43 protein-coding genes and 6 pseudogenes (2 of these 49 cut by a window edge) are annotated in these 57671 nt (G+C 46.7%); 19 read left to right on the top strand and 30 right to left on the bottom strand.

All coding sequences use genetic code 11. The annotated features are described in order from the left end of the window. The 17 genes and pseudogenes from gcvPB to ACBP55_RS06500 form a co-directional block, all read right to left on the bottom strand. On the bottom strand, positions 1–509 hold the start of the coding sequence (gene gcvPB, locus ACBP55_RS06580; protein ID WP_464650606.1) for an aminomethyl-transferring glycine dehydrogenase subunit GcvPB. The gene continues 1051 nt to the left of window position 1, outside the view; 509 of the gene's 1560 nt are visible here — the first part of the coding sequence; the start codon lies at positions 507–509; its stop codon lies beyond the left edge, outside the window. Beyond that, a pseudogene (gene gcvPA / locus ACBP55_RS06575) lies at positions 506–1926 on the bottom strand (aminomethyl-transferring glycine dehydrogenase subunit GcvPA). The gene gcvPB and the pseudogene gcvPA overlap by 4 nt, the downstream one beginning before the upstream one ends. A gap of 27 nt (positions 1927–1953) precedes the next feature. Then, on the bottom strand, positions 1954–2736 hold the full coding sequence (locus ACBP55_RS06570; RefSeq protein WP_464650605.1) for an SDR family NAD(P)-dependent oxidoreductase: 783 nt from the start codon (positions 2734–2736) through the stop codon (positions 1954–1956). Further along, complete coding sequence (gene ebgA, locus ACBP55_RS06565) at positions 2733–5888, bottom strand: beta-galactosidase subunit alpha (RefSeq protein ID WP_464650604.1); 3156 nt, start codon at positions 5886–5888, stop codon at positions 2733–2735. Before ebgA ends, ACBP55_RS06570 begins: the two co-directional genes overlap by 4 nt. A 146-nt stretch (positions 5889–6034) precedes the next feature. Beyond that, positions 6035–6358, bottom strand: a complete 324-nt coding sequence (locus ACBP55_RS06560; RefSeq protein ID WP_464650603.1) for a helix-turn-helix domain-containing protein — start codon at positions 6356–6358, stop codon at positions 6035–6037. Between the two features lie 16 nt (positions 6359–6374). Continuing rightward, positions 6375–7232 (bottom strand): response regulator, encoded by an 858-nt coding sequence (locus ACBP55_RS06555; RefSeq protein WP_464650602.1) that lies wholly within the window; start codon positions 7230–7232, stop codon positions 6375–6377. 44 nt (positions 7233–7276) lie between these two features. Then, positions 7277–8104: a carbohydrate ABC transporter permease gene (locus ACBP55_RS06550; RefSeq protein WP_464650601.1), complete on the bottom strand. Its 828-nt coding sequence runs from the start codon at positions 8102–8104 to the stop codon at positions 7277–7279. A gap of 18 nt (positions 8105–8122) precedes the next feature. Continuing rightward, on the bottom strand, positions 8123–9007 hold the full coding sequence (locus ACBP55_RS06545; RefSeq protein WP_464650600.1) for a carbohydrate ABC transporter permease: 885 nt from the start codon (positions 9005–9007) through the stop codon (positions 8123–8125). A 194-nt stretch (positions 9008–9201) separates the two neighbouring features. Then, a complete protein-coding gene (locus ACBP55_RS06540) occupies positions 9202–10524 on the bottom strand; it encodes an ABC transporter substrate-binding protein (RefSeq protein WP_464650599.1) in 1323 nt (440 codons plus the stop codon). Between the two features lie 164 nt (positions 10525–10688). Next, positions 10689–12416: a cache domain-containing sensor histidine kinase gene (locus tag ACBP55_RS06535; protein WP_464650598.1), complete on the bottom strand. Its 1728-nt coding sequence runs from the start codon at positions 12414–12416 to the stop codon at positions 10689–10691. Between the two features lie 179 nt (positions 12417–12595). Beyond that, the gene (locus ACBP55_RS06530; RefSeq protein ID WP_464650597.1) at positions 12596–14149 is read right to left on the bottom strand and encodes an extracellular solute-binding protein; all 1554 of its coding nucleotides are present in this window, start codon (positions 14147–14149) and stop codon (positions 12596–12598) included. A gap of 76 nt (positions 14150–14225) precedes the next feature. Next, positions 14226–15101 carry a carbohydrate ABC transporter permease gene (locus tag ACBP55_RS06525; protein WP_464650596.1) on the bottom strand — a complete coding sequence of 292 codons (876 nt, stop codon included), beginning with the start codon at positions 15099–15101 and terminating at the stop codon, positions 14226–14228. Positions 15102–15113: 12 nt separating this feature from the next. After that, the gene (locus ACBP55_RS06520; RefSeq protein WP_464650595.1) at positions 15114–16079 is read right to left on the bottom strand and encodes an ABC transporter permease; all 966 of its coding nucleotides are present in this window, start codon (positions 16077–16079) and stop codon (positions 15114–15116) included. A gap of 126 nt (positions 16080–16205) precedes the next feature. After that, entirely contained in the window at positions 16206–18050 is a 1845-nt protein-coding gene (locus tag ACBP55_RS06515) for a cache domain-containing sensor histidine kinase (protein WP_464650594.1), read from the bottom strand. Positions 18051–18065: 15 nt separating this feature from the next. After that, a complete protein-coding gene (locus tag ACBP55_RS06510; RefSeq protein ID WP_464650593.1) occupies positions 18066–19682 on the bottom strand; it encodes a response regulator in 1617 nt (538 codons plus the stop codon). Positions 19683–19776: 94 nt separating this feature from the next. Beyond that, on the bottom strand, positions 19777–20334 hold the full coding sequence (locus ACBP55_RS06505; RefSeq protein ID WP_464650592.1) for a substrate-binding domain-containing protein: 558 nt from the start codon (positions 20332–20334) through the stop codon (positions 19777–19779). A gap of 11 nt (positions 20335–20345) precedes the next feature. After that, complete coding sequence (locus ACBP55_RS06500; protein ID WP_464650591.1) at positions 20346–20840, bottom strand: LacI family DNA-binding transcriptional regulator; 495 nt, start codon at positions 20838–20840, stop codon at positions 20346–20348. A 237-nt stretch (positions 20841–21077) separates the two neighbouring features. Here ACBP55_RS06500 and ACBP55_RS06495 point away from each other — a divergent pair, with 237 nt between their 5' ends. Further along, positions 21078–22478, top strand: a complete 1401-nt coding sequence (locus tag ACBP55_RS06495) for an FAD-dependent oxidoreductase (protein WP_464650590.1) — start codon at positions 21078–21080, stop codon at positions 22476–22478. Positions 22479–22497: 19 nt separating this feature from the next. Further along, entirely contained in the window at positions 22498–23109 is a 612-nt protein-coding gene (locus tag ACBP55_RS06490) for an SGNH/GDSL hydrolase family protein (protein ID WP_464650589.1), read from the top strand. 376 nt (positions 23110–23485) lie between these two features. Here ACBP55_RS06490 and ACBP55_RS06485 read toward each other — a convergent pair whose 3' ends face one another. Both ACBP55_RS06485 and ACBP55_RS06480 read right to left on the bottom strand, forming a co-directional pair. Next, positions 23486–24856 carry a sigma-54-dependent transcriptional regulator gene (locus tag ACBP55_RS06485; protein WP_464650588.1) on the bottom strand — a complete coding sequence of 457 codons (1371 nt, stop codon included), beginning with the start codon at positions 24854–24856 and terminating at the stop codon, positions 23486–23488. Next, complete coding sequence (locus ACBP55_RS06480) at positions 24849–26480, bottom strand: transporter substrate-binding domain-containing protein (RefSeq protein WP_464650587.1); 1632 nt, start codon at positions 26478–26480, stop codon at positions 24849–24851. The genes ACBP55_RS06485 and ACBP55_RS06480 overlap by 8 nt, the downstream gene beginning before the upstream one ends. A gap of 222 nt (positions 26481–26702) precedes the next feature. Here ACBP55_RS06480 and ACBP55_RS06475 point away from each other — a divergent pair, with 222 nt between their 5' ends. Together ACBP55_RS06475 and ACBP55_RS06470 are read left to right on the top strand one after the other, a co-directional pair. After that, positions 26703–27077 carry a MerR family transcriptional regulator gene (locus ACBP55_RS06475; RefSeq protein WP_464650586.1) on the top strand — a complete coding sequence of 125 codons (375 nt, stop codon included), beginning with the start codon at positions 26703–26705 and terminating at the stop codon, positions 27075–27077. A 27-nt stretch (positions 27078–27104) separates the two neighbouring features. After that, the gene (locus ACBP55_RS06470) at positions 27105–27866 is read left to right on the top strand and encodes an SDR family oxidoreductase (protein WP_464650585.1); all 762 of its coding nucleotides are present in this window, start codon (positions 27105–27107) and stop codon (positions 27864–27866) included. A 180-nt stretch (positions 27867–28046) separates the two neighbouring features. On the opposite strand, the gene ACBP55_RS06465 is transcribed toward ACBP55_RS06470, so the two are convergent. Further along, the gene (locus tag ACBP55_RS06465) at positions 28047–28595 is read right to left on the bottom strand and encodes a GyrI-like domain-containing protein (RefSeq protein ID WP_464650584.1); all 549 of its coding nucleotides are present in this window, start codon (positions 28593–28595) and stop codon (positions 28047–28049) included. 174 nt (positions 28596–28769) lie between these two features. Here ACBP55_RS06465 and ACBP55_RS06460 point away from each other — a divergent pair, with 174 nt between their 5' ends. The 6 genes and pseudogenes from ACBP55_RS06460 to ACBP55_RS06435 all read left to right on the top strand — a co-directional run bounded on the left by ACBP55_RS06460 (position 28770) and on the right by ACBP55_RS06435 (position 34493). Further along, a complete protein-coding gene (locus ACBP55_RS06460; RefSeq protein ID WP_376768213.1) occupies positions 28770–29087 on the top strand; it encodes an ArsR/SmtB family transcription factor in 318 nt (105 codons plus the stop codon). Positions 29088–29199: 112 nt separating this feature from the next. Then, complete coding sequence (locus ACBP55_RS06455; protein WP_464650583.1) at positions 29200–30312, top strand: NADH:flavin oxidoreductase; 1113 nt, start codon at positions 29200–29202, stop codon at positions 30310–30312. Between the two features lie 856 nt (positions 30313–31168). Further along, positions 31169–32002, top strand: a complete 834-nt coding sequence (locus ACBP55_RS06450) for a transporter substrate-binding domain-containing protein (RefSeq protein ID WP_464650582.1) — start codon at positions 31169–31171, stop codon at positions 32000–32002. A 20-nt stretch (positions 32003–32022) separates the two neighbouring features. Next, positions 32023–32700: an amino acid ABC transporter permease gene (locus ACBP55_RS06445; RefSeq protein ID WP_029193877.1), complete on the top strand. Its 678-nt coding sequence runs from the start codon at positions 32023–32025 to the stop codon at positions 32698–32700. After that, positions 32697–33459: pseudogene (locus tag ACBP55_RS06440) on the top strand (amino acid ABC transporter ATP-binding protein). Before ACBP55_RS06445 ends, ACBP55_RS06440 begins: the two are co-directional and overlap by 4 nt. Positions 33460–33680: 221 nt before the next feature. Further along, complete coding sequence (locus tag ACBP55_RS06435; protein ID WP_464650581.1) at positions 33681–34493, top strand: agmatinase family protein; 813 nt, start codon at positions 33681–33683, stop codon at positions 34491–34493. Positions 34494–34596: 103 nt separating this feature from the next. On the opposite strand, the gene ACBP55_RS06430 is transcribed toward ACBP55_RS06435, so the two are convergent. After that, positions 34597–34905 (bottom strand): hypothetical protein, encoded by a 309-nt coding sequence (locus tag ACBP55_RS06430; RefSeq protein ID WP_464650580.1) that lies wholly within the window; start codon positions 34903–34905, stop codon positions 34597–34599. A gap of 156 nt (positions 34906–35061) precedes the next feature. Here ACBP55_RS06430 and ACBP55_RS06425 point away from each other — a divergent pair, with 156 nt between their 5' ends. After that, positions 35062–35961 (top strand): SDR family oxidoreductase, encoded by a 900-nt coding sequence (locus ACBP55_RS06425; protein WP_464650579.1) that lies wholly within the window; start codon positions 35062–35064, stop codon positions 35959–35961. A 68-nt stretch (positions 35962–36029) separates the two neighbouring features. On the opposite strand, the pseudogene ACBP55_RS06420 reads toward ACBP55_RS06425, so the two are convergent. Next, positions 36030–37219 (bottom strand): annotated as a pseudogene (locus tag ACBP55_RS06420) (oxalate decarboxylase family bicupin). A gap of 141 nt (positions 37220–37360) precedes the next feature. Next, complete coding sequence (locus ACBP55_RS06415; protein ID WP_464650578.1) at positions 37361–37960, bottom strand: TetR/AcrR family transcriptional regulator; 600 nt, start codon at positions 37958–37960, stop codon at positions 37361–37363. A 202-nt stretch (positions 37961–38162) separates the two neighbouring features. Here ACBP55_RS06415 and ACBP55_RS06410 point away from each other — a divergent pair, with 202 nt between their 5' ends. Next, positions 38163–38921, top strand: coding sequence for an MBL fold metallo-hydrolase (locus ACBP55_RS06410; protein WP_464650577.1), 759 nt, complete (start codon positions 38163–38165; stop codon positions 38919–38921). Between the two features lie 179 nt (positions 38922–39100). After that, positions 39101–39259 carry a hypothetical protein gene (locus ACBP55_RS06405; protein WP_464650576.1) on the top strand — a complete coding sequence of 53 codons (159 nt, stop codon included), beginning with the start codon at positions 39101–39103 and terminating at the stop codon, positions 39257–39259. A gap of 98 nt (positions 39260–39357) precedes the next feature. Here ACBP55_RS06405 and glpX read toward each other — a convergent pair. The 5 genes and pseudogenes from glpX to ACBP55_RS06380 form a co-directional block, all read right to left on the bottom strand. After that, positions 39358–40143, bottom strand: a pseudogene (glpX, locus tag ACBP55_RS06400) (class II fructose-bisphosphatase); the annotation flags it as partial. 13 nt (positions 40144–40156) lie between these two features. Continuing rightward, complete coding sequence (locus tag ACBP55_RS06395) at positions 40157–41395, bottom strand: 2,3-bisphosphoglycerate-independent phosphoglycerate mutase (RefSeq protein WP_464650575.1); 1239 nt, start codon at positions 41393–41395, stop codon at positions 40157–40159. Between the two features lie 18 nt (positions 41396–41413). After that, entirely contained in the window at positions 41414–42901 is a 1488-nt protein-coding gene (locus tag ACBP55_RS06390; RefSeq protein WP_464650574.1) for an SLC13 family permease, read from the bottom strand. 262 nt (positions 42902–43163) lie between these two features. After that, positions 43164–44192, bottom strand: a complete 1029-nt coding sequence (locus ACBP55_RS06385) for a type I glyceraldehyde-3-phosphate dehydrogenase (protein ID WP_464653250.1) — start codon at positions 44190–44192, stop codon at positions 43164–43166. A 17-nt stretch (positions 44193–44209) separates the two neighbouring features. Then, complete coding sequence (locus ACBP55_RS06380; RefSeq protein WP_464650573.1) at positions 44210–45973, bottom strand: methyl-accepting chemotaxis protein; 1764 nt, start codon at positions 45971–45973, stop codon at positions 44210–44212. Between the two features lie 178 nt (positions 45974–46151). On the opposite strand from ACBP55_RS06380, the gene ACBP55_RS06375 reads away from it, so the two are divergent. Next, a complete protein-coding gene (locus tag ACBP55_RS06375; RefSeq protein WP_464650572.1) occupies positions 46152–47045 on the top strand; it encodes a LysR substrate-binding domain-containing protein in 894 nt (297 codons plus the stop codon). Positions 47046–47185: 140 nt separating this feature from the next. After that, complete coding sequence (locus ACBP55_RS06370; protein ID WP_464650571.1) at positions 47186–48781, top strand: sensor domain-containing diguanylate cyclase; 1596 nt, start codon at positions 47186–47188, stop codon at positions 48779–48781. Between the two features lie 52 nt (positions 48782–48833). Here the strand turns inward: ACBP55_RS06370 and ACBP55_RS06365 are convergent. Both ACBP55_RS06365 and ACBP55_RS06360 read right to left on the bottom strand, forming a co-directional pair. Continuing rightward, positions 48834–49595, bottom strand: a pseudogene (locus tag ACBP55_RS06365) (TIM barrel protein); the annotation flags it as partial. Between the two features lie 129 nt (positions 49596–49724). Next, positions 49725–50587: pseudogene (locus ACBP55_RS06360) on the bottom strand (FAD-dependent oxidoreductase); the annotation flags it as partial. A gap of 166 nt (positions 50588–50753) precedes the next feature. Between ACBP55_RS06360 and ACBP55_RS06355 the strand changes: the two are divergent. The 4 genes from ACBP55_RS06355 to ACBP55_RS06340 all read left to right on the top strand — a co-directional run. Then, positions 50754–52229: a sigma-54 interaction domain-containing protein gene (locus ACBP55_RS06355; RefSeq protein WP_464650570.1), complete on the top strand. Its 1476-nt coding sequence runs from the start codon at positions 50754–50756 to the stop codon at positions 52227–52229. Continuing rightward, positions 52213–52512, top strand: coding sequence for a helix-turn-helix domain-containing protein (locus ACBP55_RS06350; RefSeq protein WP_464650569.1), 300 nt, complete (start codon positions 52213–52215; stop codon positions 52510–52512). The genes ACBP55_RS06355 and ACBP55_RS06350 overlap by 17 nt, the downstream gene beginning before the upstream one ends. A gap of 957 nt (positions 52513–53469) precedes the next feature. After that, positions 53470–56814, top strand: a complete 3345-nt coding sequence (locus ACBP55_RS06345; protein ID WP_464650568.1) for a GH36-type glycosyl hydrolase domain-containing protein — start codon at positions 53470–53472, stop codon at positions 56812–56814. An 82-nt stretch (positions 56815–56896) separates the two neighbouring features. Beyond that, positions 56897–57671: the 5' portion of a LacI family DNA-binding transcriptional regulator gene (locus ACBP55_RS06340; protein ID WP_464650567.1), read on the top strand. It continues 191 nt past the right edge of the window; the window shows 775 of its 966 coding nt (coding positions 1–775); its start codon is at positions 56897–56899; its stop codon lies beyond the right edge, outside the window.

Here is a 57671-nt window from a genome sequence, read left to right as displayed (position 1 = left end):
ACGATGGAAGCCATCGCTAGCAGTGCCTGCGTGCCGCTGCTCGGCTGGAATGAGAATTTATCCATGCCGGAAATTTCGCGCATGGCGAGATCCAGCTTGTAGAACACTTCCAGAATACCCTGAACGTTACTAACATCCTGCAGCGGATGAAGCTCCGCCAGCTTCGGCGTGCGGATCAGCATCTCGTTGATGCGCGGGATGTACTTCATCGTGCATGTGCCCTGACCGATTTCTACGTTGAAGTCGGAGCCCATGGTTTCCTGCGAAAGCCGCAAATAGTGGCGAAGCACTTTCGCTTGACCGATTTCTGGGAGCTTCGGCAGCTCCGTCCTGCGCATCGACGCTGGGATTGCCGAGAGTCCGTCACCTACCGCCGAGGCGATTGCCGCTTCGATTTGCGGTACTTGCACCCCGCGCTCGCCTTCTTTATGGAGCTCGAAAATAACGGGTTCATCCCATTTGGCCTGATGAAAGTTTCTTACCTTGCTTTCTCTGCGTATACGTTTCATACGGACATCACTCCTTCTGCCGAACAGGCTACACAAGCAGAAATCGCGCGAACTAATTGTTCGATCTCTTCCTGCGCATGCACTTCGGTCACACAGTAAAGGGCACACTGGCCAAGAGCGGGAAAATCGCCCGATAAGTCTTTGCCGCCTTGTATACCGAGTGCTAGCAGGGCGCGATGAATATCTTCGACCTTCTTGCCCGTTTCCGTAAAATCAACGACGAATTCTTTAAAGAACGGCGACCCAAAACGCACCGCAACTCCTTCGATCTCCGAGAGCAGCTTTGCCGCATACTGCGACTTTTGCATAATCGTCTGGCCAAGCTCCTGCATGCCATGAGGTCCGAGCAGCGCGAGATAGACGCCTGCCGTGATGCCCCACAACGCGGTTTGTGTACCTACCGATTCTTTTCCTTTTTCGCGCAAGGCAAAAGAAGTACGGTCGTAAGCTACATCTCCAAAGCCATATTCACCTTCAACGATCGTCGGAGCGATTCCGAACAAGCGGGATGGATATTCCATAACGAATTTTTCTTCATCACGTGTCGCGATAAACCCAGCTTGACCGCCTCCATAGTTCATATGCATACCGAGCGGCTGCAACTCGCCGCAGACGATGTCGGCGCCGTACCCACTTGGCGGCTTTAGCACGCCGAGCGAGCTGGGATCAACGCCGACGACACACAACGCGCCTATGCTATGCGCCAAATCTGCAATCTGCTGCCCTTGCGACTCGATAACTCCAAGGAAGGTTGGATTTTCAAAGTATACAGCCGCTACCTCTTCGTTCAGTTTACTTTGCAGGTCAGCCAAATCCAGCTCGCCTGTCTCGCCAACGTAATCTACGAAGCTATAGGACAAATCAGGATTAATGTAGTTCGCAATCACCATCAGCTTCTCGGCATCCATATTGCGCGGCATCAAAACATGCTTTCGGCCCGTAATTCGCCCAGCCATCCGCAAGGAAGTCGAAGCCGCTTGCGGCCAGTCGAACGTTGGAACGTTAACGACGTCCATATCAACCAGCTCCGCAACTAAGCTTTGGTATTCAAACAGCGCCTGAAAACGGCCATGATCTTCGTACGGCTCACCCGCATAGGCCGTCACGAATTCGGAACGCTGATTGATCTCATCGCAAACCGCTGGGATAAAATGCGGCCAGCAGCCAGCACCTAGAAAGCTGACGACATCTTTGACGCTTTTATTTTTAGCCAATAATCCTTCCACATAGCGCTGCAGCTCATATTCCCCAAGAGCCGGGGCAGGTCCATCATTCGGTTCAATTTCAGCGATTCTGGTATGATATCGTATAAATCTTCGATGCGCTGTACGCCTATTTCGTCCAACATTTGCCGCTGCACTTCGGGCACTGTGTTAGGGATATAAGGATGTACTTGCTTTCTATCGTTCGTATTCATCTATAGCTGCCTCCTTATGAGTTTGTATTACGCCAAACCGCCGCCATCAACAACAAGCACGCTCCCCGTTACCCATGTGGATAAGTCACTAGCTAGGAAAAGCACAGCACTTGCGATATCGCGCGGTGTTCCGAGCCGTTCAAGCGGGCGTCCCGACGCTGACGATACGAGGAACGAGCCTTCCTCTTGTCCGAGCTGCTTCGCTTCGTCCCGTAATAGAGGCGTATCTGTATCTCCAGGGCAGACGCAATTCACACGAATGTTGTCTTGGCCATGATCGATTGCCATCGCCTTCGTCAGATTGACGACACCAGCTTTTGCAGCGCAATAGGCGGCCGCCTTATCTCCACCTTTGAGCCCCCAGCCAGAGCCGGTGTTAACGATACTTCCGCCGCCGCTTTGCGCCATGAACGGAATCATGTATTTTGAGAGCAGATACACGCCCTTGAGTGAGACATCAATCACAAGATCCCAATCCTTTTCCTCTAACTCAACGACCGTTTTCCGGCGAATGACACCCGCATTGTTGAATAAAATGTCAATATGGCCGTGGTCGCACATAATGGCTTCCGAAACGCGCTTACAGTCCTCTCCGGACGTCACATTACATACATAAAATGACGCTTTCCCGCCGCCTTCCGTGATGCTTGCCGCAGCGGCCTGTCCTTGCGCCTCATTAATGTCCAGAAGCATGACATTCGCACCGAACTCGGCTAGCATGGTGGCTGTTGCTAATCCGATTCCCGAAGCACCTCCCGTCACGACCGCTACTTTCCCTGTCAAATTGAGTGTGTCCCATGTTTTGTTCATTTTGTCGTCGCTCCTTTTTTCGCTAAAGCGGTTGGTGATATCATTTCTTTATGATAAGGCGTGATCGCCAGTTCGAATCGGAACTTCTCAGCCTTCAATGCATAAGCAGGAAGCTGGGCAGGACCACAGCTATTGCTGCCGAGCCCATTTTGCCGGTAATCAAGGTTCAGCGTAATCGTATCTCTCGGCGCTAACTCCGTACTGTGCTTCGCCATTTCAAAGTCTTCGGCTCTATAACGATGAGCGGAAAACTCTAGCTGCGGCTGTCCGACTACAAGTAGCCCAATGCCGCGGACGTTAGTAAGCGACACCCACGCAGCATCCGTCCGGTTGCCGTTGTCCTGTGGAAATACGTATGGCGTATATAGTTCATCGACGGAAGCTTGGTAAAGTCCAATCAAATTCGCCCGCTTACTATCGCTATAACATTCGCCAGGTCCCCGGCCGTACCAGTTCACGCAGTCGAGATTACCCGGCAGCTCCATCCGGAGGCCGATTCTCGGCAGCATGCTCGGCAGTTTCCCAGGTCCGTCGGGCTCGCCTTCCACCTCAATGCGGACCTCACCGCTGCTGGAAACCGTATAATGATACGTGCAGCGGAACCCATAATCATGAACTGGCGGAGCAATCCGAACGTACGTTCTAACGATGGCCGTCGAAGCTCCTGATTGCTCCCATTCTACCTGCTCAACACGATGCTGCAGTCTGTCCAGATGTGCTTTGCGCCATTCCTCCACGATGTACATATCGTTGTCGATCGGCGCCCGCCAGAAACTTAGAACAGGTCCTTTTCCCGTCGCGATAACGTCCGTACCTTCGTGCCTCCACTTCTGAATCGTCCCTTTCAGCAGGTCGAATACGAGCTCGAACTGCGGCCCAGTAATCACCAGCAAGTGTCCGGATGTCGTACACATTAACGGCTCGGCATCATACGCCATAAGCTCGGTGCTATCGAACACATCCTGCTGATGGTTTAATTGCGTCCCTGCCGTCAATTGAAATTGCGCCGTCGCCACTTCATGCCCTCTTTTCGCCCAGGAGACATCCTTGTTCAAGCAAAAACTCAGTATAAGCTGACAATCCGTGTGCGCTTCCGAAATCCGTGATCCTTTGGAAATCGGCAGTTCTATCGTTGCATTCCCTTGTGCCGGGATGTGCGGCAATTCCCGGGAACCACTGTCCAGCAGTTTGCCATCCCCGTACACCGACCAGAACAGTTCGAGCCCATTTAGAGATATAAAATCGTATAAGTTCGTAATTTCCAGCAAACCGAGGCTCAAATCGACCTCTTTCACTTGTACCGGTTCAATGACTTTCTTGTATTCGAGCAGGCCTGGCGAAGGCGTGCGATCAGGGAAAATAAGTCCATCCAAGCAAAAGTTCGCATTGTTCGGCACATCGCCGAAATTTCCGCCATACGCATAATACGTCTTGCCGTCTTCCGTAGTCTGCTTCAATCCATGATCGATCCATTCCCACACAAAGCCGCCCTGCAGCCGCTTATGCTTACGGAACGTTTCTTGATACTCCGTTAGTCCCCCTGGACCGTTGCCCATCGCATGCGCATATTCGCAAATGACATGCGGCAGCGCATAGTTTTCTTCCTCGGCAAGTGCGGTCAGCTTTTCGACCGATGAATACATCGTACTGCTGACATCAACGGCTTTCAGCTCTCGATCTTCTTCATAATGAATCAGCCTCGTCGGATCATTCGCCCTGCACCAATCGGCCATCGCCACGAAATTGCAGCCGAAGCCGGATTCGTTGCCGAGTGACCAGAAGATGATGCAGGCGTGATTCTTATCCCGCTCCACCATCCGCTGCACCCGATCCACGTACGCTTCCTTCCATGCCGGATCGTCACTAATGCGGCTAATGTTGCCGAGCGGTTCGAAGCCATGTGTCTCCAGATCCGCCTCATCCATTACGTACAAGCCGTACTCATCGCACAGGTCGTAAAAGCGCGGATCGTTCGGATAATGCGCTGTCCGTACCGCATTGATGTTATGCTGCTTCATCAGAAGCACGTCTTGAAGCATCGTCTCGTAAGGCGTGATGCGCCCGAGCTCCGGATGATGGTCGTGCCGATTCACCCCATTAAGCATGATGACAACGCCGTTTACATAAAAGTTGCCGTACTTCAGCTCAATCTGACGGAAACCAACACGCTGCGGAACGATTTCAATGTCCTGTCCGTCCGCATTAGTCAGCGTAAGCAGCAGATTGTACAGCTGCGGATCCTCCGCCGACCACAGGTGCGGATTCGCCACATCCAGTTGAAGCTCCACGACTTGCTCTGCCCCGCCGGGCACCGTTACGCTATTCGTCCGCACAGCGCCAATCTGAGCAGCGCCCGATGCGTCCAATAGCTGCGCACTCAGCATGTATCCAGCCAGCTCTGTTTCAAGTAAATTCGCGATACTTGCCTTGATGGCTAACAAACCGTACGTATACCCTTCCGTCAAATCCGTCCGAATCGTAAAATCCCGAATCTGTACTTGCGGTCTTGCAAACAAACTAACATCGCGAAAAATTCCGCTTAGCCACCACATATCTTGATCTTCCATGTAACTGCCGTCCGACCATTGAACGACCCGCACCGCAAGCGTATTCGGGCCGGAATGTACAAACGACGTAATATCAAATTCCGACGGTAAACGGCTTCCTTGACTGTAGCCGACCTCCTGCCCGTTCACCCAAAGATGAAACGCGCTGTCTACGCCCTCAAATCGGAGCACGATTTGCCTGCCGTCCCACATCTGCGGAACATGAAAAGACTTGCGATAACAGCCCGTCGGATTATCCGAAGGCACATAAGGCGGGTCTACGGGGAACGGATAATGCAAATCCGTGTAATGCGGTTTGCCATAGCCTTGCAGCTGCCACATGCCCGGCACCTCCACCCGGTCCCAGCCGTCATCCTCGTAATCCTCCGTATAAAAGTACTCCGGCGCGCTCGCCGGGCTTTCCGCGTACGCAAATTTCCACGTCCCGTTCAACAAACGATACCAGGGAGACTTCCCTCTCTCATAGGTGAGAGCGCTTTCTCTTGTCGTATAAGATTGAAAGTAGCTGCGCGCCTTCATCCTGTTTCGCTGCAGTACCTGCAAGTTCTCCCAATCGTTCGTTAACGCTCGAATTCCGGTTTTCAACGTCCTCGCCCCCTGCCATGATGGTAATCTATCTATGATTGCGCTTAGATTTGCTGTTAGTATAAAGGGAATCAGCATGTAAAAGAACGGAATCCTAACGCCATTTATGTGTCAAATTGTCGTTCGCAAGAACTTGACCTTGCCCTTCAGGTGCTTTTTTGTCCGGTCAAATCCGTCCTTTTGTTCGCTCGGTATTGGCTAGGCGTCACACCTGTACACCGTTTGAACCATTTGCTAAAATAATTCGCGTCGATCATCCCAAGCTGATCAGAAATATCGTTCACCGTGAGCCCGGTGTTAAGTAGCAGGTCATCTGCCTTTTGCATCTTGTATTTGGCTTGAAAGTCGATAAAATTTTCACCTACCGACTTTTTGAATAGCGTGCTAAAATGACTCCGACTAAGCCCGACACGGTATGCCAGCTCGGCAACCGACCAGGTGACGGATTCCCCGGACGTAATAAGCTGCACCGCCTTGGCGATCGGCTCAGGCCAGCTCCCAGACCGCTTGATCGTACAGCGTATTTGACTGCATATCCGTATACGTCCCGCTTACAGCCTTCATCCAGCTGTTCGAATCGGTAACCGAACCACTTCGCGTCCAACTAAGCGATCCGATCCGACTTTTAGCTTCCTTCCATTTCAGTTCTAGTGCACTGAGCGTATCTTCCTTGCAAACGAGCAACTGCTTTTCCGAGCCGCAGGGAATGCGGATGTGCCTTTGTCCCAGCGCCGGTTCCCATTCATCGTCCTGCATCCGTTCTAATTCCCCGACAACCCCATAAACCACGCAGCCTGTTTTCATCCAGGCCCAGTCGCCATCAAGCCACTTTCGCAGCTGCTTCTCCATCTCATCGGCAGAATAAAAACCGCCAAGCCACGCACCAATATAAGCGATCTGGTCCTTCGCATCCAGGGCGGCATCTTCGGACTGTTCACTCTGCAGCTTCTGCCTCTTGTGGAACAGCTCCTGAAACTGCCTCAGATATGACTCCATTTCCTCTTCGTCCATGTCCGTCTTCAGCACATAACCAGATGCTCCGAGCTTGAGTCCCTGCTTCGCGTAAGCAAAGTCCTCGTGGCAACTGAGCAGCAGCACACTCGTCTCGGGAGCGAACTCCTTCACCTTCAGCGCCAGCTCCAACCCATTCAGCTTCGGCATCACGATATCCGTAATCACGACATCTGGCTTATACGCCACGAACGCCTCCCAACCTTTCAGGCCGTTAGCTGCATCCGCCACCACTTCCATATCGAAACGCTCCCAAGGGATTGTTGCGCGAAGCCCCTTGCGAACAATAAGTTCGTCGTCTACAATAAGCACCTTGATCGATTTATCTGCCAATAGTGTCGCCTCCTATACAGTCCAAACGGATTGCTAACACTATTTTAACCTTTCACAGAGCCGTCCATAAGTCCTGAAATAAGCTGCTTCTGGAAAATGAATATAATCGCAAGCATTGGCAAAATGCTGATAACCGACCCCGCCATGATCAGGTTGTACGGGGTGCGTACACCTGCCTCCAGAGAGCGGATCGCAACGGCGATCGTCAAATGCTCCGGCGAGCGCAGTAAAACCGTCGGCCATAGAAAATTGTTCCACTCTTCCACGAAAAAAATGATGCCAAGCGATGCGAACGCAGGCAGAAGGATCGGGACGATGAGCCGGAAGTACATCCGCACCTCGGAACAACCGTCGATTCTGCCTGCTTCCAACAGCTCGTTTTCGATAGAAGCACAATACTGCCGCATGTAAAAAATACCGAATGCACTCGTCAGTCTGGGCAAAAGAACGCCCCACAGGTTATCGATTAGCCCCAACTTACGGTAAATCATAAAGAGAGGAATCATCGCCGACTCCATTGGCACCATCAGCGAAGCTAACACTAGGCCGAACAGCAGCCCCTTGCCGTGAAACTTGTATTTGGCAAATGCGAATCCCGCCAGCGAACAAAACAAGAGCGCGCCCGCCGTTCCCGTCGTCGCCGTAAACAAGCTGTTCAGGATGACATTTCCGAAATGTTTTTCCGTAAAAAGTTGCGTGTAGTTTTCTAAGTGCAGAACACTAGGAATCCACACCGGAGGTGTAACGAAAATATCGCTCCTCGCCTTGAGAGACGAGCTGAGCATCCATACAAACGGAAATAGAAACAAAGCCGCTATCGCTAGAAACAGCACAAACAAGAGACCAGAGAGGGCCGTTTGCCTTTTGTTCATGTCATGCACCCTCCCCTCTTAATCGTTATCGCGGAACAGCCGCAGCTGAACCACCGAAATAATCAACATTAGAATAAAGAAAAACATCGCTAATGTAGATGCGTATCCAAAATTCAAATTTTGAAAACTTTCTTTGTAAATCAACACGACGGGTGTCGTTGTCGCTTTGGTTGGTCCTCCATTCGTTAAGATGAATGGCTCCGTAAACAACGAGAACGTCCCAAGTGTTGAAAGAACGGTACAGAAGGCGAGCAGTTTTCTCATCATCGGCACTGTCAAGTAGATGAACGATTGCAGCGCGTTCGCTCCATCCACCTTCGCCGATTCATAGAGTGATTTCGGGATATTTTGCAAGCCGCCAAGCAGTAGAATCATGTTGTACCCCGTCCAGCGGTAAATAACGAGCAAAGCGACCGAAATTCGCGCCCACCCCGGCGTCTCCAGAAATGGAATCGGTGAATGGATCAGTCCAGCCGATAGCAGTAGTTGGTTAAGCACTCCGTTGCTTGTGTTAAAGATAAGCAGGAAAACAAATGAGATAGCGACAACCGAAGTAATATTCGGAATGAAAAAGACAGTGCGAAAAAAACCTTTTGCTTTCATCAAGCCGCTGCTGAGACATACGGCAAAAACGAGCGCAAGCAGCAGCATGATCGGGACGTAAAGCATGAAAATGATCACGCTATTGAACACGGAATACCAAAAATCGCCGCTTTGCAGCACGTTGGCATAATTCGTCCATCCGACGAACTCCTTCTCTGCTTGGCCGTGCCATTTCGTAAAGCTCAAGTAAATCGAATACACAAACGGCGATAGTGTAAATAGCAAAAAGCTGACCACGAACGGAGCGACGAACGCGTATGGCGCGGTTTTTAATTGCCATTTCCAATACGGACTTTGCATCGTGCCTCCTCCTAAGCGTTTTGCGCCTGCGCAGCAACAATGACTTCGCAAGCATTTATTTTTTATTTGAAAACGTTTACTTTGCACAACAAAGAGCCTTCATCTCCGTTTATTTGTCGTATGTCATGATGTCTTTCACGGAGCGAAGGCTGATGCTTATACGTTTTTTTGCGATATGCTAGGCTGCCGCCGAATTACTTACGGCCTGTTTTTTGCCTAAGCTGCGTAGCCGTTTTCTGAAAGACACTTTCGACCGATTTGTTGTCGAGGAATATTTCAGCAAAGGCATTGATGACCATTTCATTGGCTAGCGGATAATCTTTGGTGTATACGATCGGCGCTACCTTTTTCACCGCGTCTACATAAAGTTGACGGACCGGCTGATTGTTGAAATACGGTACTTTTTCCTGGAAAACAGGATCGCTGTACGTTGTTTCAAGCGAAGGGAACAGTCCGCCTTCCTTCATCATTTTCAGCTGAGAGTCCGCACTCCCGAGCATAAATTCGATAAACTTCCAGGCTTCTTCCGGGTGCTTGGAGTTTTTGTTGATGGCTAAGTTCGAGCCGCCGTCGATGGCGCTTGCGTATTTATCGTCTTTCGACCATTTCGGCATCGGAGCGACCGACCAATTGCCTTTGCCGTCCGGATCGATCTGCGTCGGAAGCAGAGCATCGTACCAGGAAGCGCCTACAACTGTGGCGAATTTGTTTTCCTTAAACGAGTTGTACCAAGCATCGCTCCACGGTTTCGCTTCATACACATACCCTTGTTTAACCATATCGACGAAATATTGCCCCATCTTGATGACTTCCGGATTGTCGAGCTGTACCGAACCGTCTTGTCCAAAATACCAGAGTCCGTGCTGCCACAGCATTTGCCCGAAGAACGTGGCGTCAGTCTTCGTCTTGGAATCGGCCATCATCGCATAGCCCGTTTTTTCCTTCAACTGTTTGGCAAACCGCATGTAGTCATCCCACGTCTGCAGTTGCGACGCAACTTCCTTCGGATCGGACGGCAGTCCCGCCTTCTTGAACATATCGCTCCTGTAGAACATGACGACCGGGCCGCTGTCCCACGGCATCGCGTAAACTTTATTGTCTTTCGTTGCATCCGCCCACTTGTAGGCGTTCATTTTATCCTTGTACGGCGCTACTTTGCTGCTGATATCGAGCAGTCCGCCCGTTTGCACCATTTGGGACAACCGCAGCGTTTCCAAATTCACAACGTCCGGAACGGCGTCGCCGGAGCTCGCTGCGATCAAGAAGTTCTGATAGACATCAGCCTGAGCCAACACATGTAGATCGACATCGATATTCGGGTACTTAAGCTTGAAGGCAGGCATGTTCAAATCGATCACGTTCTTGGCATCTTCCCAAATCCAGACAACAACTTTCGTCTTCTCACCGGAACCGCCTACTTCAACTTGCTGCTTCGAGCTGGTACAGCCGGAAAGCACGGTCGTTAGCCCAACCACCATGCAAAGCCCTGCGAGCGTGAGTTGTTTATTTCTCTTCACTTTACATTCCCCCTGTTTATGTCCCTTGCCTGTGTTCTCATTATACGAGGATTGTAAGCGTTTCAAAATGGCGGTTTGTTCGGAATGTAGTGCCAACTTATTCGAACTTTTCAGGGCCATGTGTCATTTTGTCCGACCCATCTGGCATTTTGTTTGAAAGTGATTTATGGGGTTTCCTTGATTTCTTCCTTCATTGGCCAACGAATCGTAATCGTAGTCCCTTTCCCTTCCTGCGACTCGATCTTCATCCCATATTGCTCGCCAAAATGCAGCTTAAACTTCTGATCCACGTTGAAACAGCCTAGTCCTCCTCGACCCGACCTCGGCATCTGTTCGTCAAGCAGCGTCGCCAGTCGTTGTTCCGGTATCCCTTCACCATTATCGGCAAGGACGAGCATCAGCTCGCCTTTATCCTTAGTGACCGTTAACTTGATCGTACCTTCCCCATCCTCAAACCCATGGAAAAAACAATTCTCGAGCAAGGGCTGCAGTGTCATGCGCGGTATCAAATAATGGTTCAGTTCTTCCTGAACCTTCGAATGAAATTCGAATGCGCCTCCGTAGCGCACTTCTTGTATTTTCAAATAATGCTCGACGGTACGCAGCTCCTTTTGCAGAGGGACTAGCTCTTGAGTCGTAATGAGACTGCCTTCCAGCACCTTCGTCAGATGATAAATCGTTTGTCTGATTTCATCGTCCCCTTTGAGCTTGGCCTGCCATTGTATCGAGTTCAGCGTGTTTAAAAGCAGGTGGGGATTGATCTGGTAATGAAACGCTCGCAGCTCGGCTTCCTTCTTCAACTGTTCTTTCTTCGTTACCTCTTGAATAAGTGTCTGAATTTGCTCGACCATGCTGTTGAAACTATTACCTAGCCGTCCAAGCTCATCTTCGGATCCGAGATCGATTCGCGAATGCAGCTTACCGATGCCGACGAGCTCCATTTTGTTTTTGAGCCGCTTGATCCGCTTCGTAATTTGCGAGGAAAATAGAAACGATACGATGAGCGCCAGTAAAAGTGTTCCCGCAATAACAACCGCTGTCAGCGGCTGAATGACATTAACGGAGCGGTATACCTGCTCATAGGGCGTTCGGACTTCCACCGTCCATTTATTCGATTCGAGCGTTTTCTTCCAGACAAGATCATCGGCTTTGGACATTGCCGCTTGCGGGGTATCGTAGATCGCTCTTCCGGACGCATCACGGATGGTTACGAACGAATGCAGTTCCCCTTCCAGCATCCGAAACGAATCGAGCACTTTCGTTGCATCAACCTCGATGAAAATAAATCCGTTTGTAAATGTCCCATACTGACTGCTAAGCGGAAAGACGAATCCCATGACCTGGTCCGGCAAATTTAAATTACGGGCGATATAATAATCCGGCACGTGGAAGCCCGTCCAATATTCGCCGTGCAGCCCGCTAGGAATCGCTTTCCACCAGTCTGACTGACGAAGCCGGTCGACATTAATTTGCGGAGAACCGTAGTAATAGCCCGACTGCGTGATCAGATAGATGCCCGTCGACTCCATCGTCTTATGCGCATCGAGAAACCGCTCGAAATTTTTTTGATCGAGAAAGCTCGCGTAGCTGCTGGACTCCTCTTCATGGAGTGTGTTGTTGAGCGGATCGAGCAAATAGGAATAAATATAGCGCGAGGTCATTTGCATTTGACTGGCGTACGTGTCGAGCTGTGCTTGCAGCTGATTAACGGCGGACTGCCCGTATTGACCGATTTGTGCTTGCACGATCTGCGACGATTTGGCGTACGACAAGTAACCGAGAATGTTGAGCGGAATAATGGCGACAATCAGAAAAAATAGAAACAGCTTCGCGCGGAGGTTTCTTTTGGGGTAGAAAAACAAGGATTGCATGCGGCGGATCGCTGTATTCATGGAAGTTATCTCCTCACGTAAGTGGCAATAGTTGAGTTGGCGTTGTTTTAAACTTAGCACTACTTCTTTACGGGGTCTACATCTCCTTTTTTCCAACTTTAATTACAGACAAAAAGCAAATAAACCGCAGTAGCGGTCTATTTGCTAATCAAACTGATTAAGTTAGATGAATTTTATACTTATTTCTTTGCAGTTGCGTACCAATCGTTGACTTCTTTGAAGCTTACATCTCCGCCGGATGATTTAAATTTAGCTATGAATGCGTCCAAACCGCTTAATGGTTCAGCTCCGAAAATTAGCTTCGTCGTATAGTCTGCTACCATCGTGTTCAACTGTTGGAAGTTTTTCGAGAACTCAGGCAAGTAAGGAGCGAATCCTAACGGATCTTTGATTCTGGTATTCGCCGGTTCAATGGTGTTCATGAAGTTCCAAGCATCGAACAAACGCATATCCTTACGAACTCGTGCCTGCCAGTAAGTCGGATAGTTTGTGTCGTCCGTACCCGTCAAGAAGTTGTTCGCTCTATTGCGCTCATCAGTAAAGATCGGTTGAATCGGCGTATATGCGCCATCCTTGAAGGTATAATGCTTATTTTCTTCGCCAATCACCATGGTCTTGAAGGTTTCTTTTTCAAGCTTAGCATTCATCCACTTAATCGCATCTTCAGGATGCTTGGAAGCCTTAGGTATAAAAGTGATCCGATCAAAGCCTGCTGCAGCAGTTAAACCGGCTTTTCCATCTTTACCTTTTAGCGCTGGAATAAAGTTAGCTTTCGCAGTAGGGATATTTTTAGCCAATGCATCAGCAATGACAGGTACGTCAGCCCAGTGAATCATAATCATGCCTGCTCTTCCGCTTGTGAATTTCTCTTTAGCGGTAGCATCTTTATTAGCGGCAAACTCTTTGTCGAGCAAGCCTTGTTTAAAGAGATCAGCGGCAAAGGTCACATAATCTTTGTAGGCAGGGTCTAGAACTCGCGGTGTTAGCTTGCCATTCACATCATTCCAGAAGGTCGTTATGCCAAAAGCACCGACGATGTTATTAATGAACATCGCTTCGCCTCTTATCGTTAACGGGATATTCTTGTCTCCGTTTCCGCCAGGATCTTTATCTTTGAAGGCCTTCAGAACGGCAACGAGCTCATCCAATGTAGTAGGCACTTTCATACCTACTTTATCCAGCCAATCTTGCCTGATGTACAAGCTTTCGCCTACAGAGGGAAGCGTTTTTGTTGGGATTGCATATAGTTTACCATCTACTTTTGCAGCTTCCAGGGCTTTAGGATCAATTACCGCTTTAATATTCGGTCCATATTTGTCGATAAGCGGGCCTAAGTCCGTTAAAGCTCCTTTTTTCGCATAATCTGCATATAGCGCTTTGAAGTCTGCGGTTCCATTCGTAGTAATAGCATCATAAGGTTCGCCGGAAGCAATCAAGATGTTCAGCTTGTCTTGAGGCTTGTCCTGAGGCATCATATCGTATTTCACTTTGTAGCCGGTCTTTTCTTCGAGGAATTTAGCTACGGGATATGTGTTGTAATCTTCCTGCTGCCAAACTTGAAGCGATTTTAACTCCGGTTTTGGTCCAGCTGATGCTGGAGCTGCTGAGGCGGTGCTGCTTGGAGTTGCGCTGCTTCCTGAGTCTGTACTTTTCGAAGAGCAAGCGACAAGAGAAGTTACAGATAAGCTTGCTGCGAGCGTTAGCAGCATCATTTTTTTGTGTTTTTTTAACATGTGTGAACCTCCCTAATAATTGTGTTTAATATATCATTAAACCCTTAATGCTAGTATCAAGGGTTTTAATGCAAATTTACCCTTTTACAGAACCGATGAGCACACCTTTGACAAAATGCTTTTGCAAATAGGGATACACGAGCAGCATCGGTATGATCGAAGCGATGACGGTTGCAGCTCGAATACCTTCCGGAGATGCGTTCATCATATCGTCAACACTTTTGGTTACGGCACTTGAGCTATCTGCATCCAGGACAATATCACGCAAGTACAACTGCAATGGCTTAAGGCTTGCGTCATTAATGTAGAGCATAGGGTGGAAATAGTCATTCCAGAAGTAGACCGCATAGAAAAGAGCAATCGTTGCGATAACTGGTACGCTTAAAGGAAGAATAATGCGAAAAAGAATCGTAAAGTTACGAGCGCCATCCATTTTGGCGGATTCTTCAAGAGCCTCAGGCAAGGATTCATAGTAGCTTTTGATCACCAGCATATTGAACACACTAATGAGGGCTGGCAGCATTAGCGACCATAAGCTATTAATTAAGTGGAGCTGTTTCATTAGCAAGTAATTGGGAATAATACCACCATTAAACATCATCGTGAAAATAAACAGCAGCATAATCATCGAAATGCCTGGAAGATGCCTTTTGGACAATGGATAAGCCGTTATTGCTGTTACCAGAATCGCAAGCACTGTACCTACAACCGTTATCAGTAGAGAAACCCCTATTGAGTGGAGAAACTGGCTGGAGGATACCACATATTTCATCGTCTCTAGCTGGAAGCCGACCGGAAAAATCCCTACTTTACCGGATATCACTGCCGATTCCTCACTAATTGCTTTGGATAAAATATTGGCTAGTGGCAGCAAAGTTGCTAAGCCGGAAAGTAGTAAAACAAGATAAATACAGATGTCTAAGGACCAATCACTAAGCGTTTTTTTATGCATGTTTCCAGCCCCCTACCATATGCTTCGCTTGATCAGCTTTTTGCTGAGTTCATTACCAGCAATAATTAGGATGAACCCCACGACAGAGTTGAACAACCCGACTGCTGTACTAAAGCTATAATCTTGTTGACCGAGCCCCTGCCGATAAACGAAAGTACCGATCACATCACCCGATTGATACACGACAGAGTTGTACATGGTTAGAATCTGCTCCGTGCCTGCTTCAAGCAAATATCCCATGCGCAAAATTAAGATGAGAATGATTGTTGGCATAATACCTGGCAATGTAATGTGGAGTATTTGTCTAATGCGTCCTGCACCGTCAATGGAAGCTGCTTCATATTGTTCCTGCTCGATGCCTGCAATGGCTGCGATAAATATAATGGCATTCCAACCCGATTCCTTCCAACCTGCTGTAAATACCACTACACTTCGGAAGTACTGGTTGTCCAGAAAGAAGGATATTGGCGTCCCTCCGAACCACTGAATCATATTGTTCACTAGACCACCTGATGGGGACAGGATATTAATAAACAATCCAGAAATGATCACCCATGATAGAAAATGCGGGAGAAATATTATGGTTTGAATCGTCTTCTTGAAAAAGGCCTTCCGAACCTCATTCAAGAAAAGCGCGATGATGATCGGTATTGGAAAAAGAAGCACAAGCTTGTAAACGCTGATCAACAAGGTATTCATGAAAACCTGATAAAACTCTTCGGAATGTATGAGCTTCTCAAATTGATCCAGACCCACCCATTTACTTCCAGCAAAACCATCAAAAATGTTGAAGTCTTGAAAAGCGATAATAATCCCGTACATAGGCGCATATTTGAATAAAAACAGAACTACTAATCCCGGCACTAATAACAGGTATAAATCATAATTGGTTAGAATTAGCTTCCAACGGCCACTACCTTTTGTTTTGGGCTTGGCGTGAGCTTTTTTTTGTTCAAGTTCTGTTAGCGAAACACTCATGAATGGCTCACCTCCGTGTTCTTATAGGTTCATTATATAGGTGCCCTGAAACGACTTGTAGATGGTAATATTTCTGTTTCTGGTGCAATCTTATGGTATTTATGCAAACAAAAAACCACCTCTTTCTTATAGAGGCGGCTTATCTAGTGGCTGTTTATATATCATTCGAACCGTAACGGTTGTCCCCTCTCCAAGCGTGGAGTGAAGCTCCAGTCCATAGGCAACTCCTGCGAACAGCTTGATCCTTTCATTCACATTGTACAAACCATACGAGCTTCCGGAACCGTCTGATTTCATGGTGGGACGCGGCTCTGTCAGCAGACTTTGCATAAGCTCTGGCTCCATACCGATGCCATCGTCAGTGACGGATATGATCAGAACTCCCACTTCTTGCCTGGCCTTGATCAAAATAGTTCCTGTCTTGCCCTTTGATTTCCTTATCCCGTGCAAAAGGGCATTTTCGACAATGGGCTGCAGAGTCAGCTTCGGCATTTCAATATCATCCAGGCCTTCTTCGATGACAAAGTGAACCTCAAAGCTCTTCGGAAATCGGGTTTGTTGAATCTCCAAGTAAACCTTGGCTAAATTAAGCTCATCGGTCACACTGACCAAATCTCTGCCCTTGTTTAAGCTAAGCCTGAAATATTTGGCCAATCCATCGATCATCTGGCTAATATCGTGAGCGTTATGTCCAATAGCAATCCAGTTGATCGTATCCAAAGTATTGTATAAGAAATGAGGATTAATCTGCGCTTGCAAAGCCCGCAGCTGCGCTTCCCGCTCCTGCACCTTCGATTTATACGTCTCTTCCATTAAATCTTTGACCCTATGGATCAGATGATCGACACTCTTTTCTAGCAGGTTAAAGTCGCCTTCCGACGTTCCGCTCCGTTCATCGAGCCCCTCCATGCCTTCTCGTTTAATAACTCTTATCACCGTCTGCACTCTGCGATTCATCCCCCGCATGATAAAAGCAAGGAGTAAAAAAACTAGGATAAGGAACAGAATCGTAATTCCCGACAAGGTAGCGACACTGGCAAATTGATTCAATGAAGCGGCACGCGAGCTAATCACATTCTTAGGCACTTCCGCAACCAGCTTCCAGCCTGTGGAGCCAATCGTCGTATAGACGACATATTGCTGAGTGTTGTCTTCAATGATCGGAGAAACGCCTTCATTCTTTTGATCTATAGCGCTAAGCACGGCACTTGATTTCAGCTTCGTTCCTAGCAAGGATTTGTCGTTGTGCAAAACGACGGTGCCATCAGGTGCGACCAGGAATACATTTTGCTCTTTGTTCAACTCGATATTGGATAGGATATTTTCTATAGTCTTAGCAGCGACTTCAATAGATAAAACACCTGACATATGATCGTAATCATCAGGATCCCGTAGTACTCTTATACCCGAGAAAATATAGCGGGCGCTCTGTGTATCATCTAGAAAGTTTTCCAAGTAAGCTCCCGTCCATACGAGATTGCCCCTGGCGCTCACTACATCTGTGTACCAAGGACGGTTTTTGATGCTTTCCCACGGAAAGAAATTCACTCTCTCATGGGAAAAAAGCTTGGAGTCGTCGACATACAATCGAACGCGGAACACAATCGGATTCGTTTGGGCATTATCAACTAAAATACGCAGTTCCTTCATAGCATCGAGTTGATCGCTATCCGATGTCGAGTTACTTAAATACTGATGAAGCTTAGGATTCATGAGAATCGTATTCGAAATATCTCTGGCGGAATCGAATTGGTGATTCAAATTGATTTCAGCCTGCTTCAGCGTCTGAAGCATCGTTCGCGTTACTTCTTCTTCCAAAATGCGAGAGTACCTCTGCGAGTAAGCATACAGTAATACGGAAGCAGGAATCAGGATCAACACAATATAAGCGACCAGCCATACCCTTGCTGCAACAACGCCCTTGAAGATCATCGATACATAATTCAACCCTCTAGTCATGAGTCGCTTCATTTCCCTCCACCGCCTTTACAAGACTTGATCGCGAAATGAGCTCGGCGTATGTTCGGTGTATTTCTTAAATATTTTGCTGAAATAGCTAGGATCCGAGTAGCCGACGGCATAGCAAACCTCATAAAACTTGTGGCTTGGATCTTTCAAGAGCTCCTTCGCTTTGTCTACCCGAACTTTCGTCATATATTCGTTGATGGTTTCACCTGTTTCTTGTTTGAACAGTAGACACAGATAAGTCGTCGATAAAAACACTTCCTTCGCAATATCCCCAACTTGAAGGTTTTCCGCGAATCGTTTATCGATTAGGGAACGGATACGTTCAATGACATTTTTGGCTTTGCCGCTGCGCTTTTCACCGATTCGCTCACACACCTCAATGAGATGGGATTCCACAAGCCGTCTTAAATCGCCTAACGTTTCTTGCTGAAAAACCTTAGCCAGCAGCTCGTTCTCTTTCTCCTCCAGCCCCTGTCTGTGAACATTTAGCTCCAGCATAATTCGGCCTGCAAGCAGCAGCAGCTGCAAGCTTAAGTTGCGCCCATACGGCATGCCTTCCGCACGATTGAGGGAAAGAGCGCTATAAATAATGTGAAGCTCCTCCTGCACCTTGCCAGCTTCCGCAGCTTTCAGAGAAGAGATCAATCTCTCATTCTGCGCTGGATCAAAGCGGTACATGCTGTCGTTGCCTTGTTCCAGGTTATCCATGGAGATCACCTGATTCTTACCGAGATACCATCTTTGATCGGCGGCTTCCCTTGCTTGCGAATATGACTGCGGCAAGCTGGCAAGACTTGAAATTCGCTCGCCCACGCCGATGGTCACACTAATTTTCAAATAGCTGTAGAGGCTTTCACGAACTTCCTCGGCTAATGTAAACAGCAGATTTTCCTGATCTTCCTGCTCCACTAGTCGAAGAATGCCTACGAACTCGCCTATTTGATTTTCAAAGACATATCCACCAATCTCTTTCTCAATAAGCTCTTGCACGATATTAAGGACAGAGTAGGATAACAACTGCTGATCCCTTTCCGAACGGGTCTGTGCAACCTCAGACGCATTATCCATGCGAATCGCAATCACCCAGTATGTCGCCTCAAGCGGAAGTTCAAGCCCAAGGAATTGGGTGCGATCCTGTATACGTGAAGGAAATGTGATCCCTTCCCTAATCAATGACATGAGGAATTTCTCCCGCAGCAAGGGCATGCTCTGAATGAGCTTGACCTGCATGTCCTCAATCAGTTTTCGTTCCTGCTTTTCCGTCTGCAATGTACGAACCAAGCGTTCAACCACCACGCTCAATTCCCCCAAATTGACGGGCTTAAACATATAATCGACCGCTTTGACTTGAAGCGCAGATTTCAAATATTCGGCATCATCATGGCCGCTCACAAAAACAATTTTAATATGAGGAAATCGTTCGCTGAGTCTATTCGACATCTGAATGCCATCCATATTGGGCATACGTACATCCGTTAACACCAAATCCGGCTTCAATCGCTCGATAACCTCTAACGCAACGTCACCGTCATCCGCTTCACCTACAACTTCAATCCCATAAGCATTCCAGTCAAAATAAGTGCTTAGCCCAAAACGAACTGTCGGCTCGTCGTCCACAATGACTAATTTATACATCTCGTGTCGGCCTCCCTTTAGCTGCAGATCATCTTATTATATCTTGCAAAAAAGCTAAGGACATATGAGAATATTATGATTTCTGGTTCTATATTTACTTGAATTCAGAAAAAACACGGCCGTTTGCAGGCGCTGTTGTTGTGCTCCCAACCAAAAAATCACCTTGAATGCGAATGTGTTCAAATGGCAGTGTCGGATTGGCAATACGCCACAGCATCCGGTCGGCAGCACGGTCACCGGTCTCTCGGATCGAAAGAAGCGGCCTTGTGAACGATGGCAGAGATTCCGATTGTTCATTCAGAAATCCGACCAAGGACACATCCTCAGGCACTCGCCACTGAAGCTCGTTGCATAACTTATATACGACCGGAACTTCATGATCTATTCCGCAGATGATGGCGCTTGGCGTAAAGTGTTCCATTTGTTGCAGCAACTCTTCACGCCACTGCGCTTGATTGTTCCGTTCACCGATGGAATGCATTGACGGGTCGATCTCGACACCGAGCATATTCATCGCGTGACAGAAGGCTTGCCAGCGTAAAATAAAGCCACGTTGCAAATGGATATCTCCCACATACATAATTCGCTCGTGCCCAAGGCTTCGCAGATAGGTTACCGCTTGGAACGTAGCTTCGTAAACATCCCAGATCACGCTGTCTATTTTCACTCCCGGAGGAGGAAACTGAGCAATATTCGTGGCACCTGAAGCTCGAACAGGGCGTGCTCCCAAGCCTTAGGCACAATACTTGGAGCGATGAAAATGCCGTCCGCATAGGCCATTCCGCTCTCTTCGATCCAATCGTTCATATGTTCCTTCTTGATCTTTTGCGGGAGCATGAGCAGCTCGATTCGATGGCCGAAGGAAAAGAAACGATCTTGAAGTCCTTGAAGCAAAAGACGATTGTAGGCCACGGATTCTGCCGTCTGCACCAAAAGGAAGCGCTTCCTTTCGTTCGGATAAGGAGCAATGCGATCAAGCCTAAGGCTGCGAATCTGATCCATTGTATAATAGCCCAGCTTCTCGGCCGTGTGGACAATAAGCTGTCTGGTAGCTTCCGACATGCCGGGTTTTCCTTTTAGCGCTTTCGACACGGTCTGTACAGTCAACCCAAGCTCCTTGGCAATCGTTTTTAACGTAACATCTTTGCGGGTAGGCATATAGGGCTGCACCTCGATATATAGTAGTCCGGATTTGTTATTCGTTTAGTTATCATATCACGTCCTCTTTTTTGATTAAACTAAAATTAAACTAGTTCCTCCCTGCCAGGAATCTATAATGAAAGCAATGACAATCAAAATAAGCTTTAGCGAATGATTACAAATGCAGATGAGTACAGATGCAAATGATTACAAATCCAGTTTTGCAAAAGCAAAACTCTTAGGAGGAACATCAACATGAAAAACATTCAAACCGTTACGATTCCATCGCAGAACCTACCTGTTAGCTACACCCCGGACGTTGTTGTCGTTGGAGGCGGCGCATCAGGCATTGCAGCAGCTATTGCTGCAGCCCGTAATGGCGCCAACACGTTATTAATAGAGCAAAGAGGCTACCTGGGCGGGATGGGGACAGCTGCTCTAGTTCCTGCCTTCTGCCCTTATACCGATGGAGAGAAGCCGGTCATTCGCGGCATCGGGCTTGATCTGCTCGAGAAGATGAAACACGCTGCCGGTGATGACTTTATGCGACGTTACAAGGAACAGTTGGACTGGGTTCCCATCGATGTGGAAACGCTTAAGCGCGTATATGACGCAGAAGTACAGTCAAGCGGAGCGAAGGTACTGTTCCACACGGTAGCGGATCAGGTACTGCTGGATGGCGATCGGATATCTGGGCTAGTCATAAGCAATAAATCCGGACGGTCTGTCATCCAAGCCAAACTGTACATCGATGCTTCGGGCGATGCGGATCTCGCTGCGCTGGCAGGTGTTCCTTTTCAAGTTGGAGGAGAGCAAGGGGAGCTTCAACCTGGTACCATGTGCTATGTGGTTACTGGTGCAGACAAGGCACGCTATGAGCAGTTCCTTCAGGAGACAGGAGCGCATAGTCAACTGGAGAACATCGTCATTGAAGCGCAGCGAAACGGCGACCTCCCGGAGGGACGCAAGCGGATATCAGGCATGGCCTGGATTTCCGATTCAATCGTCGGCTTTAATTTTGGTCATATCTTCGACATTGACGGCACGAAAGCGGAGGATTTGACACGTGCCGCGATCGAGGGCCGGAAGCTAATCGACACGCAGATCCGGTTTTTACGCAAGTATGTGCCGGGTTTTGAGCATATCTTCCTCGTTCATTCCGGCGACCAGATTGGCATCCGTGAAACTCGCCGAATCCAGGGAGACTATACCCTCGTTGTCGAGGACTTCATGTCGATGCGGACATTCGAGGACGATATCGCACGCAATTCTTACTTTATCGATATCCATTTGGCAAATGCCAACAGCACGATGACGATCAAGCATCTGCCAAAAGGCAAATCCCATGGCGTACCTTATCGCTGCATGCTTCCACAAGGCAAATCGAATCTAATCGTAGCCGGACGTTCCGTCTCGTCTGATCGTCCTGTCCAAGGCTCGCTTCGCGTCATGCCAAACTGCTTTGCCATGGGAGAAGCAGCAGGTGTCGCGGCAGCTATAGCAAGCTTCGCCGGCCTAGGTTTCCGCGAGGTTCCGATCTTAGAACTGCAGAACAAGCTGATCGCGCAGGGTGCATGGCTCGGTGAACGGCCGGGTAAAGCTGATGCGGATCAACCCGTTGCCATAGGTGCCGTTACATTTGATGAAGAATGTTAAGGTAAGGAGTGTTCATTGAATGCAAAGTAAGTGGGTAGGAAAAACCTGGGGAACACTCGGTGACAGCATTACAGAAGCAGGAGGTTATCAGCCTCTCATTCAATCTGCTCTTGGCTTTTCGAGCGTCATCAATTATGGGAAAAGCGGATGTTCGATGACTGCCGGAGGCGACCGTGATTACGGAGCCACGACGCATGTGGGCAAAACGATAGATGCTTCCTTGGACTGCGTCACTATCTTCGCGGGAGTGAATGATTTTCGCTTGGATAAACCGATTGGCGACATCGGTTCGAACGATATTTATACGTTTTATGGAGCCTACACGACCCTTATCGAAGATATTTTGACGAAAAATCCGCGCTGCCGCCTTAGTTTGTGGACACCGCTGCAGCGGGATAAAGATGGCTATGACATCTTCTACATCAACGCAGCCGGGCACCGTTTATCCGATTATGTCGAAGCTATTCAGCATATTGGTCGTCAGTACGCGCTTCCTGTCCTTAATCTCTATGAACAAAGCGGGCTTAATAAGCTGACGCTGCCCCACTTTACTTCAGATGGCTTGCATCCGAATGAGACTGGTCATCGACGCATTGCGGATATGGCGATATCCTTTTTATTAAGTTTGTGATTAAAGTCGTTCCTAGGTTTGTCTATCCATTCATTGTGCCGCCTCAAAAAGCTGCTGAACGACTCCAAATTTCGATTTCAGAGTCGTTCAGCAGCTTAGATGGGCTACCGTGATTGCCAATGTTGTAGTTTCTACAACAATTCACACGCCCAAAGGCTATTTTGTTTGCTGAAGTTGTAGTTTGTACAACAATTCCAACCCATTTGTCGCGAAATGGCCTTTAGGGGACTGAATTGTTCTACATAATGCAACATCAAAGCGATAAAAGCCGGATCTAGGCAAAATTGTTGTACATTCTACAACATCATTTCGACCGAGAAGGTGGATTCATCCGTTTATTTTCCCACGTGCTATCCTTAAGCGGCCATCCCAAAGCCTATGGGAATGCTCCTTCCTCTTTATATTTAGACATCTTATCTCGCAGCGTACGTTCGCCAATATCCAGCATTTCGGCTGTTTTGCGGCGGTTTCCGCCAAGCTCCCGAAGCGTGGCCAAAATGAGCTTTCTCTCCGCTTCGAGGGCCGTATCGCCCACATAAACAGGAACGAGCCGACCGTCTGCCGTTTGCCCGCGCTGGGGCTGAAGGTCCATCGGCATATCTCGGATCGTCAAATGTTCGCCATCGGCGAGTGCGATAGAACGCTCGATAATGTTTTGAAGCTCCCGCACGTTGCCGGGAAAAGGATAGTCGTTCAGCAGGTTGAGCGCTTCCTGCGAAATGCCCTTTATTTGCTTGGACATTTTTCCGCTGATTTTATCCATAAAATGACGGATAAGCAGCGGGATATCTTGCTTGCGCTCGCGGAGCGGCGGAACCTGGATCGGAATAACGTTCAACCGGTAATACAAATCTTCCCTGAACTTGCCCTGCTGCACTTCTTTCTTCAAATCCCGGTTCGTTGCGGCAATAATCCGAACATCGATCCGTTTCTCCTTATGCCCACCGATTGGCGTCACTGTCTTCTCCTGCAGTACCCGCAGCAGCTTGCTTTGCAATCCGATATCGAGCTCACCGATTTCGTCGAGAAACAAGGTGCCCCCGTCTGCTGTTTCGAAAATACCCGCTTTGCGTACATTCGCGCCTGTAAACGCGCCTTTTTCATAGCCGAACAGCTCAGACTCCATCAAATTAGCGGGAATGGCGGCGCAATTTATCGTGGAAAACACCTGCTCCCGCCGCTCTCCTGCAAAATGAACGGCACGAGCAACCAGTTCTTTTCCTGTCCCGCTTTCCCCCAGGATTAGTACACCGGAATCGATGTTTTTCACTTTATCGATCAGTGCAAAAACGTGTTTCATCCGATCGCTTTCACCAATCAGACCGTGCACGTCGTAGGCTTTGCGGATTTCTCCGTCCAGCCACTCCACCCTTGATTGTAGGTGATACTGCTCCTGCGCTCTGCCGCTCAGCACCTTGAGCTCCTCCATATCGATCGGCTTCTGCACGTAATAGAAAGCTCCGAGCTTCATCGCCTCAACGGCGGAAGCGATGCTGCCGTACGCCGTCATCATGATGACGACCGTCTTAGGCGACTGCTGCTTGATCGTCCGCAGCACCTCGATGCCGTCCCTCATGCCGATCCGCAAATCCAGCAGCACAATCGCAAACGAAAGATGCGCAAATAAAGCGACCGCCTCGTCAGGATCGACGGATGTATACACTTGATATTCGTCTTCCAAAATAAACGACAACGATTTGCAGATCGAGATTTCGTCATCAATGATAAGCAAATTCGGTTTATGCATGCTCGTTCTCCTCCTGCTCACCTGGTAATTTCAGCGTCACCTTGGTTCCGGTTCCCTTCTTGCTCACCACTTCGATCCCCCCATTGTTCTCGGTCATCAGCCGGTAGCAAATCGACAGCCCAAGCCCGACCCCTCCGGTTTTTCGCGTAAAAAAAGGTTCGTAAATGTTCGCCAAATCCTGGGGATCGATGCCCTGGCCGGTATCTTCAATCGTCATCAAGACATGGGGACCATCGCTGTAAGCCTTTATCTGCAGCTGTCCGCCGTCCTCCATGGCATCGATTGCATTTTTGAACAAATTGATCAGCACCTGCTTGATCTGCTGGGCATCCGCCCAAGCAACGCAAGACTCCGGAACTTCAAGCCGGACGACGATCCGTTGTTTCTCAAACAACTGCTGGAACAGCAGCACAACGGCTTGAATGGTTTCACCGATGTGGAAAGTCGCTTTCTCAGGCGGTTTGTCACGGGAGAAGTCCAGCAGTTCGCCGACGATCCGGTTCAACCGCATCACTTCCCCAGTCACATGCTGCGCAAAAAACTCGCGGTATTCCTTGTTTTCGTATTTGGTTGGCAGGAGTTGTGCATAGGATAAAATGGACGTAATCGGATTGCGGATTTCGTGGGCAATCCCTGCGACTAATTGGCCTAACGATTGCATCCTATCTTTACGTGCAAGCTCGTCCAGCGTTTTTTTGTACGTGTCGACGCGCTTCTTCAATTCTTTCTTCAGCGTAAAATTCCACCATAAAATGATGAGCAGCACGCAGGTTATGGCGATAAGGCCGATAATAAAATAAGTAAGCAGGCCGCGTATATTGCGAGGTGACGGATAAATATATTCGCCGAACCATTTACGTTCGATTTTCGGGTAAGTTCCGTTTGTTTTGATTTTCCGCAGCCCAACGTTGATCGGTTCAAGCAGCTGTTCGTTCCGCTTCAGGACAACCATGCCATAGTCGGTAGGCGAGATCGGATCGCCGACGAGCTTCACCTTGTCCTGCTGGCCATTCGATTGCAGCAAATACTGACCGGTAATTTGATTGCCGATAAAAGCGTCCACTTTGTGATCCAGCAGCATCTGGATTGCCTTGTCCTGATTTTCCTCCGCGAGTACAACAGCATTTTGAAGCCGTTGCAGCGCTTCGCCGCTAATATCGCCTTCCTGAACGGCTATTTTCCGATGCTGCAAGTCGCCCAGAGAGAACACGGAATAATTGTCCTTCAACACGAAAATCGCCTGCGTACTTGTGAAATAGGGTTCGGAGTAGGCGTATACAGACGCACGCTCCTTACTGTATTTCATCCCTTGAATGGCATCTACCCGCCCCGCTTCCAACGCCTTTAGCGCATCGCTCCATGGCATCGGATAAAACTCGAATTTGATCCCGGTTTCGATGGAAAGCGCGTTCATCATATCGACGTTAAAACCTTGAAACGTACCATTGGCCTCAAATTCGAAGGGTGGAAACCTGTTATCGCCGGCAACGCGAATCACTTGACGAATCTCGGATGGTGTACCTTCAGCTGCAGCAGAGAGTAACGGGAAACAGAAAGTTGCCACAAACATGACAAAAGCCATACAAAGAAGCGGAATGCTAGTCACAAGACCATCTCTGCGCATTATCCTTTCATCCCCTCTCTATCATGGATAGTCAGTATTATATCTTAATTCGGGAAATTTCACGATTCACCCCACTACAGCCCGGTCCCTTAGTACAAAGGATAGCTCGTCCTGCTCTTGGGACAGACTAAAATATTATTGGTTAATGTGTTGACTTAAACCTTGGTTTAAGTCGTATGATAGTCTTGTCGACAATGAAAGATAAAATTTGGAGGCCTCCAGATGAAGTATTGTTCAATTAGCGAAGCTTCGGACAAATTCAATATTCCAGAATCCACGTTACGTTTTTATGAAAAAAAAGGACTACTACCACTAATCGAGCGTGATAAAGCGGGTAGACGGTTATTTTCAGAAGATCAAATGGCGCTCCTTGAAACCGTTATTTGTTTAAAAAACACGCACATGCCAATAAGTGATATCAAGCAATATATGGACTGGATAGTAGAAGGAGACAACACCACCCAACTCCGACTTGAAATGATGAAGAATCACAAGCAAGCTGTGCTAGCTGAGATTTCGTTGATGACAGAATCCATAAAAGGAATTGACGTAAAAATTACACGTTATACTAAACGTACTCAGGAAAGAAAAGAGTGAAGAAAATAATGGAGAAGAGGAACTATAATGAAACTTTCAGGAAATACAATACTTATCACAGGCGGAAGTACTGGAATAGGATTAGCATTTGCTGAGCGTTTTATAAAAGCTGGAAATAAAGTCATTATTTGTGGACGACGTGAACTTGTACTTCAAAAAGCGAAAGATAAATTCCCTAGCCTTATTACTCGTGTAAGTAATTTGGATATTGAATCCGAGCGTGTAGCATTGTTTGACTGGGTAACAGCGAACTATCCAGAAGTGAATGTGTTAGTTAACAATGCCGGGATCCAGCAACGCTTTAATGTGTTAAAAGCGGATCCGAAGAACAATTGGAGTTATTTCAATAAAGAAATCACAACCAACATTGAAGCACCTTTCCATCTCTCTATGCTGTTCGCTCCATTTTTTGCAACAAAAGAAGAGGCAACTATCATTAACGTGACATCGGGGCTAGCTTTTACACCGTTTGCGATTGCTCCGATTTATTCAGCAACAAAAGCGGCGCTCCATTCATTTACGATAAGTCTAAGACATCAACTTTCTGATACGTCTGTAGAAGTAATTGAAGTTGCTCCTCCGGCAGTGAATACAGATTTAGGTGGGGCAGGGTTGCATATACATGCGGAACCATTAGATGCCTTCGCAGATGGAATTTTCAAAGGATTAGAAGAAGGTAAAAAGGAAATTGGATATGGTACTTCTGTGAATCGCTTACGCATGTCACGAGATGAAGTCGACGAACATGTAGCAAATATGTACAAGTCAATGAAAAACACAATTGAGTAACTATACCTGCGAAAAAAGTGCTACCCATGTGTAGGTGCTTTTCCGAAATTATAAACCAAAATGACAGTTGTTTTGACTTCGTTATTGGCATATTAAAAAGCAAAACTCGCCGCAGTATTGGCGAGTTTTGCTTTTGTCAAACTATAATATTATGCCCCATTTGGCTCCTTGACTTGTGCATTAAAGCCCCGACTTCTTGCGCACCGGGTATAGCATTGTAAAGTCGAATGTTTCAATTTCCGTATAGGGGATTGTGAGAGCGTTCAACGGTTCAAGCGGAACCGTCTCCATCCCGAATACTCCCTCACGACGATCGAACTCATAATCGGGCGACTGCTCTAGCCACGCAAATATCGCATCATATACGTGCCACATGTGCACCTCATTCCCGTATACGCGGGCGCTCGCACAGAGCCCTCCGCCTACCTCCAGAGTCTCAATGCCATCCGGTACAACTCCGAACTCGCGAACCGCCAGTCCGACCCAGAGCGTATCGACTTGCTTGCTCCATTGCTCCTGTGGAATGAACACATACGCAGAGGGCCCATCAGTGAGTCTCTCATCCTTAAGAGGGACCTGCGCTGTAAGCGTGTTCCACGCCACCCGCGTCCCATTTTTGTCAGGTGTCATCCCCGTCCGTACTGCCAATGCCTTGAAAGGTGCCACTTCAACTAACTCAACAGCTATCGTCTTTTGCAAAAAAATCTCTCCTCCTCCACGATTATCCATGATGAAGACATCCTGCTAAATACATTCGCTATTTTCCAGAAAAAACCTTTTATCACGGATTGCACACTCTGAATAAATACTAATGTAGTTATCATATTTCTCATGAGCGGTACTTTTGTTATACTTGGAACAAACCAACTAGGAATGGGTGTCGAGGATTTGAAAAATGAAGATATGCTTGCTGTGCTGAAGGCTCTGTCAAATGAGACACGCCTTAACATCCTTTGCTGGCTGCGGGAGCCGGAAAAGATGAACGAGAATCTGCCGAACATTATCAAAGAAGAGTTCCCTGGGGGTGTCTGCGTGGGAAGCATTCAGGAAAAATCCGGTCTGACGCAGTCGGTCATCTCCTCGTACCTGTCCTCCATGCAGAAAACCGGACTGCTGGAGTCCCGACGCTATGGTCAATGGACTTATTACAGGCGCAATGAAGAGGCGATTGCCGCTTTTTTGGAAGACTTTGCGGCCGGGCTGCAGGTCAAGAAGAAGTAGCCCCAAAAGTTTTCTCTGAAGTGCTTGCACTTTCATCTATTCATCTATATATTTGTATTTGTAGATGAATAAACAAAAATCAAACCTTTTCTATACAGGAGGAGAGAATAAGATGACCATATCCAAAACAGTAGAGGCTCTGTTCAAGCCTTTTGAAAACGGCCGACTGAAGCTTGAAAATCGTATTGTCATGGCCCCGATGACCCGCTGCTTTTCGCCGACAGGCGTTCCAGGTCCCGACGTGGCCGGATATTACCGCCGGAGGGCGGAAAACGCCGTCGGTCTCATCATCACTGAAGGAACAGTCATTAACCATCCGGCTGCGGCTGCTGACCACGGCGTGCCGCATTTTTACGGGGAGGACGCTCTTGAAGGATGGTCACGCGTCGTGCGCGAAGTGCATGAAGCCGGCGGCAAAATCGCTTCGCAGATCTGGCATACCGGCACTGCCCGCGACAGGAAGAAATTCCCGGATTCGAATGTCGACCCGATCGGGCCTTCTGGCCTGAGCCTGACCGGCGAGACGGTATCAGAGCCGCTAACGGTCGAAGAAATTTCCGGTCTCGTGCAGGCTTACGCCCAGGCCGCAGCCGACGCTAAGCGTATCGGCTTTGATGCGGTGGAGATCCACGGCGCGCATGGCTACCTCATTGACCAGTTTTTCTGGGACGTCACCAACAAGCGCACGGATGATTATGGCGGCGACCTGGTTGGCCGCACCAGATTCGCGGTGGAGGTCATCGAGGCGGTGCGAGCCGCAGTCGGTCCCGACTTCCCGATTATCTTCCGCTTCTCCCAATGGAAACCGGTTAATTACGGCGCCAAGCTGGCAGCGAGTCCAGAGGAGCTGGAGCGCTTCCTCGCACCGCTGTCTGCGGCAGGCGTCGATATCTTCCATGCCTCCACGCGGCGCTTCTGGGAGCCTGAGTTCGAGGGCTCAGACTTAAACTTGGCGGGTTGGACGCGCAAGCTGACCGGGAAGCCGACTATTACCGTCGGCTCCGTCGGCCTGGACTCCGTTTTCACCAGCCTGTTCGAGGAAGGCAAGGGCGGGCAGGCTGCCGGCATCGACAACATTATCGAGCGTCTGGAGCGCGGAGAGTTCGACCTCGTCGCTGTTGGTCGCGCGTTGCTGACTGACCCGGCCTGGGCGGCCAAGATCCGCGACGACCGCACCGATGAGCTGCTGCCGTTCACGCGGGAGGCACTTTCCACGCTGAGCTGATTCAGCGCTGAGTACTGGGTAGCAGCCGACTCAACCCAAAGCTTTTTTCATAACCAATCCAAAAATACCTTTATAAATTTAAACAGGCGGCTCTATCTGTGATATGCAGGTAGAGCCTCTTGTTTTGTCCACCTTGTCTGTCTCAAACCAAATCAGATACTTAAGTTTCATATCCCAACAATGAAGGTTTAGCTTCATACGGGTATTCAAAACTCCAAAATTCGATTTTAGAATCATTCAGCTTTCGTGAGGCAAATGGGCTATAGTAGTTATCAATGTTGTATTTTCTACAACAATGTACACGCCTAAAGGCTATTTTGCAGCTTGAAGTTGCAGTTTGTACAACATTTTGAGTCCATTTGTTGAGAAATGTCCTATATTGGAGCAAATTGTTGTACTTTATGCAACAACGAAGGGAGAGAGGCGAGATTTAGGCAGCAATTGTTGCACTTTTTGCAACATCATTCAACCGCGAATATGGATTTCATAACCTACTTAGGAGATAACTTGAGCTTCGAAGTCCTCCCAGGAAGCACCTACTCTTTCAATATCAATAGCATTCAGCTTATTGGCATTCTCAGTAGTTCGGGAACGGGAACAACTGCAGGAACTTTAGCTCTTTTTCCTTTTTTCGGATTCCCCCTTTTCAAATCTGGTAGATCAAAAGGCGGCGAAATCCACCGCAGCGGCAAAAACTGCCGCTTTTGTCTCTCCTAGCGAAACCTCTCGCTATCTCCCATTTTTTTGTGAAACCCCTTACAAATACACCTATTTTTCTCTCTATCAAATGATTGGCATGATATTTGCTAATTAAGAGATATGCAGCAACTATCAAATCACAATGGGGGAAAAAACAATGGCTCACCAAATGAAAAAAGTAAATCTTCTCGCGATTCTATGCGGACTAACGATTCTTGTAACCGCTTGCGGTGGCGGGAAAGCGAATCCGGCACCGAGCGAACAGGCCAAAACAGCGAATGCAGCAGCGAAAGTCAGCACGGACGAAGTGCTGCAAAAAATCGCTAAGAACAAAACACTGACAGTCGGAACGGATGCGACTTTCAAGCCGTTTGAATACAAATCGGGCGACAAATATGATGGTTTTGACATCGAGCTCATTCAAGCGGTTGCCAAAGAAATGGGTGCGGATAAAGTGGAATTCGTCGATACGGAATTCAAAGGGCTGATTCCAGGCTTGCAGGCCAAGAAATTCGACTTAATCGTTTCCGCCATGTACATTACCGACGAACGCAAACAGACCATCGATTTCTCCGAAACGTACTACCCGGGCGGTCTGACGATTATGCTCAAAAAGGAAAATGACAAGATCAAAGGCATCGAAGATTTGAAAAATAAGAAAGTAGCTGTGCAAATCGGGACTAAATCCGTCAAATTTTTAGAAGAGAACCACAAGGACATTCCATTGGTGAAGGTCGAGAAGAACACCGAAATGTTTCTAGAACTTGAGACCGGCAAAGTCGACGCTGTTGTAACCGGTGGACCTGCTGCCAAGACGTATGCGAAAGAAAAAGGCACTGTGAAGGTGCTGCCTAAAGAACTGACGCAAGAATTTTACGGGTACGGTATCCGCAAAGATAGTCCAGAATTTCAGAAAGCCGTTAACGAAGCGCTCGCGAAAATTAAAGCGAACGGCAAATACAACGAAATCGTCAAAAAATGGTTTGAATAAATAGGAAATGAGGGTTGACCATGCAGCATCTTGATTTTAGCATCCTGGCGGAATGGCAAAACATTCGTCTCCTTTTGCAGTCGTTATGGTATACAGTTGCTTACACGCTAGCAGGATTTACGCTTAGCATCTTGGTCGGAACGATCATTTCGTTTGGGCAGATGGCCAAAAACAGACCGATAAGGTTCTTGTCCCTCGCCTATCTTTCCTGGTTCCGGGGAACGCCGCTGCTTGTCCAGCTTTTCCTCTTATACTACGGCTTGCCAATCCTGTTCGGTATCGATACGGTCCCTTGGGTGTCCGGCATCATCGCCCTTGCGATGTACGGCGGCGCCTACTCGTCGCAAATCATTCGCAGCACCATCCAATCGATCGACCGGGGACAGATGGAGGCCGGACGATCGATCGGCTTCTCCTACGCGCAAACGATGCGGAAGATCATCATTCCGCAAGCGGTTATCCGGATGCTGGCACCGATGACCAACGAGCTGATTTCGCTGACCAAAAACTCTTCGCTGCTGTCCACGATCACGGTGGTGGAGCTGTTTCGGCAGGCGAACATCCTGATCGCCGATACGTACAAGACGCTGGAATTTTTGATTGCTGTCGCCATTCTTTATTACGTGGTCAACAACATTATCGGACTCATCGGGATGAAACTGGAGAAACGTCTGAGCACAGGAGATGACATGCGATGATACGAATTAACGGCTTACACAAAATGTTCGGCAGCAACCGCGTGCTGCGGGGTGTGGATCTTCAGGTGAATCGCGGGGAAGTCGTGGTCATCCTCGGACCGTCCGGTTCAGGAAAAAGCACGCTCTTGCGCTGCATCAATTATTTGGAGACATTCGAAGAAGGGAACGTGTTCATCGAAGGAAAAGCAATCGGCCGTATTTCAGACTGGCGGACAGTCCCGGGAGATGCCGCAAAGCGAATTGAATGCGATGAGGCAGGAAGTAGGCATGGTTTTTCAATCGTTCAACCTTTACCCGCACATGACGGTGCTGCAGAACATCACACTAGCTCCAATTTCATTGCGCGGCATACCCAAAGAGGAAGCGGAACGGCTCGCGCTCGAACTGCTCCGCAAGGTCGGTTTGGAGGAAAAGGCGAATGCCCGACCATCTAGTCTGTCCGGCGGTCAAAAGCAACGCGTCGCGATTGCCCGCGCCCTTGCTATGAAGCCGAACGTGATGCTGTTCGACGAACCTACCTCCGCTCTCGATCCGGAAACGGTGGGAGAAGTGCTTCAGGTGATGCGCAATCTGGCGCAAGAAGGGATGACGATGATCATCGTGACGCACGAGATGGGATTCGCCCGCGACGTGGCCGATCGGGTTGTCGTCATGGATGGCGGCGTTATCCTCGAAGAAGGAGCCCCTTCGGACATTTTTAAGAACCCGTCGCATCCGCGAACGCAAACATTTTTGAGCCAGGTGCTGCAAAACAAATGATCCGAAGCAAGTAGCGGCTTCGATTCCAAATAGGAGGCATTCATGATGAATCAAATACCTTATATCCAGCGGCCTAGTCTCGTTTATACGCCCGGTCAAGGAGATCCTAACGTGACCCGGCTAAGCGATTGGATCACCGAATGGGACGGCGCCGAACGGTTTCACGCGGCCCTTATCGGGGCACCGCTTTCGAAGAGCTCAATCACTTCTCTGGCGCTCATATGCATCCGACCGTATTCCGCCAGTTGTTCAGCGCGTTTACGACTTATAACTTCGAAGACGATGTGGATTTGCTGCCGCTGCGCGTGCGCGACCTCGGCGACATCATCATGCATACGACTGATATTCCGCAATGCCACCATCATATTGAACAAGCTTTCGACGAAGTGGCTAGACGGTTACCGACTGTCGTTCCGTGTTTGATCGGCGGCGACCATTCGATCACGTATCCAGCGTTAACCGGCCTACAACGCGTTCGCGGAGAACGGATCGGGTTGATCCAATTCGACGCCCATCTCGATGTGAGGGACACCGCTTCCGGGGGCAGATCGAACGGGACTCCCGTTCGCAGCCTTATGGAAACCGGAGTCTTGCGGGGTGAGGATGTCGTGACCATCGGCCTCCGCAGCTTCGCCAACTCCAAGCAGTACCGCACCTACGCCGAACAACAGGGTGTTACCCTCTATACGGCGAAGCAGGTCAGAGAACGCGGTATTCAGACGATTCTAGGAGAAGCGATCGCCAGGCTTAAGATGAACGTCGATGTGGTCTATGCGACGTTCGACATCGATGTACTCGATCAGTCGGATGTGCCTGGAGTACCGGCGATCGGACCGGGAGGCCTTTCTCCGCTCGACTTGTTTTATTGCGCAGAGGTTCTCGGCGCGTGGGACCGCGTCATCGCGATGGACATGGTTTGCGTGGACCCGAACCGAGATACGCGAGACCGGACGACACGGATTAGCATGCACGTGCTATTATACTTTTTAACCGGATTGGCCAAGCGCCTCAAGCTTACAGCGGGCCATGCTTGACGGAAGCAAATGCTTCACTATCGTCTTGCTCACCTTCTGTCGGAAGAAGCAGGCATGCAAAAAGACACCTGTGCGGTGTCTTTTTGTCTATTTACTTATGTGTTTATAAATTCGCATAAGCTAAAAAGCCCAGCAAGGGCACGATCCAGAGCAGCGGGATGCAGTTCCAGATCAGCGCAGCCTTATACCTCCGGCGGGAAAAAAGAATCCATCCTGCAATTAGCGCAGCCAGAAGTCCTAACGGATAAATGACTATATAAGAAAAAATCAGCCAAGTCGTCACATCACTTGCCGCATCAGGATGGTCGAACATCATGACCGACATGCCGGCGACAAACAGCCATACGATTACAAACAAGACATACACGATTTGTGACACGATCAATGTCCAAAGCGTTTTTTTGCGATTCATCTTTTCTACCCCTTTTGTATTGGTATTTATTTCCTTACCTATATTTCGACATCATTTTCAAAACTCCTACAAGTTTTCCAGTAATCAGAACCTGATCAGAACCATACATGATCTGGGTGAATATCATGCTGTTGTAAAAATGAATGGAGGATGGCTATGTACCCGAAATATCCTTATTACAGTTATGAAACAAAGTGCGAAAATAAACCTATTACCTTTCCGCCGCAGCATCAAGACAGACAACCAGGTTTGGAGTACTTAATGGTTCCAGCACCTATATCAGACAATCCAGACTATGTTGGAAGCGGGAAATTACAAGGAAAGGTCGCTATTATTACGGGGGGAGACAGCGGGATCGGGAGAGCCGTGGCTATCGGCTTTGCCAAAGAGGGCGCGGATGTAGTTATTGCTTACCTTTACGAACATGAAGACGCTTTTGCAACCGTGGAAATGGTATCGCGCTACGGCCGACGCTGCCTTCCGATTGCAGGGGACTTAAGAGACGAGGAGTTCTCCAATGAAATCGTGCGAAAAACATTGGAATTCTTCGGGAGAATCGATATTCTAGTGCTGAATCAGGGCGTTCAGTTTCCTCAAGAAAGCATCCTGAATATAAGTACCCAGCAGCTCGAGGATACGTTCCGTACCAATATTTTCCCGCTTTTCTTTATGACCAAAGCCGCGCTCCCGTATTTGCAGCCAGGAAGCTCGATCATCAGCACGGCCTCTGTTACCGCATACGCAGGTGCGCCTTTGCTTGTAGATTACTCATCGACCAAAGGGGCAATCGTATCGTTCACCCGTTCGCTTTCGCTTCAGCTAGTGAAACAAGGAATCCGGGTGAATGCGGTAGCTCCGGGCCCGATTTGGACCCCGTTAATCGTTTCCAGTTACTCCGCAGAATACGTAAAAACATTCGGTACAGAGTCACCGATGAAACGTGCCGGTCAGCCGTTCGAGCTTGCTCCGACCTACATCTACTTGGCATCGGATGATTCCTCTTTTGTTACCGGACAGGTACTGCATGTAAATGGCGGCGTAATGACTGAGACTTGAAAATGGCAGGTGGGCATGCTCGTATGCAGAATGCCTCTTTCGCAAATATAACTTCGCCCATTTCGCCCTTACTTAGGGTAATAGGAAAATCCCGGATATTTGACAACCGGCCATTTCTCTTTGCGAAGCGCATCCAATAATTCGGGTCCAACATGCAAATTGTTTCTAACCAGGTCGCGAGGGGTAAGCGCCATCCATTGATTCAATGATATGTCAACAAATCGGTCACTCTTGAACATTTCCAGAAACCATAACGGTTGATTACCGGTATTTTGAATATAGTGACCCGTAGCAAATGGTACATAGCCGACATCACCCGCTCTATAATCAAATGTTCGGGCTATCCCATTACCATCAAATACCGTCATGCGCCCTTGTCCAGTAAGGTAATACTGCCACTCGTCGTTATTCGGATGCCAATGCAGTTCTCTCATAGCACCTGGTTCAACCTCCACAAGCGCTGCTGCGATAGTTTTTGATATTGGAAAATTAGAAGAGTCAACGATTCGTACGCTTCCGCCTGGTGTTTTAATCGGTGTTTGTGCTAGCAGCTGATGCTTGAAGCTCAGGGGTGTAGTTCCGTATGGGGACTGTACCTTCTCGTTTTCCAGAGGACCAGGAATCTTGTCTTGATAGATATAAACCTGCCCGGAAGGAATGTTGTTAAAGGCACTCATGGGTACGCCGAAATTGGCCGACAGTACATCTTTGGGCGTGTGTGCAAACCAATCGGAGATCGATAAGGTGCTAAGGTCTGAAAAGTTACCGTCATCGAAGACGAGCAAGAATTCGCAGTGCTCCAACCCCTGAATGGAATGCGGTAGTCCTGGAGGAAAGTACCAAAGGTCGCCTGGGCCTACGTCGGCAATGAAATTTCGCCCCTCTGAGTCGATTGAAGTAATCCGTGCTCGACCTAATATCATATAGGACCATTCTGCTTGTTGATGCCAATGCAATTCCCGGACACCACCGGGCGTCAAGCTCATATTTACACCTGCGAGCGTGGTCGCAATGGGCAGTTCCCTGACGGTGATTTCCCGTGACCATCCTCCGTGATTTAACTTCATAGAAGTGTCAGAGAATGAAAATTTCATGTTAGGGAGCAAGCCAGCATCCGTTACAGGCGGAACCAGCATGTCAGGGTTTTCCATATCCCTCATCACGTCCCGGGGCCGGTATCTATCGCTCCTGCGCCGTCATTTCGGATGGGTTGAGGCACATTTCCGTACGTACCTTGATTCCGTCTAGGAATTTCCATTTAATTAGCTCCTTTCTGGATCACGTTCTTTGCATACTCATTCTAAAAGATATATGATAGTGAATCTGTGTAAATGACTTTCGTACCTCTAACAAAACCTTGCATAAATGAAAAAAAATAAGGACCTGCTGCGGCAGGCCCCTATTCTTTGATCAGCATCCGATCATCGATATATTGTCTAACATTACTCGCGCAATGTCGAATGTACTTGCTATCATCAAATAATTTACTCAGCATAACGCCGCCTTCTACCACAGCAATAATATAGCTGCAAACCTCGTCTGTATCTATATCTTTTCTAAATTCTTGATGCTCAATGCCATTGTTAATGATCAAGGTTAGCTTCTCGAAAAAAATTTTCATCGCATGTTGAGCCCGTTCTTTGAGATGAGGGTGTCCATCGTCGCTTTCAATTGCTGTATTTAATATCGGACATCCTCCTTCTAAAGAGTTGGTTTCAATGAGGTCGATATAAACCTTGCATATGGCCAACAGTCTCTCTTTGGAGTTGGATGCATTCTCTAGTGCTTTGGAAAGGCGCTCTAGAATTTGCGAAAAAGAATAATCAAAGGCCGCAAGAGCAATTTCATCTTTGTTTTCAAAATGATTATAAATTCCGCCTTTACGTATACCGCAACGATCTATAATTTCAGATAGAGAAGCCCCCGTATATCCCTTTGTATTAAACAAACCAGCGGACTCCCGAATGATATGTTCTTTCGTTATTTGGCCCTTACGCATGGTACAACCTCCTATCAAAAAAGTACCGTTTGGTCTTAAAATAGCATACTACTTTTTGAAAAACAATCAAAACTACATAAGATTCGTTCAACAAGGTGGAAAAAATTTCTTGCAGAATACCTAACGCTGTGTTAATTTAAAAACAGACCGGTCGGTATTATTTTTTATGATACACTATTTCAATAATTAGGAGATGATAGCCATGTCTTTCTCTATTCAACATATCCGTAATGCAACCTCCCTTGTTACAATGAATGGCAAAAGAATTCTTGTTGACCCTATGTTAAGTGATGTGGGACAGCTCCCTCCAGTTCCTTTTACAAGGACTTTACGTAGAAACCCATCCGTACCTCTCCCCGTAACGTTGGAAACTTTTGAAAATATCGATGCTATACTACTAACTCATTTACACTTTGATCACTTCGACAAAACAGCAAAGACCGTTCTAAACAAGAAGGTCCCCGTCTTTTGCCAACCTGCTGATCAAAAATATATTAAATCCTGTGGTTTCTATAACGTTTATTCAATAGATGATACCTATCCATGGTGTGGAATTGATTTTAGGAGAATTAGTGGCCAGCATGCCAAGGGAATCGTATCTAAACTGCTTGGGCAAGTATCCGGTTATATTCTGAGTACTTCAGATGAGAACTCCTTATACATTGTAGGAGATTGCATTTTTACCGATCAAATCAACCAAGTTTTTAAGCAGTACCAACCTCAGGTTTGTATCTTAAATACACCAAGAGCTCAGCTGCTGTTGGGTTCTATTATCACTATGACCCCTCAAGATATCATTAAAGTCTTACAGGTATCTCCCTCGTCTAAAATTGTAGCCGTACATATGGATGCAATTAGTCACTGCACGTTAACAAGAAAAGATCTTCTTTCTTATCTAGAGAAACAAAGTGCGTTAGATTCGGTGTTTATCCCCCAAGATGGTGAGTTCATTTATTTTTGAATGACCATTCGCTTGCTCCCCTAGCGGAGGACAATTATTTGCTATATGCTGGTTGTAAAATGGTCGTGAAGCACACGCCGCTCTTAATCTCATGCAGCGCCAAGTAGATTTGTTACTTTGCGTTCGTGGATTGGGGCGGCGTTTTTATTTAGGACCGCTACGATGGAGGATGATATGGTTTGAAATTTGAACAAGCATTTGAGCAGTTTATGCAGAAACAGGTGGAGGAAGAAACGAACGGGAGAAGACGGGAACGCCTGGAAAAAGGACTAGGCCACGCGGAGACGGAATTTCTGCGCACGATTCACCACGAGACATGCGAGAACGCTCCTTCGTAATCTAGTAGACAAGCAGATGCTGGTTGTCATGAGCAGTCAGGAGCGATTTCGGACATATAAGCTGCTAAAATAGGCTGGCGAGGAACGAGGTGCCGCTAACCAATCATATCTTCCATTGATAAAACCTTATAGGGATCTTCGATCCCCATTTGGATACATCGGTCATACTCAATTCCATCAGCTGGCATCAATCTACTTTGCAGCTCCCCACCCAAGCATTTAAGGGCAGCTGCCGCCAGTACACCCTCGGGAGCCCCACCCGAACCCACATACAGATCTATCCCCGCTTCCGGAAAAGCAGGAGCCATAGCCCCCGCAACATCTCCATCTGAAAGAAACTTAGTCCTTACGCCAATCTTTCGCAGAGTTTGAATCTTTTCTTCATGTCGGGCTCGATCCAATATCATCACGGTTAAATCCGAAACCTTTTTATTTAACTTTTCTGCTGCTTTTATCAGCGTAATTTCTAGTGAATCGCTAATATTCAGGACGCCAACTAATGCCGGGCCAACCGCCAGTTTCTCCATATACATGTCCGGTGCATGCAACAAATTCCCTTTGTTTGCTATAGCTATCACTGACATCGCATTATTCAATCCCTTTGCAACAAGGTCGGTTCCTTCTAACGGATCTACTGCCACATCGACTTCGGGTCCGTTCAAGCTGCCAACCTCTTCACCAATGTACAGCATAGGGGCTTCATCCATTTCTCCTTCACCAATGACTACCGTTCCCCTGATGGAAACAGAGTCAAACATAGCTCGCATAGCTGAAGTTGCCGCACCATCCGCGTTATTTTTGTCCCCTCTGCCCATCCATGGAGCCGAGGCCAGTGCCGCTAACTCTGTCACACGAACAATTTCCAATGCCAATTCTCGTTCCATTTTTTCCACCTATCTAGTTACCCTGTTTTTTCACAATTCCCATTAACCCGTGTAAGGTTCTAACAAAATCGTTTCCAGATAAACGCCCTAATCCCCCATAAGCACAATCCAATTCATTGTACGCCATGGTTCGATCTCTACGGATACTTGGCCCGTAAATGAGAATTGGAACCGGATCACCGGTGTGTTCACCGACTTCGCAAGGTGTAGAATGATCGGCAGCTAGGGCAAGGTAGGTATCATTCGGTAAACTTTGTAAAATAAGCCCCACCATCCGATCAAACAGCTCGATAGCTCTAGCTTTTTCAAACGGTAAGTTATCGTGACCTTTAACATCAGGTGCTTTCATATGCACATAAACCATGTCATTCTCGGCTATTTCTTCGATTGCCAATTTAGCTTTTAACTCGATATTCGTATCTATATTGCCAGTCATGCTACTGTCCGTAATCGTCTTAAAGCCTGCTAGTTGGGCAACACCTAGAACCGTGCTTTCTCCTGCAATACAGCTCCCCTTAATATGAAACTGATTTACTATAGGTTCAAGATCTACCATTTGACCTGCTCCCCTGGTCAGAATAAAATTCGCTGGCATTTTCCCCTGCTCAAGACGCTCTGTATTTACTGGATGATTCAATAATATTTCGTGTGCCTTCTTAAGGAAGAGATTTAGAAGCGAAGTTGTTCTCTTGGACTCCTCAGATTCGTCCAGTGGTTCTATTTCATGATAGGGCACTCCATCGTTTGGGGCTTTGGGATCAGAATCGCTGATTTTATCACTCAATCCTTCGCCCCGCAGAATCAGGACAGCGCGATGTTCCGTAGCCGCTTTAAAATAAACTTCAATCCCATCAATCTCCATTCCGTTGATAGCTTCTGCTAGATCATCTGTCCCCTCTCGAATCCGTCCAGCACGACGATCAACGACGATCCCGTTATCATTTATGGTAGCAAAGTTACAACGCAGCACAACATCTCCCGGCTTAATGTCCATACCAATGCCTAATGCTTCGATCGGCCCGCGTCCTGGGTAGTGATGAGGCTGATAGCCAAATAAAATGAGATGGCCCATATCCGTTCCCACCGGAATTCCAGAACCAATCAAATCCATCATTCCCGAAGTACCTCTTGATGCCAGCAAATCTAGATTTGGCGTTTTAGCATATTCCAATGGAGTTTCATTATTTAGTAAAGGATGAGGACGGTCCCCCAAACCGTCGGCAATAGCCAGAATAACTTTTCTTTTTAGCATGGTTTCCTCCGAATTTTTTTATAATCCCAGTACTTTAAACCAGGTAAATATGGATAAACTGATAACGCAAGCGCCAATAAAACAAGTAACAATCGCATACTTCACTTGATCTAATACAGAAAAATAACCTGTTCCAAAATAAATGGTATTCACCTTGGAATGCGGAGGGAGAGTTATTGTATAGGTCATCGTCATGGCGGCAGCTAATGCAAGAGGCACAGGATCCATACCTAATGTCTTGGCCAGAGCAATGAACGCTGGGATTAAGATCGTCACACGTACGGTTTTACTCGTAAATATGAGATGACTGTACATACTTAGGAACACGACCACCACATAAACCAAGGCATGACTCATATGTTCCAGTCCTAAGAAGGTTACTACTTTCTTGATAATCCATTCCGCGCCTTTGGATTTATCCAGCGCATTACCAACCGCATAAGCGCCAGCAGCGAAGATCATGAGTTCCCATTTGATATTTGCTTCTTTCCATGTAAGTACTCCTACTCTAGGCAGCAGACAAAAGAGTGCTGCAAGAACCGCTGTCTGTTCGGTGCTGAGTGCAAAACCAAACCACCCTTTTTGATAATCGCCTGTAGCCCAAAGGATTACCGTACAAACAAAGATAATTAAAGCTTTCTTTTCATTTAGTGAAAAAGAACCTAACTTCTTCAGCTCTTCCTTCAACTTACCCATTGCATTTTCAAACGTAGACTCACCCTTGATGGAAAAGAGCTTAAATCCAATGAAAAAGGTCAGCCCCATGGTGATGATAGCCGTAGGCATAGAAGCTAATAACCAATCGATATATCCGATGTGCCCGCCCGCTTGTTCATTAATAAAACCTACGGCAATGATGTTGCCCGATGTGGCTGTCATAATGCCAGATGTAGCGATTGCATCGGCTTGGACACCCTGCAGCATCATCACTTTTCCAAGATTACTTTTACCAGGAATGGCTCTATAGACTTCTAACAAAATTAAGCATATAGGCACCATCAGCGTAGCTCTTGCCGTTGTTGAAGGTACGAAAAAAGCAAGGACAAAGTTAATTATGATAAGTACGAGCAGCGTTCTCTTGGGAGTTTTCCCGAAACTCGTGACCATCCACAATGCAAATCTTCTGCCTAAATTAGACTTCATCATAGCAGAAGTCAGGATAAATGCCGCAACCATTAGCCAAATGACATCAAAACCTAACGTTCCAAATGCCACATCTTGATCTTTAACAGCTCCGACTAAAGGAAGCAGCAAAATCGCAATAATCGATGTTAAATAAATGGGAATGGGTGTGGTTATCCAAAGGATTAGCGATGCAGTAAAAATAGCAATTGCTTTTTGCGCTTCTAGACTCAGACCTTGCGGTGTGGGCATGAAGAATAAAAGTAATCCTACAACAGCCGCAAGGGGAATTCCCCACTTTCTCATGATGTCTTCCACATTACTTTTCTTTTGGTGAGGCGGCTCTTTACCATCCTCTTCTTCAGTAGTCAGAACATTTGTCATCTCTCATTCTCCTCAATTTATTAATGAATTCGCTTTCATATTATCCAAAAAAACGTTATAAAACAATTTGATTTATTTCTAATTATCATAAGATATCGTTATTATTAATTTTACTCTTCCCTTAGTTTAAGACAAGTTTCGTTTGTACATACACTGTAATAAATGATGACTTTTTCGGTATCTACAGTTGCAATTTCAATACCGCAGTACTTGCACAAAATAACTCCTAATTCTAGTGATGACCCCTTATTATCCATCATAATTAAATAAACACTTCCCGCTTTTTGTTAAGAACCATACTTATTAAATCCAAAACTCTACTAACATATCCCCATTCATTGTCGTACCATGCCAAGAGTTTGATTTGATCATCCCGAACAGCAAGAGACAAACCATCTATGATGGCCGATTTATCACAACCTACAAAATCTATCGAAACCAATGGAGCTTCAACAAAATCTACATACCTGCTATATTCCCCATTAACAGCTTTGAGCAGTGAATCACGCACCTCATCTCGCATTACCCTCCCTCCTACACGAATAGTTAAATCTAGCAACGATACATTAGGTGTAGGAACTCTTATGGATAAACCATTGACTAATGGCGCAAGTCTAGGCATGATATCCTTAATAGCCTGACCTACCCCTGTACTGGTTGGGACAATAGATTGTGTACATGCACGTGCTCGGCGTAAGTCTTGGTGAGGATTATCCAGATGTTTTTGATCATTTGTATAGGAATGAATCGTTGTAACCCACACATCGTTCACGTAAAATGACTGATCTAATATGTTTAGTATTGGCACCAAACAATTGGTCGTACAGGATGCAGCTGAAAGTAAAAAATGCTTCGATGGATCATAGTTTTGTTGATTTACACCCATGACTATTGTCTGGTCTACCTGATTCCCCGGGGCGGTTAATACGACTGTGGAGGCTCCTCCAGAAAGGTGCTTTTGTGCCCCATACCGATCATTAAACTTACCCGTCGCATCTATGACCACATCGACTCCTAGACTTTTCCAAGGTATTCGTTCTGGTTCATTCTCAAAGACAACTTCCACGCGTCGACCGTTAATGATAAGATAACTTTCCCCAGCGGTAATGTCGACGTCCCATATCCCGTGCACGGAGTCATATTTCAATAAATGTGCAATGGTCTCGGCTGGATAATTCGTGTTAATTGCTTTCAACGGATTTTGACATGTGTTGTCTTTGAATATTTTTCTAATTAATAAACGCCCGATTCTCCCTGTTCCGCTTATACCAACCCCATCGGTCAAATACATCATCTCCAAAACGAATATTAGTATTTAAATTTGCTCAATAACTGATCCACTCTTTCTGCAGTTTCTGATAACGACTTGGCGGAAGCAGATATCTCCTTGACCGTTACAGATTGTTGATTAATCATCAATTGATTGTCCAGGCTAGAGCGGGTGTTATCCTCAACTACGATTTTGACCTCTTCCGTCGCCATTAATATGTTATCGCTTTCATTTTTAATATGTTCCAAGCCTTCAAATAATATTTTCATCTTTTCCGATACGTCTGTCGCTTTAGCTTGAATCATCTCTAATACGATTTGGACTTGATCGGATTTGACACGCCCTAAGTTGGCTTTCTCGGTTACGACTTTCATCGATTTCTCGGCAAGCCCAGTATGATAACGAATATCCACGATGACTTCACCAACGATTTGGGTTGATTGTGCCGACCTTTCAGCTAACTTTCTAACTTCTTCCGCTACAACTGCAAAGCCTTTTCCATGATTGCCGGCCCTGGCAGCCTCTATGGTAGCATTGAGCGCTAGCAGCTTTGTTTGGTTGGCAATCTCACTAATGATAGACATCATATGACCAATCTTTTCTGAACTTTCTCCCAGTTGAAGGATGATAGATGAGGTCTCGGTTACCGCGTCATCAATATCTTTCATTTGATTCACAATATTTTGCGCAGAGGCATGACCTTCCTGTGAAGCTAGTAGAGTTTCTTCCGATGAACGAGCCACGATTTGACTATTATTTTCTACCACCCCGACATACTCTGAGATGTATTTAATAGCTTCAAATGTGTGACTGACCATTTTATTTTGTCTTACGGTACCTTCTGAAACGCTTTTGTAACCCTCGCGGATCTTGTCTGCGGCATACTCTTCCTCCTCCACAGCGCTTAGCAACTGTTCGGATGAAGCAGCCAACATTTCGGCCGTCTCGCTTGCGTTAAGAATCAGTTGACGAAGGTTATCTGTCATCCTATTGACGGATTGAGCCAGCTTACCAAATTCGTCTTTACTCTTTACTTCGATAGGCTCGACAGCTAACTTCCCCATAGAAACGAGTTCGGATACATGCACAATTTGATGGATTGATTTAACCATATAACGAATTACGTACCAACCTATTATGAAAATGATAATGAATAAGATCATTGCAATAAGGATAACTGTAATTAGAGTTTCCTTGGTTAACAAATGTGCTTTCTGAACTTCTTCTTTAGCTAACGAATCCATTAGGTACCGAATTTCTTTCAGCGTATCCCTAGCCAATTCAAATTTGTTATCGTACGTTACGATTTCATTCAAAACCACTTGACGATCTTTAGTTGGTAGCATGTATACCTTTTCCACCAGACTTGTGGTGCTATGTTCCCAATCATCGAACTGCTGAAAAAAATCATCCAAGTTGTCGAAAACGTTTTTCCTTGAGTTTGCTGTTAGGATGTTTTCGTATTTAGCCCGGTTGTTTTCAAATATTTCTTTGCCTTCCAACATGCGATTACGAATATTCATCAGATTGTCTTTATAATGCTGAATTTGAATCTCGTATTCCTCTTTCGACATGTCAGACTGAACGATTGTTCTTTGATTTAACAATTGTTGATACAAATCCTTATCGGCACGAAGAATAAGTGTGCTTACTTGGTAGCCTTCCATATATAGGGTCTGAATCAAATGACTGGATACATTCCCCATTGATCGTAATGACAATCCCGTTGACAAGGTTAAAGCCATGAAACTGACGACATACAAAGCAAGCAATTTAGTGGCTAATTTCCAATTAGTAAACATCGCTTTTTCCTCTCAAGATCTATCGTTGTAATCACTCCTGTCTAAAAAAATTGACATCCTCCTTATTTCAACTGATTGCACTTTCATTATATTCACAGTAGTATTATTATACAATTTGATTATATTTAGATAATAATAAGATAATGTTATAGTAAATCGAAACTTGGATGGTGGGTAAATGATGAACGTAAACAAACTGCAGACCTTTATTACACTTTCGGAATGCCTTAATTTTACCGAAGCAGCTGAACAGCTCTACTGCTCCCAACCGTCTGTAAGTATGCAAATCCAAAGTATGGAAGAAGAATTAGGGGTTCCCCTTTTTGATAGAATCGGAAAAAAGTTATATTTAACGAAACAAGGTGAACATTTCAAACCATATGCTGAACAAATTATTAACTTACTTTACTCGGCCAAGGATCATATCAGGCAGCTCGAGGATTTATCCTTTGGAACCTTATCCATAGGAGCAAGTAATTTCGTTGGAGTTTACCTACTCCCTAGAATGCTGCGAGAATATTCCATTAAATTCCCAAATATTAAAATAAATATGAATATTACATCTTCCAACCACCTGATTCACATGTTGGATTCCAATAAAGTTGATTTCTTGATTCTTTCTGATCGTGTACGGATTGATGAAACTCGTTATCAACGGACAACATTTTATCAGGATGAGCTAGTTCTTATCGTTAATCCATCACACAAACTGGCACAAAAGCAGGAATGTTCGCTAAAGGACTTGGTCAATGAAACATTAATTTTAAAACCGGATAAATCCGCTACACGAATTTACTTAGAAGATCAATTTAAAGAGCACGGGTTCACCCCTCCTAAATATATGGAAATAAGTAATTTGGAAGGCATCAAACAAGGCGTCATCCATAACCTCGGAGTCTCTATTGTTTCTAACTTTGCTATTCAACAGGAAATTAATCATGGTTTACTAGTTAAGGTCCCTATCCAAGGAATCAAATTCCTTAGAGGAATCAGCTATGTTTATCATCGCAATAAACACTTCTCACCTGCTGCCAAACAGTTCATACCTTTATTGGATCAAACTGTTTTATAGCCTAACATTTCAGCTAGTATAAGTCTTTAGTCATGGTACATGGGATTTATATACTGCATTTATAGGTATTTTGTTTTATAATTAAAGCTCAAACATGACGAAATATGTCGAATCCAGTGCAAAGGTGGCGTCCAGTGCCTATGCTAAACGAAATAAAAGCAAACCAAAGAAATAAGATTAGCTTAGCCACACTCTTAGTAGGGCTGGTCTCCATATCCGTTCTTCTGACTTTAACCATTCTGCTCGTTGCTTCCTATCAATCGAAAAAAAAATCACTGATCGACACAACACTCACTTTGAATTATTCAAGCGCAGGCAAAATGAGCCAGACCATAGACTCTTTGTTTAAATCCATGCGTAGCAGCTTGTATTATTCTGCAGGCATTTTTTCAAATATAAACTCCATGAATGCTAATGAAGTATATTCTAATCTAGAATTAATGCGTCATAGCAGCAACTACTTTAATTCCATTTCCGTGGTGGATGAAACGGGACTTGTTCGAAATGTGTCTCCGGAATCCGTCGGCACAGCTGGAAAATATATTACAACGGATGCGGCTAAGACCGCATTAGTCTCGCAAAAGCCCTACCTCTCCAAACCTTACATTTCTGTGACTTCCAAGCGCCTCATCGTATTTATGAGCGAACCCATATTCGACAAGGAAGGTATATACCGGGGCTTTATCGGAGGAACTCTTTACCTTGAAGAATACAACATATTGAATATGATCTTCGGGAGCAACCCGGCAGATAAAGTAGGTTCATATTTTTACATCGTGGAATCTGACGGTCACGTGCTGTTCCATCGCGACACAACTCGGTTAGGCGAGGATATCAGTGTCAATCAAGTCGTTCGAAAGCTTATTCGAGGTCAAAGCGGATATGAACAGATGGTCAATTTGCATGGAGAGGCTTTACTAGCAGGATACGTAAAGGTTCCGGAAAATGGTTGGGGTGTAGTTGTGGTGTCGCCTATAAGTGTCGTTTATGAACAATTGAGTCGTCATATAACAGCCATTCTGTTGTATGCGATACTTCCATTTTCGTTATTAATGCTAATCGTCATAGGGCTTGCGCGCAGATTGGCGAAACCTTTTGTATCCTTGGCCGACCTGGTGATCAAAATCGGTAGAGAAAAAGTCGAACTCCCTGAAGGAAAACAGCATTGGAATAGAGAGGTCGATTTGTTATCAAAAGCAGTTAGATATGCATTAACGGCTATAAAAAAACAGACCGATCAATTGACACATGATGCAATGACAGATCCATTGACCGGGTTAACAAACCGAAGAACACTTGAAGCAATCATGCATAAATGGATTGAGGAGCAAACTTCGTTTTCTATTATTATTATGGATATTGATAGATTCAAATCTATTAATGATACTTATGGTCATCAAGCTGGGGACGAAGTGTTGAAGCATTTCGCAAAAATTATCATTTCAGCCGTTCTACCAAGTGATGTGTGTTGTCGTTTCGGAGGTGAAGAATTCATTGCACTTATTCCTCAAGTTGCTGCTGAGGAGGCTTATCTTGTTGCCGAACGAATTCGCCATACACTAGAAAATAATGCAAATCCTGTTGGACAGCCTATTACTGTCTCCCAAGGCATCGCACACTATTCTTTGCACTCAGATTCGCTTGAGGGGCTGATTCATATGGCCGACCAGGCCTTGTATAAAGCGAAGGAATCTGGAAGAAACCAGACAATTATTGCCCAAATGTCAACGAAATGAGTCGTTAAAAGAGTCGCGTTTATTTCCCCCACTACTAGCCATGTTCGAACCCTTATTTCATCAAAGCTCTGACGATACCCTTGATATGATAGATGGATTGTTGTGTATATGTATCATGAAGTGCGCCCGATTCGCTTTGTTGAGCCGTCATGTATGGATTAGATACCGGCGGCATAAATTCCATGGTAATGCACCCTTGGTAACCGATCTCCTGCAAAGTTCTAAATACATCCTCAAAGTTGGTTTGGCCTAAACCGGCCGCTTCTCTCGTGTTGTCAGCGATATGGACATGAGCCAGATATGGAGCTATGTTCTGAAGTGCGGATCTGTGGCTTCTTTCCTCCATATTCATATGAAATAAATCAGCCATGATTCGTACGCTGCTTTGATCCACCTCTTGGGCCAGCTGTTTAGCCGCGCTTAACGTATTGACCAAATAGGTTTCAAATCGATTTAACGCCTCGATCACCAGAACGATGTTTTTCGACTCCGCATAGGCTCCTGCATCTTGAAGACTGGAGACTGCTAGCTTCCATTCTTCCTGATAGGTCGAATCAGGGGCGCTTTTTCCAACAGGCGATGGAACGACGATGACAACAGAAGCCCCCAACTGCGCAGCCATATCCACACATGCCTTCACATATTGAACGGCATGACTCCGTATTTTTGCATTAGGACTAGAGAGATCACGATCCATTGTATAGATTCCACATATAGAGGTGCATGCCAAACCGTACTTGCTTAATAGTGATTGAACAGCGCTCAGGTCCATTTTATCCGGTTCACCGGCAAGCTCCACTCCGTCATAACCGTACTTTTTCAATCGAACTAGACTCGTTTCCAAATCTTCGGTTCCGTAAATCCATTGGGTTACGCTATATGTATACATTTGCTCTTCCTCCTTAGTCCCCCTGTTCATTAACCCAGAAGGAAACCTTCCCCCGAGCGGATCAGTGGGGTCAACAATAAACTGGTGTGTCCCCGTGATGAAAGCTCTACCTTGGATAAGAGGGATGATAGCTTCATATTCAGCCACTTTCACCGTTTCCATGACGCGTCCCGTAAACTGGCTATCTACAATGCTTTCGTGCACAAAGTTTTGACCGATCTCTAACTCGCCATAATAGCCCGGCACCTCATGAACTGCAGAAACGATCGGCAAATGATCTTTCGTCCAGGGCCTTAACCCGGTGTAAGTGCGAATGATTTGAAAATCTCCGATTTTGGGATAAAAACGAAGCGTTCTTCTCGCCATACAACGGACAACTTCCATATTCACATGGGTATCATAACCGACAAACTCCCGGCTGCTGCCAATCAAAAAGTTTTGGCTTTCCGTAGGTTCGAACACGAGTGCAACGCCATATTTATCCGTGAGCGGGTCAACTTTGCGCTGGCCGCCGAATTTCGAGATCAAATAACCGAACTCCATCACTTTCCGCAAGCCGACAGGGACTTGACGCGAAGCAACGATCAGATGCCCTTTCCGGGGCACGATCGGAATGTCCAAGCCGACCATGCGGCCGCGAGCCCATACACTTGCTGCATTCACGATTTTTTTAGCTGTAAAATCTCCCTGATTCGTTCTGATCTTGAAATTCCCTGTAACAGCGACATTTGGCTATCAAAGCCTGGATCTTTATCGATTGCCAAAATGTTGCCGTCGCAACGAGATGACGTACCGCTCGCCACTTCCCCTTTCTCAAGCACGGTTACGTCCAACCCTTGTTTACTCAAAAAATAGGCGATGGCTGAACCTACGATTCCACCTCCAATAATGACAACTTCCGCATGATTTACACCCATAGACATATTCCCTTTCCAACATGTAGATTCATCACTCATACATTTTAAATAAGCAATTTTCATGCCAAATTATAGAGCCACATGTGTCTAAAAAAATTTACACTTATTCACATGAAGCGTATAATTTTAAACAAAAACGCTACCCATATAAGGCGAGGTCATGACAATGAAGCACAAACCCCCTATCCTAGACGATTTGATTCAGAACAATTATTATTTCATCGAAAAAGACGGCGACGCGGAAGCTCGTTTTGTGGAATATGCGTCCTCCCTTCAGTTGAATCAAAAAACGGTTCTTTTTTATAAAGACGGCTTGCAGCTTTATTATTATGTCGGAGAACGCCCAGTTAACGGGCTTAGCTTGATGACTGTGCCTTGGCAAACCGCCGTATCCATCTCTCAAAAGACGCCGATAGACGCTGTCATCCCGCTATTTCACGAAACCGATTACATCCTTGTGCAAAATGCTGCCGACCAGCCGATCGGTTATGTGACCGCTGTCGATATGCTTACTGCCTTTCATCAAGCGCACCAAATTTTGGAAGCTTATTTCGAGTCGATGATCGCTACGATGGATGCCTCCATCTCCATGATTGATGATCAAGAACGAACGGTCGTGTGGACCAAGGGGGCCGAGCGAATCTTTTCTATTAAAGCCGAAGACATTCTTAACAAATCAATGGCCGATTACTTTCCTGCTGACATGCTGCAAATCTTACAAACCCATAAAACCGGTGATTCTGTTTTTCGTAAGCTGCACCAACCGCGGCCCGATTTATATGTCCTGATTAACTCGAACCCTATTCGCCTTAATGGGCAAATCATCGGCTCTGTCGTTGCAGAAACCGACATTACCAGTGAGGTCAGGTTGAATCAGGAGCTATTCAACGCTACTTCCAAGGTCCATCAACTGCAGCAGCAAATGGCCCAGCTTCAACCATCGACCGATCCGTTCAGCTCGATCAAAGGGACGAGCAGCGCCATTAAGCGAATGATAGACATGTGCAAAAAAGTTGGCACAACCAAAGCAACGGTACTCATTCTCGGTGAAACCGGCGTCGGCAAGGAGCTTTTCGCCAAAGCCATCCATGACGTGCGAGAAAAATCGAACGCTCCTTTTATCGCGATCAACTGCGGTGCCATATCTCCTTCCTTATTCGAAAGCGAATTGTTCGGATATGAAAAAGGCGCCTTTTCTGGAGCTGACAGCAATGGCAAAAAGGGAAAAATACAACTTGCGACGGGCGGTACCTTATTTTTGGATGAAATTGGTGAAATGCCGCTCGATATGCAGGTCAAGCTTCTGCGTGTGCTGCAGGAAAGAACCTATTACGCCGTAGGCGGAACTAAGCAGTTGAAAGCCGATTTTCGAATCATTGCCGCCACAAATCGCGATTTGAACGCTCAAGTCAAAAACGGGTCGTTCCGCGAAGACCTTTACTACCGCTTGAATGTGGTTACGATTGACATTCCCGCGCTTCGCGAGAGAAAAGAAGATATCATCGAACTGACGCATTGTTTCTTGAACGAATTCTCAATTAGCTATAACCGACTCATTCAGCATATCCCGCAAGAGGTCTTATTGGATCTGCTTCACTACAGTTGGCCCTGGCAATATACGAGAATTGCGGAACACGATTGAACGATTGGTCGTTTTTGCTGCAGACGGATCGGTGAAAAGAGATGACCTACCGATGTCCATCTGTGCCAGTAATACCAGTAAACATAAGGATGGCCCTCCTCTCCAAGAGGAAATTCCGAATGTGATCCAAACCATGCAGGTGGAGTTGGAAGTACATGAGAAACAGATCATTATCAAAGCTTTGGAACTGGAAAAAGGCAATAAACTGGCGACGGCCAAACGGCTCGGTCTGTCACGCGCAACGCTGTACAACAAGATGAACAAGCTGGGTTTTGCCGAATAGATCGTTCTAATTGATAAAGATGGCTCCTGTATTCGGTATTCGCAGGGAGTCATCTTTTTTGCGTCCATTGATGAAGATTGCTAATTCGATATAAGGAGTTCAAAGCGCTCAGAGTAAGCCTTAACCACAGTTAACTTGGCTGGTTAAAAAAACTGTCTATTGGTGCCGCTTCAAAACTGGTAGGCATAACTCTTAATTCGATTTTATTGTCGGTTCAGCAACTTCGATGGGCTATTGTGATTGCCAATGTTGTAGTTTCTACAACAATTCACATGCCTAAAGGCTACTTTGCGAGTAAAAGTTGTAGTTTGTACAACAATCCGAGCCCATTTGTCGCGAAATGGCCTGTATCGGGCTAAATTGTTGTACATTATGCAACATCGAAGGGATAGAGGTGGGATCTAAGGCAGAATTGTTGCACTTTCTGCAACATCATCCGACCGAGAAATATGGATTCATTCATTTACACATTCATTCATTCACTCATTCACACTCATCACTCATCACTCATTCAAACCTTACTCCCCCCTATTCCAACTCTTTCACACATAATCCTCAACCTCTCTTATTCATTGATTGTTAACGTAAAAAGCCCGAGAGAGATCACTTTTTTCAAAGTGTCCATCTTTTAAACGAAAATAACTATTTTCAGGCAAGGCGGCCGGAATGGAACATTACGTGATTCTTTCGGGTAACCGTTCAACCACGGGCTCAGGCTTTTTTTAGTCACACTTTCAATCCAATAGAAACGTTTCGATTCAAAGTGTAAATTCGATAAAAACGCGATAAAAAATGCATATTTGTGAACGAAAGTGGTTATAAAATTTAATTTCATCGTTATTTATTTGTTTGTTGACTCCAAAACTAATGCTATTTATAATGATTTAATATCAATAGAAACGTTTCGATTTACAATTTTCAACCTACATAGTTTGAATAAGAAAGAGAGTGAAGGACATGACAAGACCTAATGATACAGACTTCAGCATCCGAAATGGAGCGTTGGCGTTCACTTTTATGAACAGCGGGGATATTAGGAAGATTACCTACAATCAGACGATGATCAATCAGCTGATAACTAACCCTATTGACGGTTCAATGAACAATATTTATTTGCGTATCCACCGGGAATCATCGATATCCTTTGTACCGCTGCTTGGCATCCGTTCTGCAAGTCGAATCAGTCGCACTGACAGCCAGATCTCTTGGAAGGGTCATATAGAAGAACTCGAATATGAAGTCATATTTACTCTCACTCCTCAATTAATCTGGTTCTGGGACGTACGGGTCCATGGTCATGGAGCGGACATCGATGTTGTCTACGGGCAAGATGTGGGGATTGCGGATCAAGGTGCTGTCCGATCAAATGAAGCCTACCTGTCTCAATATATGGATCATTCCGTCTTTCATGACCCTGTCAAAGGCTGGGCCGTCTGTTCTCGTCAAAATATGCCGCAGCAGGGACAATTCCCGTACTTGCAGCAGGGCTCTATAACCAATGCAGCGGAATACGCAACGGACGGGTTCCAATTCTTCGGTTTATCCTATAAGGCAACGAACAAGCCTGAGGCGTTGACTAAAGCCAAACTGGCTAGCGAGATCTATCAATATGAATTTGCTTATACAGCTTTGCAATCGGAGCGTGTGACAGTCGATGGAATGGCGCGATTTGTTTTTTACGGTCTGTTCAAACCTCACCATCCGGATGCAGTTGTAAGCTTGGCCTACGAGGATGAAGTGCAGGAAGCATGGACCTATGCGGAGACACTGGATACAAAGTGGGATGAATATCTGGACTTGGTTATCCTGCAGCCTAGAATCGGCGATCCTCTACAGGTTGAATCTATGACAATGGAGGAGATCGAACGCGACTTTCCTAGCCGTCATCAAGAGGAGTGGGATAACGGGGTTCTGCTGTCTTTCTTCACAGAGGGGCACGAGCATGTGGTATTAAAGGAGAAAGAGCTGCTCGTGGAGCGTCCGCATGGACATATCCTCATGACGGGGGATAACGCTCGCATGAACGAACAAGTGCTTACTACCACATCTTATATGTACGGCATATTTAACTCGCAGCTCGTGGTGGGAAACACGTCCTCCAACAAGATGCTGACCAATGCCCGCAATGCGCTGAATGTGCTGAAGACGTCAGGTCAAAGGATTTTTGTTGAGATGCACGGCGAATTCCGGATGCTCACGATGCCATCGATGTACGAGATTGGCTTTAACTATGTACGTTGGACCTATAAAACGGCTGAAGACACGATTGTCGTCACGAACCTCACTGCAGTGGACACGCCGGAGGTTCATCTGACCGTACAATCCATAAGCGGAAAGACCTACCGCTATCTGATTACGAATCAAGTCTCCATGAATAACAATGAATACGGAGTGCCTTTCCTCATGGAACGTGAAGGCGATGTTCTGGTGTTCCGTTCGTGCGAAGGTTCAGATAACGCTGGAACCCTTCCAGACTTGTGTTACCGTATGAAGCTTACGGGAGCGGATGTGACCGTGACCGACGAAAAAGCCCTTGCCGATCATGCTGATTCGGGATCCTCTTCGCTCGTTGTGCTTGAATTAAGTGCTAGCTCGGAATGGAGCTTGACGGTTCAAGGACTTATTCACGGCGGAGAACTGCCGTTCGAGAGGCCGAATACGGCTGTAGAAATAGAGCGATACCGCGAGTATTTTAGGAAAGTAATGAATGGCTTCCAATTATCACACAAAGGTGAAGCAACGGAATCGCTAAATAAGGTTAATGCTCTTGCCTGGTGGTACACCCATAATATGCTGGTCCATTATTCCGTGCCGCACGGGCTGGAGCAATACGGCGGAGCGGCTTGGGGCACGCGAGACGTATGCCAAGGGCCTACGGAATACTTCATGGCAACGCAGAAATACGATCAAGTGCGCGAAATTATAAAAACCGTATATGCCCATCAGTATGAGGATGACGGAAACTGGCCGCAATGGTTTATGTTCGATCAATATTACCGCATCCAACAAGAAGAAAGCCATGGCGACATCATTGTATGGCCGCTTAAGGTCATCGCCGATTATATCTCGGCTACGCACGATTTCAGCATTCTTCAGGATCGAATTCCTTATACGGAGCGGGAAGGCTTCGAGTTCACCGAAGAATGCCCAACCCTGCTTGAGCATGTGCAGAAGCAATTGACGTACATGAAGAATCATTTTCTTCACGATACTCATTTGTCCGCTTATGGCGATGGGGACTGGGACGATACGCTCCAGCCAGCCAATGCGCAGCTCAAGCAATATATGATCAGTAGCTGGACGGTCGCCTTGACCTATCAAGTGCTGAATCAATTATCCGCTGCTTTAACGGATGAACACCAAGAGCTGTCAGTGGAACTGCATACGCTGGCAGCTGGCATTCAAGCCGACTTCCATCGATATATGCTGCAAAAGGATGTCATTCCCGGCTTCGTCTATATGGAGAAACCTGGGGAAGCGGAGCTTATGCTTCACCCGACCGATACGAAGACGGGCATTCAATATCGCCTGCTGCCGATGACGCGCAGCATGATCGCCGAGCTGCTGACTGAAGAGCAGGCTGAATCGCATTACCGGATTATCAAGCAGGAGCTATACTGTCCTGATGGCGTCCGCTTGATGAACCGCCCGGCACGATATGCCGGCGGCGTAAGCACGCACTTCAAACGCGCGGAGCAAGCGGCGAACTTTGGCCGTGAAATCGGGCTGCAGTATGTGCACGCTCATATCCGCTTCGTGGAGGCGATGGCGAAGCTCGGCAAGGTGGACGAGGCTTGGCAGGGTCTTGCTATGATTAATCCGATCGGCTTACGGGAAGTGGTGCCGAACGCTGAATTGCGCCAAAGCAATGCCTACTTCAGCAGTTCAGACGGGAAATTTAATACTCGTTATGATGCTGGGGAACGATTCCAAGAGCTGTTCGAAGGAACAGTTCCAGTCAAAGGCGGCTGGAGAATCTACTCCAGCGGACCAGGAATCTACATGAACCAGCTCATCTCCAACTGTCTCGGCATTCGCCAAGACGGAGGAGATCTGATCATTGATCCCGTGCTTCCGCATGAAATGGATGGGCTTCATTTCGAATTTGCCTGGAATAACCGCGCCGTAAGATTCGAATATCATATCAGCGGGTCATTGGAATGCCGTATCGAGATTAATGGCCAAGCAGTAGAGACCGAAGTCGTGCCAAACCGTTATCGCCATGGCGGAACAAGAGTGCGGCGCGAGCAATTGGAGATTTTATTAAACGGCGAAGATAATGTTATTGCGATTTACATCTAATGGAACCAGTGATCTTTCGGCGGCACCGATAAATTGGTATAGTAAAGGGAAATGATGCAAGGATCGTTAGGGGCGAGTTATTTTGGTTAGTATTAAAGATATCGCTAAAAAAGCGGGGGTCTCGATCTCCACGGTATCCTATGCGTTAAACGGGAACCCCAAAGTGACGAAGGAAACGAGCAGCCGCATATTGGCCATGGCCAAGGAATTAAATTACATGCCTAATGCGGCGGCCAGATCACTGAAGAAGCGGGAAACTAAGATTATCGGGGCATTTCTTACGGATTTTAACGGAGCCTTCTATGGGGAACTGCTGCAGGGGATCAAAGAAGTGCTGAATAAAAAGGGTTATGACTTAATCGTATGCAGCGGCGCGCAATCCCACCGTCTGCTGCCAGAACGGAATATTGACGGCGCCATTGTGCTCGACTCTTCTTTCTCCAGCGATGAGCTGCTTCAATATGCGGAGCTTGGACATAAGTTGGTTGTGCTCGACCGTGAGCTGAACCATTCGAATGTGAATCAAGTACTGCTCGATAATAAAGCGGGGGCCGCGTTAGCTATGGAGTATCTAATTGAAAAAGGGCATCGTAAGATCTATGTCATAACGGGGCCTGAAGCCTCGTTTGACTCGATGCAGCGCCTTCAAGCAGTCCGTCAGGTCGTGGAGCGTCATCAGCCGCTTGCTTATACGCAGATTCAAGGCGACTTTAACAAGTCAGCCGGCGAAGAAGCCGCCGAGCGAATCATTCGGGAATATTCGGAACCTGTCGCTGTCTTCTGTTTAAACGATGAGATGGCGATCGGCTTATACAATGCCGTCAAGGAATCCGAGTATAGGATAGGCACGCACATTC

It is taken from the genome of Paenibacillus sp. WG02, assembly GCF_055396115.1.
Note: the sequence above shows the minus strand (reverse complement) of the source record. Positions and strands in the feature narration are given on the sequence as shown.

Bases quoted from the DNA above. Each gene is read 5' to 3' on its own strand.
- ACBP55_RS06515 (WP_464650594.1), bottom strand. From the start codon at position 18,050: ATGAAGCGACTCATGACTAGAGGGTTGAATTATGTATCGATGATCTTC.
- ACBP55_RS06410 (WP_464650577.1), top strand. From the start codon at position 38,163: ATGTCTTTCTCTATTCAACATATCCGTAATGCAACCTCCCTTGTTACA.
- ACBP55_RS06450 (WP_464650582.1), top strand. From the start codon at position 31,169: ATGGCTCACCAAATGAAAAAAGTAAATCTTCTCGCGATTCTATGCGGA.
- ACBP55_RS06520 (WP_464650595.1), bottom strand. From the start codon at position 16,079: ATGAGTGTTTCGCTAACAGAACTTGAACAAAAAAAAGCTCACGCCAAG.
- ACBP55_RS06430 (WP_464650580.1), bottom strand. From the start codon at position 34,905: ATGAATCGCAAAAAAACGCTTTGGACATTGATCGTGTCACAAATCGTG.
- ACBP55_RS06500 (WP_464650591.1), bottom strand. From the start codon at position 20,840: ATGCCTACCCGCAAAGATGTTACGTTAAAAACGATTGCCAAGGAGCTT.
- ACBP55_RS06530 (WP_464650597.1), bottom strand. From the start codon at position 14,149: ATGTTAAAAAAACACAAAAAAATGATGCTGCTAACGCTCGCAGCAAGC.
- ACBP55_RS06370 (WP_464650571.1), top strand. From the start codon at position 47,186: ATGCTAAACGAAATAAAAGCAAACCAAAGAAATAAGATTAGCTTAGCC.
- ACBP55_RS06390 (WP_464650574.1), bottom strand. From the start codon at position 42,901: ATGACAAATGTTCTGACTACTGAAGAAGAGGATGGTAAAGAGCCGCCT.
- ACBP55_RS06535 (WP_464650598.1), bottom strand. From the start codon at position 12,416: ATGAATACAGCGATCCGCCGCATGCAATCCTTGTTTTTCTACCCCAAA.
- ACBP55_RS06525 (WP_464650596.1), bottom strand. From the start codon at position 15,101: ATGCATAAAAAAACGCTTAGTGATTGGTCCTTAGACATCTGTATTTAT.
- ACBP55_RS06345 (WP_464650568.1), top strand. From the start codon at position 53,470: ATGACAAGACCTAATGATACAGACTTCAGCATCCGAAATGGAGCGTTG.
- ACBP55_RS06435 (WP_464650581.1), top strand. From the start codon at position 33,681: ATGCATCCGACCGTATTCCGCCAGTTGTTCAGCGCGTTTACGACTTAT.
- ACBP55_RS06425 (WP_464650579.1), top strand. From the start codon at position 35,062: ATGTACCCGAAATATCCTTATTACAGTTATGAAACAAAGTGCGAAAAT.
- ACBP55_RS06545 (WP_464650600.1), bottom strand. From the start codon at position 9,007: ATGCAAAGTCCGTATTGGAAATGGCAATTAAAAACCGCGCCATACGCG.
- ACBP55_RS06395 (WP_464650575.1), bottom strand. From the start codon at position 41,395: ATGCTAAAAAGAAAAGTTATTCTGGCTATTGCCGACGGTTTGGGGGAC.
- ACBP55_RS06570 (WP_464650605.1), bottom strand. From the start codon at position 2,736: ATGAACAAAACATGGGACACACTCAATTTGACAGGGAAAGTAGCGGTC.
- ACBP55_RS06460 (WP_376768213.1), top strand. From the start codon at position 28,770: ATGCTTGCTGTGCTGAAGGCTCTGTCAAATGAGACACGCCTTAACATC.
- ACBP55_RS06375 (WP_464650572.1), top strand. From the start codon at position 46,152: ATGATGAACGTAAACAAACTGCAGACCTTTATTACACTTTCGGAATGC.
- ACBP55_RS06445 (WP_029193877.1), top strand. From the start codon at position 32,023: ATGCAGCATCTTGATTTTAGCATCCTGGCGGAATGGCAAAACATTCGT.
- ACBP55_RS06480 (WP_464650587.1), bottom strand. From the start codon at position 26,480: ATGCGCAGAGATGGTCTTGTGACTAGCATTCCGCTTCTTTGTATGGCT.
- ACBP55_RS06485 (WP_464650588.1), bottom strand. From the start codon at position 24,856: ATGCATAAACCGAATTTGCTTATCATTGATGACGAAATCTCGATCTGC.
- ACBP55_RS06455 (WP_464650583.1), top strand. From the start codon at position 29,200: ATGACCATATCCAAAACAGTAGAGGCTCTGTTCAAGCCTTTTGAAAAC.
- ACBP55_RS06465 (WP_464650584.1), bottom strand. From the start codon at position 28,595: ATGGATAATCGTGGAGGAGGAGAGATTTTTTTGCAAAAGACGATAGCT.
- ACBP55_RS06490 (WP_464650589.1), top strand. From the start codon at position 22,498: ATGCAAAGTAAGTGGGTAGGAAAAACCTGGGGAACACTCGGTGACAGC.
- ACBP55_RS06550 (WP_464650601.1), bottom strand. From the start codon at position 8,104: ATGAACAAAAGGCAAACGGCCCTCTCTGGTCTCTTGTTTGTGCTGTTT.
- ACBP55_RS06355 (WP_464650570.1), top strand. From the start codon at position 50,754: ATGAAGCACAAACCCCCTATCCTAGACGATTTGATTCAGAACAATTAT.
- ACBP55_RS06495 (WP_464650590.1), top strand. From the start codon at position 21,078: ATGAAAAACATTCAAACCGTTACGATTCCATCGCAGAACCTACCTGTT.
- ACBP55_RS06380 (WP_464650573.1), bottom strand. From the start codon at position 45,973: ATGTTTACTAATTGGAAATTAGCCACTAAATTGCTTGCTTTGTATGTC.
- ACBP55_RS06415 (WP_464650578.1), bottom strand. From the start codon at position 37,960: ATGCGTAAGGGCCAAATAACGAAAGAACATATCATTCGGGAGTCCGCT.
- ACBP55_RS06510 (WP_464650593.1), bottom strand. From the start codon at position 19,682: ATGTATAAATTAGTCATTGTGGACGACGAGCCGACAGTTCGTTTTGGG.
- ACBP55_RS06470 (WP_464650585.1), top strand. From the start codon at position 27,105: ATGAAACTTTCAGGAAATACAATACTTATCACAGGCGGAAGTACTGGA.
- ACBP55_RS06475 (WP_464650586.1), top strand. From the start codon at position 26,703: ATGAAGTATTGTTCAATTAGCGAAGCTTCGGACAAATTCAATATTCCA.
- ACBP55_RS06385 (WP_464653250.1), bottom strand. From the start codon at position 44,192: ATGTATTTGACCGATGGGGTTGGTATAAGCGGAACAGGGAGAATCGGG.